Origin of the sequence: Phycicoccus sp. Soil802, assembly GCF_001429605.1 — a bacterium.
In the GTDB taxonomy this organism is placed as follows: Bacteria; Actinomycetota; Actinomycetes; order Actinomycetales; family Dermatophilaceae; genus Pedococcus.
Genome location: NZ_LMSS01000003.1, coordinates 110,751 through 167,046 on the forward strand (window position 1 = coordinate 110,751; position 56,296 = coordinate 167,046).

Annotated in this window: 52 protein-coding genes and 1 riboswitch (2 of these 53 only partly in view); of the genes, 35 read left to right on the plus strand and 17 right to left on the minus strand. The window is 71.8% G+C overall.

Annotated elements, in window-relative coordinates; translation table 11 throughout:
• A protein-coding gene (locus tag ASG91_RS07070; RefSeq protein ID WP_056921942.1) for an aldehyde dehydrogenase family protein crosses the window boundary here: on the plus strand, positions 1 to 906 show its 3' portion. Its footprint begins 522 nt before the window's first position; 906 of the gene's 1,428 nt are visible here — the last part of the coding sequence; its start codon lies off the left edge, out of view; it ends in the stop codon at positions 904 to 906.
• A gap of 4 nt (positions 907 to 910) precedes the next feature.
• Here ASG91_RS07070 and ASG91_RS07075 read toward each other — a convergent pair whose 3' ends face one another.
• Both ASG91_RS07075 and ASG91_RS07080 read right to left on the minus strand, forming a co-directional pair.
• Positions 911 to 1,921 (minus strand): hypothetical protein, encoded by a 1,011-nt coding sequence (locus tag ASG91_RS07075; RefSeq protein WP_056921943.1) that lies wholly within the window; start codon positions 1,919 to 1,921, stop codon positions 911 to 913.
• A complete protein-coding gene (locus tag ASG91_RS07080; protein WP_056921944.1) occupies positions 1,914 to 2,402 on the minus strand; it encodes an RNA polymerase sigma factor in 489 nt (162 codons plus the stop codon). Before ASG91_RS07080 ends, ASG91_RS07075 begins: the two co-directional genes overlap by 8 nt.
• Before the next feature lie 166 nt (positions 2,403 to 2,568).
• On the opposite strand from ASG91_RS07080, the gene hutH reads away from it, so the two are divergent.
• The 4 genes from hutH (at position 2,569) to ASG91_RS07100 (ending at position 8,610) form a co-directional block, all read left to right on the plus strand.
• Positions 2,569 to 4,134, plus strand: a complete 1,566-nt coding sequence (hutH, locus tag ASG91_RS07085) for a histidine ammonia-lyase (RefSeq protein ID WP_056921945.1) — start codon at positions 2,569 to 2,571, stop codon at positions 4,132 to 4,134.
• Positions 4,135 to 4,179: 45 nt separating this feature from the next.
• The gene (gene hutU, locus ASG91_RS07090; protein ID WP_056921946.1) at positions 4,180 to 5,838 is read left to right on the plus strand and encodes a urocanate hydratase; all 1,659 of its coding nucleotides are present in this window, start codon (positions 4,180 to 4,182) and stop codon (positions 5,836 to 5,838) included.
• Positions 5,839 to 6,044: 206 nt separating this feature from the next.
• A complete protein-coding gene (locus ASG91_RS07095) occupies positions 6,045 to 7,391 on the plus strand; it encodes a metallophosphoesterase (protein ID WP_162257514.1) in 1,347 nt (448 codons plus the stop codon).
• 115 nt (positions 7,392 to 7,506) lie between these two features.
• Entirely contained in the window at positions 7,507 to 8,610 is a 1,104-nt protein-coding gene (locus ASG91_RS07100) for a metallophosphoesterase (protein WP_162257515.1), read from the plus strand.
• Here ASG91_RS07100 and ASG91_RS07105 read toward each other — a convergent pair.
• A complete protein-coding gene (locus ASG91_RS07105; RefSeq protein ID WP_056921949.1) occupies positions 8,607 to 9,119 on the minus strand; it encodes an aminoacyl-tRNA deacylase in 513 nt (170 codons plus the stop codon). The two genes, ASG91_RS07100 and ASG91_RS07105, sit on opposite strands and share 4 nt — an antisense overlap.
• Before the next feature lie 179 nt (positions 9,120 to 9,298).
• Between ASG91_RS07105 and ASG91_RS07110 the strand changes: the two genes are divergently transcribed.
• From ASG91_RS07110 to hutI, 3 genes are read left to right on the plus strand one after another with little or no spacing between them, the layout of a single operon-like run.
• On the plus strand, positions 9,299 to 10,507 hold the full coding sequence (locus ASG91_RS07110) for an allantoate amidohydrolase (protein ID WP_255358308.1): 1,209 nt from the start codon (positions 9,299 to 9,301) through the stop codon (positions 10,505 to 10,507).
• Positions 10,504 to 11,829 carry a formimidoylglutamate deiminase gene (locus tag ASG91_RS07115; RefSeq protein WP_056921950.1) on the plus strand — a complete coding sequence of 442 codons (1,326 nt, stop codon included), beginning with the start codon at positions 10,504 to 10,506 and terminating at the stop codon, positions 11,827 to 11,829. Before ASG91_RS07110 ends, ASG91_RS07115 begins: the two co-directional genes overlap by 4 nt.
• Entirely contained in the window at positions 11,826 to 12,989 is a 1,164-nt protein-coding gene (gene hutI, locus ASG91_RS07120) for an imidazolonepropionase (protein WP_056921951.1), read from the plus strand. Before ASG91_RS07115 ends, hutI begins: the two co-directional genes overlap by 4 nt.
• A gap of 7 nt (positions 12,990 to 12,996) precedes the next feature.
• Here hutI and ASG91_RS07125 read toward each other — a convergent pair whose 3' ends face one another.
• Positions 12,997 to 13,275, minus strand: a complete 279-nt coding sequence (locus ASG91_RS07125) for a DUF4235 domain-containing protein (protein ID WP_056921952.1) — start codon at positions 13,273 to 13,275, stop codon at positions 12,997 to 12,999.
• Between the two features lie 105 nt (positions 13,276 to 13,380).
• Positions 13,381 to 13,483, plus strand: a riboswitch (TPP riboswitch).
• 87 nt (positions 13,484 to 13,570) lie between these two features.
• On the opposite strand from ASG91_RS07125, the gene ASG91_RS07130 reads away from it, so the two are divergent.
• From ASG91_RS07130 to ASG91_RS07140, 3 genes are all read left to right on the plus strand, one after another.
• On the plus strand, positions 13,571 to 14,257 hold the full coding sequence (locus ASG91_RS07130) for an ECF transporter S component (protein ID WP_056921953.1): 687 nt from the start codon (positions 13,571 to 13,573) through the stop codon (positions 14,255 to 14,257).
• A gap of 91 nt (positions 14,258 to 14,348) precedes the next feature.
• Positions 14,349 to 16,517, plus strand: a complete 2,169-nt coding sequence (locus ASG91_RS07135; RefSeq protein WP_371262041.1) for an ATP-binding cassette domain-containing protein — start codon at positions 14,349 to 14,351, stop codon at positions 16,515 to 16,517.
• A 57-nt stretch (positions 16,518 to 16,574) separates the two neighbouring features.
• A complete protein-coding gene (locus tag ASG91_RS07140; protein ID WP_056921955.1) occupies positions 16,575 to 18,671 on the plus strand; it encodes an elongation factor G-like protein EF-G2 in 2,097 nt (698 codons plus the stop codon).
• 76 nt (positions 18,672 to 18,747) lie between these two features.
• On the opposite strand, the gene ASG91_RS07145 is transcribed toward ASG91_RS07140, so the two are convergent.
• On the minus strand, positions 18,748 to 19,389 hold the full coding sequence (locus ASG91_RS07145; protein WP_056921956.1) for a DNA-3-methyladenine glycosylase: 642 nt from the start codon (positions 19,387 to 19,389) through the stop codon (positions 18,748 to 18,750).
• A 43-nt stretch (positions 19,390 to 19,432) separates the two neighbouring features.
• The gene (locus tag ASG91_RS20875; protein ID WP_162257516.1) at positions 19,433 to 19,591 is read right to left on the minus strand and encodes a hypothetical protein; all 159 of its coding nucleotides are present in this window, start codon (positions 19,589 to 19,591) and stop codon (positions 19,433 to 19,435) included.
• Positions 19,592 to 19,843: 252 nt separating this feature from the next.
• Here ASG91_RS20875 and ASG91_RS07150 point away from each other — a divergent pair, with 252 nt between their 5' ends.
• The 5 genes from ASG91_RS07150 to ASG91_RS07170 all read left to right on the plus strand — a co-directional run bounded on the left by ASG91_RS07150 (position 19,844) and on the right by ASG91_RS07170 (position 24,644).
• Positions 19,844 to 20,371, plus strand: a complete 528-nt coding sequence (locus ASG91_RS07150; protein WP_056921957.1) for a hypothetical protein — start codon at positions 19,844 to 19,846, stop codon at positions 20,369 to 20,371.
• A gap of 159 nt (positions 20,372 to 20,530) precedes the next feature.
• Positions 20,531 to 22,429 (plus strand): molecular chaperone DnaK, encoded by a 1,899-nt coding sequence (gene dnaK, locus ASG91_RS07155; RefSeq protein WP_056921958.1) that lies wholly within the window; start codon positions 20,531 to 20,533, stop codon positions 22,427 to 22,429.
• Entirely contained in the window at positions 22,426 to 23,076 is a 651-nt protein-coding gene (gene grpE, locus ASG91_RS07160; RefSeq protein WP_082593982.1) for a nucleotide exchange factor GrpE, read from the plus strand. Before dnaK ends, grpE begins: the two co-directional genes overlap by 4 nt.
• Before the next feature lie 92 nt (positions 23,077 to 23,168).
• Positions 23,169 to 24,182: a DnaJ C-terminal domain-containing protein gene (locus ASG91_RS07165; protein WP_056921959.1), complete on the plus strand. Its 1,014-nt coding sequence runs from the start codon at positions 23,169 to 23,171 to the stop codon at positions 24,180 to 24,182.
• A gap of 6 nt (positions 24,183 to 24,188) precedes the next feature.
• Entirely contained in the window at positions 24,189 to 24,644 is a 456-nt protein-coding gene (locus tag ASG91_RS07170; protein WP_056921960.1) for a heat shock protein transcriptional repressor HspR, read from the plus strand.
• A gap of 132 nt (positions 24,645 to 24,776) precedes the next feature.
• Here ASG91_RS07170 and ASG91_RS07175 read toward each other — a convergent pair whose 3' ends face one another.
• Complete coding sequence (locus tag ASG91_RS07175) at positions 24,777 to 25,037, minus strand: helix-turn-helix transcriptional regulator (protein WP_162257517.1); 261 nt, start codon at positions 25,035 to 25,037, stop codon at positions 24,777 to 24,779.
• A gap of 187 nt (positions 25,038 to 25,224) precedes the next feature.
• On the opposite strand from ASG91_RS07175, the gene ASG91_RS07180 reads away from it, so the two are divergent.
• From ASG91_RS07180 to ASG91_RS07190, 3 genes are read left to right on the plus strand one after another with little or no spacing between them, the layout of a single operon-like run.
• Positions 25,225 to 25,572 carry a helix-turn-helix domain-containing protein gene (locus ASG91_RS07180; RefSeq protein ID WP_162257518.1) on the plus strand — a complete coding sequence of 116 codons (348 nt, stop codon included), beginning with the start codon at positions 25,225 to 25,227 and terminating at the stop codon, positions 25,570 to 25,572.
• Positions 25,538 to 25,975, plus strand: coding sequence for an ImmA/IrrE family metallo-endopeptidase (locus ASG91_RS07185; protein ID WP_157581690.1), 438 nt, complete (start codon positions 25,538 to 25,540; stop codon positions 25,973 to 25,975). Before ASG91_RS07180 ends, ASG91_RS07185 begins: the two co-directional genes overlap by 35 nt.
• Positions 25,976 to 26,001: 26 nt before the next feature.
• On the plus strand, positions 26,002 to 26,274 hold the full coding sequence (locus ASG91_RS07190) for a ribonuclease E inhibitor RraB (RefSeq protein ID WP_056921964.1): 273 nt from the start codon (positions 26,002 to 26,004) through the stop codon (positions 26,272 to 26,274).
• Positions 26,275 to 26,299: 25 nt separating this feature from the next.
• Here the strand turns inward: ASG91_RS07190 and ASG91_RS07195 are convergent, their stop codons facing one another.
• The 4 genes from ASG91_RS07195 to ASG91_RS07210 form a co-directional block, all read right to left on the minus strand.
• Positions 26,300 to 27,820 (minus strand): glycoside hydrolase family 3 protein, encoded by a 1,521-nt coding sequence (locus ASG91_RS07195; protein ID WP_082593983.1) that lies wholly within the window; start codon positions 27,818 to 27,820, stop codon positions 26,300 to 26,302.
• Positions 27,817 to 28,647, minus strand: a complete 831-nt coding sequence (locus ASG91_RS07200) for a carbohydrate ABC transporter permease (RefSeq protein WP_056921965.1) — start codon at positions 28,645 to 28,647, stop codon at positions 27,817 to 27,819. Before ASG91_RS07200 ends, ASG91_RS07195 begins: the two co-directional genes overlap by 4 nt.
• Positions 28,644 to 29,465, minus strand: a complete 822-nt coding sequence (locus tag ASG91_RS07205) for a carbohydrate ABC transporter permease (RefSeq protein WP_200961255.1) — start codon at positions 29,463 to 29,465, stop codon at positions 28,644 to 28,646. Before ASG91_RS07205 ends, ASG91_RS07200 begins: the two co-directional genes overlap by 4 nt.
• A 155-nt stretch (positions 29,466 to 29,620) precedes the next feature.
• On the minus strand, positions 29,621 to 30,904 hold the full coding sequence (locus ASG91_RS07210) for an extracellular solute-binding protein (RefSeq protein ID WP_200961256.1): 1,284 nt from the start codon (positions 30,902 to 30,904) through the stop codon (positions 29,621 to 29,623).
• 133 nt (positions 30,905 to 31,037) lie between these two features.
• Between ASG91_RS07210 and ASG91_RS07215 the strand changes: the two genes are divergently transcribed.
• On the plus strand, positions 31,038 to 32,210 hold the full coding sequence (locus ASG91_RS07215; protein ID WP_200961257.1) for an ROK family protein: 1,173 nt from the start codon (positions 31,038 to 31,040) through the stop codon (positions 32,208 to 32,210).
• Positions 32,211 to 32,359: 149 nt separating this feature from the next.
• Here ASG91_RS07215 and ASG91_RS07220 read toward each other — a convergent pair whose 3' ends face one another.
• On the minus strand, positions 32,360 to 34,447 hold the full coding sequence (locus tag ASG91_RS07220) for a right-handed parallel beta-helix repeat-containing protein (RefSeq protein WP_056921966.1): 2,088 nt from the start codon (positions 34,445 to 34,447) through the stop codon (positions 32,360 to 32,362).
• A gap of 180 nt (positions 34,448 to 34,627) precedes the next feature.
• Entirely contained in the window at positions 34,628 to 36,460 is a 1,833-nt protein-coding gene (locus ASG91_RS07225; protein WP_056921967.1) for a right-handed parallel beta-helix repeat-containing protein, read from the minus strand.
• Positions 36,461 to 36,682: 222 nt separating this feature from the next.
• Here ASG91_RS07225 and clpB point away from each other — a divergent pair, with 222 nt between their 5' ends.
• From clpB to ASG91_RS07245, 4 genes are all read left to right on the plus strand, one after another.
• On the plus strand, positions 36,683 to 39,256 hold the full coding sequence (clpB, locus tag ASG91_RS07230) for an ATP-dependent chaperone ClpB (RefSeq protein WP_056921968.1): 2,574 nt from the start codon (positions 36,683 to 36,685) through the stop codon (positions 39,254 to 39,256).
• Between the two features lie 105 nt (positions 39,257 to 39,361).
• Positions 39,362 to 39,808, plus strand: a complete 447-nt coding sequence (locus tag ASG91_RS07235) for a hypothetical protein (RefSeq protein ID WP_056921969.1) — start codon at positions 39,362 to 39,364, stop codon at positions 39,806 to 39,808.
• Between the two features lie 95 nt (positions 39,809 to 39,903).
• Positions 39,904 to 40,869 carry a TIGR03885 family FMN-dependent LLM class oxidoreductase gene (locus tag ASG91_RS07240; RefSeq protein WP_056921970.1) on the plus strand — a complete coding sequence of 322 codons (966 nt, stop codon included), beginning with the start codon at positions 39,904 to 39,906 and terminating at the stop codon, positions 40,867 to 40,869.
• A 2-nt stretch (positions 40,870 to 40,871) separates the two neighbouring features.
• Positions 40,872 to 42,554: an alpha-amylase family protein gene (locus tag ASG91_RS07245; RefSeq protein WP_056921971.1), complete on the plus strand. Its 1,683-nt coding sequence runs from the start codon at positions 40,872 to 40,874 to the stop codon at positions 42,552 to 42,554.
• A 29-nt stretch (positions 42,555 to 42,583) separates the two neighbouring features.
• On the opposite strand, the gene ASG91_RS07250 is transcribed toward ASG91_RS07245, so the two are convergent.
• Positions 42,584 to 43,420 (minus strand): NlpC/P60 family protein, encoded by an 837-nt coding sequence (locus tag ASG91_RS07250; protein WP_056921972.1) that lies wholly within the window; start codon positions 43,418 to 43,420, stop codon positions 42,584 to 42,586.
• Between the two features lie 108 nt (positions 43,421 to 43,528).
• Here ASG91_RS07250 and ASG91_RS07255 point away from each other — a divergent pair, with 108 nt between their 5' ends.
• Both ASG91_RS07255 and ASG91_RS07260 read left to right on the plus strand, forming a co-directional pair.
• On the plus strand, positions 43,529 to 44,227 hold the full coding sequence (locus ASG91_RS07255; protein ID WP_056921973.1) for an LppX_LprAFG lipoprotein: 699 nt from the start codon (positions 43,529 to 43,531) through the stop codon (positions 44,225 to 44,227).
• A gap of 4 nt (positions 44,228 to 44,231) precedes the next feature.
• Positions 44,232 to 45,890 (plus strand): MFS transporter, encoded by a 1,659-nt coding sequence (locus tag ASG91_RS07260; RefSeq protein ID WP_235545464.1) that lies wholly within the window; start codon positions 44,232 to 44,234, stop codon positions 45,888 to 45,890.
• A 45-nt stretch (positions 45,891 to 45,935) separates the two neighbouring features.
• Here the strand turns inward: ASG91_RS07260 and ASG91_RS07265 are convergent, their stop codons facing one another.
• A complete protein-coding gene (locus ASG91_RS07265; protein ID WP_056921975.1) occupies positions 45,936 to 46,793 on the minus strand; it encodes an alpha/beta fold hydrolase in 858 nt (285 codons plus the stop codon).
• Positions 46,794 to 46,897: 104 nt separating this feature from the next.
• Positions 46,898 to 47,683: an exodeoxyribonuclease III gene (locus tag ASG91_RS07270; protein ID WP_056921976.1), complete on the minus strand. Its 786-nt coding sequence runs from the start codon at positions 47,681 to 47,683 to the stop codon at positions 46,898 to 46,900.
• Positions 47,684 to 47,720: 37 nt separating this feature from the next.
• Between ASG91_RS07270 and ASG91_RS07275 the strand changes: the two genes are divergently transcribed.
• Positions 47,721 to 48,488, plus strand: coding sequence for an SDR family oxidoreductase (locus tag ASG91_RS07275; protein WP_056921977.1), 768 nt, complete (start codon positions 47,721 to 47,723; stop codon positions 48,486 to 48,488).
• A 43-nt stretch (positions 48,489 to 48,531) separates the two neighbouring features.
• On the opposite strand, the gene ASG91_RS07280 is transcribed toward ASG91_RS07275, so the two are convergent.
• Complete coding sequence (locus ASG91_RS07280) at positions 48,532 to 49,494, minus strand: DUF3500 domain-containing protein (RefSeq protein WP_056921978.1); 963 nt, start codon at positions 49,492 to 49,494, stop codon at positions 48,532 to 48,534.
• A 126-nt stretch (positions 49,495 to 49,620) separates the two neighbouring features.
• Here ASG91_RS07280 and pyrE point away from each other — a divergent pair, with 126 nt between their 5' ends.
• The 8 genes from pyrE to ASG91_RS07320 form a co-directional block, all read left to right on the plus strand.
• The gene (gene pyrE, locus ASG91_RS07285; RefSeq protein WP_056921979.1) at positions 49,621 to 50,175 is read left to right on the plus strand and encodes an orotate phosphoribosyltransferase; all 555 of its coding nucleotides are present in this window, start codon (positions 49,621 to 49,623) and stop codon (positions 50,173 to 50,175) included.
• A gap of 46 nt (positions 50,176 to 50,221) precedes the next feature.
• Positions 50,222 to 50,911, plus strand: coding sequence for a LemA family protein (locus ASG91_RS07290; protein ID WP_056921980.1), 690 nt, complete (start codon positions 50,222 to 50,224; stop codon positions 50,909 to 50,911).
• Positions 50,912 to 51,100: 189 nt separating this feature from the next.
• Positions 51,101 to 51,991 (plus strand): ABC transporter ATP-binding protein, encoded by an 891-nt coding sequence (locus ASG91_RS07295; protein WP_056921981.1) that lies wholly within the window; start codon positions 51,101 to 51,103, stop codon positions 51,989 to 51,991.
• Complete coding sequence (locus ASG91_RS07300) at positions 51,988 to 52,797, plus strand: ABC transporter permease (protein ID WP_056921982.1); 810 nt, start codon at positions 51,988 to 51,990, stop codon at positions 52,795 to 52,797. Before ASG91_RS07295 ends, ASG91_RS07300 begins: the two co-directional genes overlap by 4 nt.
• A 7-nt stretch (positions 52,798 to 52,804) precedes the next feature.
• Entirely contained in the window at positions 52,805 to 54,034 is a 1,230-nt protein-coding gene (locus ASG91_RS07305) for a sensor histidine kinase (RefSeq protein WP_056921983.1), read from the plus strand.
• The gene (locus ASG91_RS07310; protein ID WP_056921984.1) at positions 54,031 to 54,657 is read left to right on the plus strand and encodes a response regulator transcription factor; all 627 of its coding nucleotides are present in this window, start codon (positions 54,031 to 54,033) and stop codon (positions 54,655 to 54,657) included. Before ASG91_RS07305 ends, ASG91_RS07310 begins: the two co-directional genes overlap by 4 nt.
• A gap of 163 nt (positions 54,658 to 54,820) precedes the next feature.
• A complete protein-coding gene (locus tag ASG91_RS07315; protein WP_056921985.1) occupies positions 54,821 to 55,303 on the plus strand; it encodes a hypothetical protein in 483 nt (160 codons plus the stop codon).
• On the plus strand, positions 55,293 to 56,296 hold the 5' portion of the coding sequence (locus tag ASG91_RS07320; protein WP_235545465.1) for a multicopper oxidase family protein. The gene runs 505 nt beyond the window's last position; 1,004 of the gene's 1,509 nt are visible here — the first part of the coding sequence; the start codon lies at positions 55,293 to 55,295; the stop codon falls past the right edge of the window. The genes ASG91_RS07315 and ASG91_RS07320 overlap by 11 nt, the downstream gene beginning before the upstream one ends.

Genomic DNA, 56,296 nt, shown 5'->3' on the forward strand with positions numbered 1-56,296 from the left:
GTCACCGGGACGGCCTTGGCCCTGGCCGAGGCGTTCGAGCGGGTCGGCTTCCCCGCCCACCTCGTGACGGCCCTGGTCCTGGTCGAGGACGACGTGCCCGACACCGTCGGCGGGCTGATCGCCGACGACCGGGTCGCCGCCGTCACCCTCACCGGCAGCAACCGGGCCGGTGAGATGGTCGGCGCTGCCGCAGGTCGCGCGTCCAAGCGGTCGGTCCTGGAGCTCGGCGGGTCCGACGCGTTCGTGGTCCTCTCCGACGCGGATGTCCCGGCCGCCGCGGCGGCTGCCGTGGGGGCCCGCTTCACGAACTCCGGCCAGAGCTGTGTCTGTGCCAAGCGGTTCGTCGTCGAGGCGCCCGTGGCTGAGGAGTTCACCAGGCTGTTCCTCGAGGGCGTCGAAGCCCTGTCCGTCGGCGACCCGACCGACCCGGCCACCAGCGTGGGACCGCTCGCGCGCGGCGACCTGCGCGCCGCCCTCCAGCGGCAGGTCGACCAGTCGGTCGCGGCCGGAGCCACGCTGGCGGCCGGCGGGCACAGCATCGACGGCCCCGGGTCCTTCTACGAGCCGACCGTCCTGCTCGACACCGGACCCGGCATGCCGGCCTTCGACGAGGAGACCTTCGGCCCGGTCGCGGCGATCGCCGTGGCCGCCGACGAGGACGAAGCCGTCCGGCTGGCCAACGCGACGCCGTACGGGCTGGGGCTCAGCGTCTGGAGCCGGTCCACCGAGCGGGCCCTGGGGGTCGCCCGCAGGGTCACCTCCGGAGCTGCCTTCGTCAACGCGGTCGTCGCCTCCGACCCGAGGGTGCCCTTCGGTGGCACGAAGCGCAGCGGCTACGGTCGCGAGCTCGCCGAGGCCGGCATCCTCGAGTTCACCAACCAGCGCACCTACTGGGTGTCCGCCTGACCGGTCAGCTGCTCGCCGACCAGTCGTGCCAGTCCGCGGGGAGCTCGAGCCGCCGGAACGCCTCGGTCGCCGTCGCCGGCACCTCGAGGGTGCGCCAGGTCGTGCCGCCGTCGCTCGAGGCGACCAGGACCACGCCCTTGGGCAGCCGCTCACCGTCGTTTCCCGACTCGGGCATCCGGTAGAAGGCCAGCACACCCTTCTCCCTGGTGTCCGCGGGTGCGAACACCGTGTCGGTGCTGGTGGGGAGCGCGTGCTCCTGGACCTGGCCTCGGCCGTCGACCCAGACCGCGCGGTGGCCCGTCACCCCCCACAGGAGGGTGTCCTGGGTCGGTGCCCAGCGGGCGACGGGCACGTCCATGCCCATCAGCCGCCGGTTCGCCACGTCGACCACGCACAGCGCACCGGACCCGCAGGCCACCACGTCCGTGCCGGGGCGCGCGGGCAGCAGCGTGCTCGTGCGCACGTCCCGCAGGGCAACCGGGTCGCGCAGGTCCGCCCGCAGGATCATCGGCGGGACCCCCTCGCGGGACAGGTCGACGTAGAAGGCACCGCCCGGCAGTGCGTCGTAGCTCTCGTACTGCGACAGCCCCCACATGTGCCGGCTGCTCCGGCCGCCCTGGGTGACCTCGACCGCCACCTCGCAGTCGACGCTGTTGAAGCTCGGCACGAGGCTGCGGCAGCGAGTCCACACCCTGGCCTCGGCGCCCGCGTCGTCGGGCGAGCGCAGGGTCCGCAGGAGCGTCGACCGGGGGTGGCCGACCACCTCGTCCACGGTCAGGAAGTCCACGGCGCCTCGCACGACGTCCGTCGTGCCGGTCCGGTCGGTCGGTGGGGTCGCCTCGCGGTGACCGCCCGAGGTCGTCACCACGGCTGCCAGGGCCACCACAGCCGCGCACGTGATGCTCGCGACGGCGGCCGAGCGGCGGCGACGTCGGCCGGCCACGGCGACCAGCTCGGCGAAGTCGGGGGCCGCGACCTGGTCGGCGACCCGGCGCAGGTCCATGAGGTCAGACATGTTCGGACTCCTCCCTCAGCAGCTCCGCCAGGGCGGCACGGGCCCTGGAGAGCCGCGACTTGACGGTGCCCTCCGGGATGTCGAGCTCGGCGGCCACCTGGGTCGTCGACAGGTCGGCGACGTAGTGCAGGACTGCCGTGAGCCGCAGGTCGTGGGGCAGCTGGGCGAGTGCGGTGACCAGGGCCACGTGGTCGGGAGTCAGCTCCACCGCCCCCGGTCCGCCCGGCGCCGGCACCCGCACGCGACGGACGACACCCAGGTGGCGCCACCCGTTGCGGACGTGGTTCACGGCGACGGTGCGCAGCCAGGCCTCCGGGTTGTCGACCCTGGCGAAGTGGGCACCCTGCCGGATGGCCTTGATGAACGCCTCCTGCACGGCGTCCTCGGCCTCGGCCAGGTCGCCGCAGACGCCGAGCAGCTGCACGACGAGCCGCTGGTATGACGCGTCGTAGACCCGGCTCACGACCTCGTGACGCTCCATGGCACCTCGGCTCCGTCCTCAGTCCGATGTTGACATCCTGACGACACCTGGGGGAGTGGTTCGGTTCGCGTCCACCGCGCCCGAGTCTCTCCACGCGTCTCGCATCCGAGACGGTATGCCGCGTGCGCGGGGCGCGCTGGCGGCATACCTCCGCTGCAATGGAGGCATGACCACCACTGCCACCTCCGTGCCGACGGTCACCGTCGGCACCGGCCCCATCTCGTTCGACGACGTCGTGGCGGTCGCCCGCCATGACGCCCGGGTCGAGATCTCTCCGGAGTCGCTCACCGAGGTGCGCCGCACCCGCGCCGTGATCGAGGCGCTGGCCGACGACACGGTCGCGCACTACGGCGTCTCCACCGGGTTCGGCGCCCTGGCCACCCGGCACATCCCCGTCGAGCTGCGGGCCCAGCTCCAGCGGTCGCTGGTCCGCTCGCACGCGGCGGGCTCCGGCGCGGAGGTCGAGCGAGAGGTGGTGCGGGCCCTCATGCTGCTGCGCATCTCGACGCTCGCGACCGGCCGCACGGGCATCCGCGAGGAGACCCTGACGACCTACGTCGGGATGCTCAACGCCGGCATCACCCCGGTGGTCCACGAGTACGGCTCGCTCGGCTGCTCGGGCGACCTCGCCCCGCTGTCGCACTGTGCGCTGGCGCTGATGGGCGAGGGCGTCGTCCGCGACGCCGAGGGTGTGCGGATGCCGACCAGCGAGGCGTTCGCCGCGGCCGGGATCACGCCGGTCGAGCTGCGCGAGAAGGAGGGCCTGGCCCTCATCAACGGCACCGACGGCATGCTCGGCATGCTCGTCCTCGCGATCACCGACCTGCGGATGCTGCTCAAGGTCGCCGACGTCACCGCAGCGATGAGCGTCGAGGGCCAGCTCGGCACGGACGACGTGTTCGCCGCGGACCTGCACGCGCTCCGTCCCCAGCCCGGTCAGGCGCTGTCCGCCGCGAACCTGCGAAAGATCATGCAGGACAGCGGGATCCGTGACAGCCACCGTGACCCGGAGGCGTGCACGCGGGTCCAGGACGCCTACTCGCTGCGGTGCTCACCGCAGGTGGCGGGCGGGGTCCGCGACACCGTCGAGTATGCCGCGACCGTCGCCGGCTTCGAGCTCGCCTCCGCGGTCGACAACCCGGTGGTGACGCCCGACGGCCGGGTCGAGTCCAACGGCAACTTCCACGGGGCGCCGGTCGCCTACGTGCTGGACTTCCTCGCGATCGTCGCAGCCGACCTGGCGTCGATCTCCGAGCGTCGCACTGACCGCTTCCTCGACGTGTCGCGCAACCACGGGCTGCACGCGTTCCTCGCTGACGACCCCGGCGTCGACAGCGGCCACATGATCGCCCAGTACACCCAGGCCGCGATCGTCTCGGAGATGAAGCGGCTCGCCGCACCCGCGTCGGTCGACTCGATCCCCTCCAGCGCGATGCAGGAGGACCACGTGTCGATGGGGTGGTCGGCGGCGCGCAAGCTGCGCCGCTCGGTCGACGGGCTCACCCGGGTGCTGGCGGTCGAGCTGCTCACGGCGGCCCGCGCCCTCGACCTGCGGGCTCCGCTCACCCCCGCGCCCGCCACGGCGGCGGTCGTGCAGGCACTGCGCGACGCCGGCGCCCCCGCACCGGGCACCGACCGCTTCCTCGCCCCGGAGATCGAGACCGCGGTCCAGCTCGTCGCCACCGGTGCGGCGGTCGCAGCAGCAGAGTCCGTCACCGGCCCCCTCAACTGACACCACGGCATACCCGACTCGTCGAAAGCACTCAAGGAGAACGACATGGAAGGCGCTCGCCCCGTCCGCTCACCCCGCGGCACCCAGCTCACCCACGCCACCCACTGGGGCGCCGAGGCGCCGCTGCGGATGCTCATGAACAACCTGGACCCAGAGAACGCCGAGCGTCCTGACGACCTCGTCGTCTACGGCGGCACGGGACGGGCGGCTCGCGACTGGAAGTCGTTCGACGCCATGGTGCGCACGCTGAGCACGCTCAAGCAGGACGAGACGATGCTCGTGCAGAGCGGGCGCCCGGTCGGCGTCATGCAGACCCACGAGTGGGCGCCCAGGGTGCTCATCGCCAACTCCAACCTGGTTGGCGACTGGGCAACCTGGCCGGAGTTCCGCCGGCTCGAGCACCTCGGGCTGACCATGTACGGCCAGATGACCGCCGGCTCGTGGATCTACATCGGCACCCAGGGCATCGTCCAGGGCACCTACGAGACCTTCGCCGCCATCGCCGAGAAGAAGTTCGGCGGCACGCTGGCCGGCACGCTGACCCTCACCGGCGGCTGCGGCGGCATGGGTGGGGCCCAGCCGCTCGCAGTGACCATGAACGAGGGCGCCTGCCTGATCGTCGACGTCGACGAGACCCGCCTGCGCCGCCGGGTCGAGCACCGCTACCTCGACGAGGTCGCCGACTCCCTCGACGACGCGATCGAGAAGGCCGTGGCCGCCAAGAACGAGCGCCGGGCCTGGTCCGTCGGCGTCGTGGGCAACGCCGCCGAGGTCTTCCCCGAGCTGCTGCGCCGGGGCGTGCCGATCGACATCGTCACCGACCAGACCAGCGCGCACGACCCGCTGTCCTACCTGCCCGAGGGGATCGAGCTGGGCGACTGGCACGAGTACGCGGAGAAGAAGCCGGAGGAGTTCACCGACCGGGCCCGTGCGTCGATGGCCAAGCACGTCCAGGCCATGGTCGAGTTCCAGGACGCCGGCGCCGAGGTCTTCGACTACGGCAACTCGATCCGCGACGAGGCCCGGCAGGGCGGGTACGACCGGGCGTTCGAGTTCCCGGGCTTCGTGCCGGCCTACATCCGGCCGTTGTTCTGTGAGGGCAAGGGCCCGTTCCGCTGGGCCGCCCTCTCCGGCGACCCGAAGGACATCGCGGCCACCGACAAGGCCGTGCTGGACCTCTTCCCCGACAACGACCGGCTGCACAAGTGGATCCGCGGCGCGCAGGAGCGGATCGCGTTCCAGGGCCTGCCGGCCCGCATCTGCTGGCTCGGCCAGGGTGAGCGCGACAAGGCGGGGCTGGCGTTCAACGAGCTGGTCCGCACCGGCGAGGTGAGCGCACCCATCGTCATCGGTCGCGACCACCTCGACACCGGGTCCGTCGCGAGCCCCTACCGCGAGACGGAGGCCATGCTCGACGGTTCCGACGCCATCGCCGACTGGCCGCTGCTCAACGCCCTCGTCAACACCTCCTCCGGCGCCAGCTGGGTGTCGATCCACCACGGTGGTGGCGTCGGCATCGGCCGCTCGCTGCACGCCGGCCAGGTCTCCCTCGCCGACGGCACCGAGCTCGCCGCCCAGAAGCTGGCTCGCGTGCTCACCAACGACCCGGCGATGGGTGTCATCCGGCACGTCGACGCGGGCTACGACATCGCCGAGCGCACCGCGCAGGAGCAGGGCGTCCGCATCCCGATGCGGGAGGGCTGACCGGCCCACCCGGAGCGACCAAGGGGCGGCCCCGAGTTGCCGGGGTCGCCCCTCCGGCGTACACCTGAAGGACCGGGTGCAGTGCTGGAGGGGCGATGCGACACGTCTTGGGGAAGTCGATAACGGTTGTCCTGGCGGCACTGACGGCGGTGACGGTGGTCGGCGCCAGTCCCCCGACGGCGGTCGCGGACACGGTCTGTGACCGCATGGACCGGGCCACCTGGCACGTCGCGCGTCCGGACACCGGCGCCAGTCTCCTGACGCCGTGGGCGGACGAGGCCACCAAGGCGGCCGCCTACGGCTTCACCGACCCGCAGGGCACCCCCTTCCGCTCCTCCGTCACCCCGCGGGTCGGACTGGTGGCAGTGGACCGGATGTTCAGCTCCCGCATCAACGACTTCCAGTGGGTGGTCGACGGGTCGACCGCCCAACGCGAGGCGCTGGCCGCGGGCTATGCCGACCAGGGCCCCGGCTTCTACGCCTCCGGGTTGCGGGTCCCCGGCTGCACCCGGGCGATCGCCTCCTTCGTCCGCCAGGGCCGACACCGCTACGCGCCGGCCGCCGAGGCCCCCGCCTTGCTGGCCGCCGGGTGGGTGCGGGTCCGCACTGCCTTCCACACGCCCCTGATCGAGCCGTCGACCGCGCCCCCCGCCGATCCGGTCTTCACCTTCGCCGTGATGCCCGACACCCAGAACGAGGTGAACAGCACGGACATCCGCTTCCCGAAGCGGGTGGACTGGCTGGTCACGAACCGCGCCCTCCTCGACCTCAGGTGGGTCCTGCACAGCGGCGACCTCCAGAACTGGGACACCCCGGCGCACGAACAGTTCGCGAACATGAGCAGGTGGATCGAGACCCTCGAGGCGAACGGCCTGCCCTTCCTCGCGGTGCCGGGCAACCACGACACCGCAGCGGTCTGTCCGGGCGGGTCGGCGTGCCCGAACGCCAACACCAACGTCACGGTGCGCGACACCAGGACCTGGAACGCGTACTACCCGCCCTACCGGTTCGGGCTGCAGGGCGTCTACGAGACCGGCAAGTCGGACAACGGCTGGCGCACCTTCTCGGCGGGCGGGGTGGGGTGGCTGGTGCTGGACCTCGAGCTCTGGCCGCGCACCGGGGTGATCGACTGGGCGAAGAACGTCGTGGCCACCCATCCCCACCACAACGTCATCGTCGTGACGCACTCCTTCCTCACGTCGAAGGGAGCCATCTCCGCGAGCAACGGTGGCTACGGTGCGACCGCCCCGACGACCCTGTGGGCGGCGCTCGACGACTTCCCCAACGTCGTGATGTTCTTCAGTGGGCACGTCGGCCAGGCCTTCAACACCTCGGCCACCGCGGTCGACGGCCACAAGGTGGCGATGTTCCTGCAGACCATGCACGCCCCGTACACCAACCCCGTCCGGCTCGTCACCGTCGACACCAAGGCCCGCACCATCCACACCTGGGTGCGGTCCAACGTCGACCGCTCCTACCCCGTCGGCCAGCAGGACGTCACCCGCGTCTACCCCTACACCGCGACCATCTCCCTCATGCGCTGGGTGCGCTGAGTCGCATCCGTCACCAAGCGTCACCGGGCGCTCCTCCGGACGGCGTATGCCGGGTGGTGACCACCCGGCATACGCTGGCTCGACGGGGCGGTGCAACTGAGGTGGGGTGACCGGCATGGGGCGAGCGGGGAGGGGGCGACGCGCGCTCGGGCTCGGCGCCCTGACCTGCGCCCTCGCCCTCATGACCGTCGGGTGCACGACTCCGGAGCCTCCGAGGAGCCCGGGCACCACGGCGACGGCCGCGCCCACCGGCACCGCTGCGGTGTCCGGCACTCCGGCACCCACGGCGGAGCCGCTCCCTCCGGTCGCCGACCCGGCCACGACCTTCTCGTTCGCCGTCATCCCGGACACCCAGCCCGAGGTGAAGGCCGACGACCCACGCACCGACAAGCGGGTCGCGTGGCTCCTCGCCCACCGTGAGCAGCTGAACCTCCAGTGGGTGCTGCACAGCGGTGACGTCCAGGACTGGGACACCCCGGACCACCAGCAGTGGGTGAGCATGAGCACCCGGTTCGCGGCCCTGGCGGCGGCCGGCCTCCCGTTCATCGCGGCGCCCGGCAACCACGACACAGCGGCCGTGTGCGAGGGCGGCTCGGCGTGCCCTGGGGCGGACACTGCGGTGACGGTACGCGACACGACGCTCTGGAACAGGTACTACCCCCCGTCCTACTTCGGCTTCGAGGGACTGGCCGAGCCGGGCAAGTCTGACAACGGCTTCCGCACGTTCCGGGCCGGTGGTGACGACTGGCTCGTCCTCAGCCTCGAGATCTGGCCGCGGCAGCAGGTCGTCGACTGGGCCAAGGGCGTGGTCGCCGCACACCCGCACCACAACGTCATCGTGCTGACGCACATGTTCCTGGAGGGGGACGGGTCGATCTCCACGACCAACGGCGGCTACGGCGCGACCACCCCGACCCAGCTGTGGGATGCGCTCAAGGGCTACCCCAACGTCGTCATGACCTTCTCGGGTCACACGGGTCAGGTCTTCTCCGGCTCGGTGCCTGCCCCCGATGGCCACCGCGTGGCGATGTTCCTGCAGGCCATGCACGCCCCCGACACCAACCCGGTCCGCATCGTCACCGTGGACACCACCGCCGGGACCATCACGACGCAGGTGCGGTCCAGCTTCGACCGCTCCAAACCCCTGGGACAGCAGGACGTCGAGGAGGTCTACCCCTACTCGACGACGATCACCGGGATGCGCTGGGTGCGTCCCTAGGCGGGTTCGGTGACGTCGGCGACCTGCGCGTCCAGGGCCCGGAGCACGTCGTCGGAGTGCGCGGTCGCGGCCACGCCGTGGGCCCCGGCGCCGATCGAGATCAGGCGCCCGGTGACGGTCGTGTCCGCGACGACCGGGAGCGCGGTGGTCGAGCCGAACGGCGTGATCGTGCCGCGCTCGTAGCCGGTCACCTCCTTGGCGACGGCCGCGTCCGGCATCGACATCCGGTTGACGCCCAGCAGCGCCCGCAGCTTGGGCCACGAGATCTCCCGGCCGCCCGGCACCAGGACGAACAGGAAGTCGTCCTCGGCGCGCCGCACCACCAGGGTCTTGATGATGTCCTGCGGCTCGACGCCCCGCGCTGCGGCCGCCTCCTCGAGGGAGCCGACCCGACCGTGACGGGTCAGGGTGTGCTCGATCCCGCTGGCGGCCAGGGCGGCCGCGGCCCGCGCCTCGCCCTCGGTCGGGATGCCGTCCCGGGTGGGGTCGGAGCCGGTGTCCTGGGTCATGTCGCCATGCTAGGTTCCCGGCGCAGGTTGCGTCTGCCGGGCACCGGTCTGGGATCCGAGACGCAATGCCCGGAGTCCTGCCGTGCGACGGCGGTCCCTGGTGTGGAATGGTCTCGGTGCCGGTTGAGCAGAGCGTCGAGTGGACCTCGCCGTCGGCGCGGCAGAGCTGAGAGGACACCGTGAGCTTCGAGTCGATGTGGTCTGACCTGCATCCGGTCGGACGCAGCGCCCAGAGCGGCGGCTACCGCCGGTTCGCGTGGACCCGCGAGGACCACGACCTGCGCGAGTGGTTCGCGGGGGAGTGCGCGGCGCGCGGGCTCGACCTCACCGAGGACCGGATGGGCAACCAGTGGGCGTGGTGGGGAGACCCTGACTCGGCCGCGGCCAAGGGGGACAAGGGCGTCGTCACGGGCTCCCACCTCGACAGCGTGCCGGACGGTGGCGCCTTCGACGGCCCGCTCGGGGTCGTCAGCGCCCTCGCGGCGGTGGACGCGTTGCAGGCCAACGGGTTCCAGCCCTCCAGGCCGATCGGTGTCGTCAACTTCGTCGACGAGGAAGGTGCCCGGTTCGGGGTCGCCTGCGCCGGCTCACGTGTCATCACCGGAGCCATGACCGCTCGCCGCGCGCGCAGCCTCACCGACGCCGACGGCACGACGATGGCCGACGCGCTCAAGGCGGCCGGGCGCGACCCGCACCAGATCGGTCGGGACGACGACGCGCTGCGGCGGATCGGCAGCTTCGTCGAGCTGCACGTCGAGCAGGGCCGTGGGCTCATCGACCTCGACCACCCCATCGCGGTCGGCAGCGACATCTGGCCGCACGGGCGGTGGCGGCTCGACTTCGCCGGCGAGGCCAACCACGCGGGCACGACCAGGCTCGAGGACCGGCACGACGCGATGCTCGGGTATGCCGCCGCGGTGCTCGCCGCCCGCGAGGCCGCCATCACCCACGGGTGCGTCGCCACCATCGGCAAGGTAGCCGTGACGCCCGGTGGCGTCAACGCGATCCCCAGCGCCGTGACCGGCTGGCTCGACGCCCGGGGCGCCAGCCCGCGCGCGGTCCGTCGCGCGGTCTCCGACATCACCGCGATGGTCGAGCAGTCGGGCGGCAAGATCACGCAGGAGTCCTGGACCCCGTCCACGCCGTTCGACACCTCGCTGAGCGCGCGGCTGGGCACCCGGCTCGGCGGCATACCGGTGCTCGGGACGGGGGCCGGGCACGACGCCGGCATCCTCGCGAACGCCGGCATCCCGACCGCCATGCTCTTCGTCCGCAACCCCACCGGCGTCTCGCACTCCCCGGAGGAGTTCGCCGAGACGTCCGACTGCCTCGAAGGGGTCGCGGCCCTCACCGCGGTGCTCGAGGACCTCGCCGGGGACGCAGCATGACGACCTACTGGGCGGAGCACGCCTGGCTGCCCACGGGACTGGCGACCGATGTGCGGTTCGACGTCGTCGACGGCGTCTTCGCGGGGGTGCACCGCCGCGCGAGGGCGGAGGCCGGTGACGTCCGCCTGCACGGGGTGGTCCTGCCCGGGCTGGCCAACGCGCACAGCCACGCCTTCCACCGCGCGCTGCGCGGCCGCACCCACGGCGACGGCGGCAACTTCTGGACCTGGCGCCAGCAGATGTATGCCGTCACGCGGCACCTCACGCCGGACACCTACCTCGCCCTCGCCCGGGCGGTCTTCGCCGAGATGGTGCTGTCCGGCACCACGGTTGTCGGGGAGTTCCACTACCTGCACCACGACCTGGCGGGGCGGCCCTACGCCGACCCCAACGCGATGGGCGAAGCAGTCATCGAGGCCGCCCGCGAGGCCGGCCTGCGGCTGACGCTCCTCGACACCTGCTACCTCGCCGGGGGCCTGTCGGGCGACGGGCACCTGCCCCTCGACGACGTGCAGCGGCGCTTCACCGACGGGGACGTCGACCGGTGGGCGGCCCGCGTCGCCGCGCTCAGCCCCGACGCGACCACCCGCATCGGGGCGGCGGTCCACTCGGTGCGCGCCGTGCCCCGCGACGACCTGCGCGCGATGGCCGAGGTCACCCGCGGTCGGATCGTGCACGCCCACGTGAGCGAGCAGCCGGCTGAGAACCTCGCCACCCAGATGTTCTACGGCGCCACCCCCACCGAGCTGCTCGACGAGGCGGGGCTGCTGGGCGACCGGTTCAGCGCGGTCCATGCCACCCACCTGTCCGACCACGACATCCAGCTGCTCGGTGGGTCGTCGTCGACCGCGTGCTTCTGCCCCACGACCGAGCGCGACCTCGCGGACGGCATCGGCCCGGCCCGTGCGTTGGCGGAGGCCGGTGCCCGGCTGTCGCTCGGCTCCGACCAGCACGCCGTGATCGACCCGTTCGAGGAGATCCGGGGGCTCGAGATGCACGAGCGACTGGCGAGCAACGAGCGCGGCCGCTTCACCCCCGACGAGCTGATGACCGCCGCCTCGGTGGACGGCTACCGCAGCCTCGGGTGGCAGGACGCCGGGCTCATCGCCGACGGCGCCGCCGCCGACTTCGTCGTCGTGCGTACCGACACGGTCAACACCGCGGGTGCCAAGGCGGGCCAGATCCTCTACAGCGCAACCCGATCCGATGTCGACACCGTCGTCGTCGGCGGGCAGGTGGTGGTCGAGTCCGGCCGCCACCGGCTCGGTGACGTGGCGGCCATGCTCGGCAAGGCGCTGTCCGACGTCAGGGACCACCAGTGAGCAGCACCGTCGTCACCGGCATCGGCGAGCTCGTCACCTGCGACGGGACCACCCCCGACGGCCTGGGGCTGCGTCACGGCGCCGCCGTCGTCGTGGAGGACGACCGGATCGTCTGGGTCGGCTCGTCCTCGGAGGCGCCGGCGGCCGACCGCGCCGTCGACGTGGAGGGTCGCGCGGTGCTGCCCGGCTTCGTCGACTCCCACGCGCACCTGGTGTTCGCCGGCGACCGCGGTGACGAGTTCGCCGCCCGCATGGCCGGCACGCCCTACGACGGGGGCGGGATCGGGGTTTCCGTCGCGGCGACCCGCGACGCCTCGGACGACGAGCTGCGGTCCCTGGTCGCGGGCCGGGTCGCGGAGATGCGCGCCCAGGGCACGACGACCGTCGAGATCAAGAGCGGCTACGGGCTGACCGTCCAGGACGAGGCGCGGGCGCTGCGCATCGCCCGCGAGTTCACCCCCGAGACCACGTTCCTCGGCGCCCACGTGGTGCCCCGCGAGTACGCGGGTGACCGCGCGGCATACCTGGAGCTGGTCACGGGGCCGATGCTGGAAGCAGCAGCTCCGCACGCGAGGTGGGTCGACGTCTTCTGCGAGCCGCACTCCGCGCACGCCTTCACCGAGGACGAGGCGCTGGCCGTCCTCGTCGCCGGACGGCACGCAGGGCTCGAGCTGCGCGTGCACGGCAACCAGCTCGGCCACGGACCCGGCGTGCGCCTCGCCGTCGAGCTGGGGGCGGCCAGCGTCGACCACTGCACCTACCTGTCCGACGCGGACGTCGAGGCACTCGCCGGAGCGGCGGACACGACGGTGGCGACCCTGCTGCCGGGGGTCGAGTTCTCGACCCGCTCGCCGTACCCGGACGCGGCGGCCCTGCTGCGGGCCGGGGTGTCGATCGCCCTCGCGACCGACTGCAACCCGGGCACCTGCTACTCGTCGTCGATGCCGTTCGTCATCGCGCTCGCCGTGCGCGAGATGGGCCTGACGCCGGGTCAGGCCGTGCTCGCGGCGACCGTCGGCTCGGCGAAGTCGTTGCGCCGCACCGACATCGGTCGCATCGAGGTCGGGGCGCGCGCTGACCTGACCGTGCTCGACGCGCCGTCCCACGTGCACCTGTCCTACCGCGCCGGGGTCCCGATCGCCCGGGCGCTCGACCTCTAGCGACGCGTCAGGCGTCGCCCTCCTGCATGGCCTTGGGGAGGTGGCCGGCCGACTTCTGGTAGTACTGGGCCGCCTTCCGGGTCACGATCACCTTGGCCGCCCCGACCGCGAGACCGGTCAGCGCCGCGAACGCGATGGCGTCCTTCCATGGCGTCCGCGGGTCGCGCGGGTCGACGACGGCGTCCCGGCCGGCCTTCTTCCAGACCGTGGTGACCAGCTTGTTGGCGATGACGCCGGCGAGCACCGCCGACCCGGTCCCGAGCACTCGCCACACCAGTGGTCCCATGTCGCACCTCTCCCGTTCCGATCGCCTGCCGATCGCTGTCCCGGCCGCGGCAAACTGCTGCTGACCTGCGCCTCCACCCTGTCACATCGTGGAGTAGTCTTCGACGCGTAACGACAGGGGAGCGCGCAAGCGCTGAGAGTGCGGGAGACCGCAGACCCTCACACCTGATCCGGTTCGCACCGGCGTAGGGAGTCGAGATCTCAGACACCTGTCGGGCGAGTGCGCCACCACAGGTGCTCCTCTCCCGGCAGCTGTCTCCCCGAGGTATCCACCGGATCCCACGGGAGAAGAAAACATGAGCACCACCAACACCCCGGCCACCTCGGCCGGCAGCACCTCGTCCACCTCGCCCACCTCCACCCCGCCACGTCGCGGGAGCATCCGCGCCAGCGGGCAGCTCTGGGGTTGGCGGACCGTCGACCTCCTGACGGTCTCCTTCCTCGGCGCCGCGTTCGGCGTCGCCTACTGGGCCTGGGGTCTGGCCTACACCGCACCGGCCGCGGGGCTCGAGGCCCTCTTCCCGCCGCTGCAGGGCATCACGGGCGCGCCCTGGTTGATGGCCGGGGTCGTGGGCGGCCTGGTCATCCGCCGCCCGGGCTCCGCCCTGCTCTGCGAGGTCGTGGCGGCCCTCGTCTCGATGCTTCCCGGCACCAAGTGGGGTTTCACCACCCTCGTCTCGGGGATCTTGCAGGGTCTCGGCGCGGAGATCGCCTTCCTGCTCCTCGGGTATGCCGCGTTCGGCCTCGGTGCCGCACTCCTCGCCGGCGCCCTCTCCGCACCGCTGGAAGCTCTCTACGAGTGGCAGACGTGGTGGACGGACTGGGACCTGGGCTACAAGCTCGCCTACGCCGGCATCCTCACCGTCGCGGGCGCGATCATCGCCGGTGGCCTCGGGTGGCTGCTGACGCGAGGGCTGGCCCGAGCTGGCGCCCTGGGCGCCTTCCCCGCAGGGCAGGAAGCCCGGGAGTCACACGCTGTCTGACCACCCCGGTCCCGGCGCCCCGTCGGGGCGCCGGGGTCAGCTCGAGGTCCGGGGACTGACCTGGCGGCCCTACGGCCGTCGCGACCCGGTCATCCCCGGACTCGACCTCGACATCCCGCCCGGCCAACGGGTCCTGCTCGTCGGCCCCAGCGGTTCGGGCAAGTCCACGCTGCTGCGAGCGCTGGCGGGCGTGCTCGAGGTCGCCGACTCGGGTGAGCGCGGCGGCACCGTGCTGCTCGACGGCGCCGTCCCGGGGACCCGGGCCGGCGATGTCGGTCTCGTCCTCCAGGAGCCCGGTGCGGGCATCGTCTCGGCGACCGTCGGACGGGACGTGGCCTTCGGCCTCGAGAACATCGGCATGCCGCGGGCGGACATGCCCGCGCGCGTCGCCGCTGCGCTGGCCGCGGTCGACCTCACGATGCCGCAGGACACCCCGACGTTCGCACTGTCCGGGGGTGAGCAGCAACGGCTCGCCCTCGCGGGAGCGCTCGCCCTCGAGCCTGCCGTCCTGTTGCTCGACGAACCCACCGCGATGCTCGACCCGGTGAACGCAGAGTCGGTCCGGCGCACGGTCGACGAGGTCACCAGGTCCCGCGGGCTGACGACGGTCGTCGTCGAGCACCGGCTCGGCCCGTGGCTCGACCTCGTCGACTGGTTGGTCGTCCTCGACCCCACGGGCCGGGTCGTGGCGGACGGCGAGCCTGCTTCGGTGCTCGCCCTGCACGGGGAATCCCTTGCTGCCCAGGGCATCTGGGTGCCCGGGTTCCCCGATCCGCAACCACGCGGCATACCTGCTGGGGTGTTCGAGCCGTCGTCGACGGGCGCCAACGTGCTGACCCTCGACGCGGCAGACGTCACCATCAGAAGGTCGGTGCGGGCGCTCGACGGCTCGACCCGCACCACGGTCGCGGTGCAGGACCAGTGGTTCCAGGCCCGCGCCGGGCAGGTGCACGCGCTGGTGGGCCCCAGCGGTGCCGGCAAGTCGACCCTCCTGCTGGCGCTGGCCGGGCTGCTGCGTCGGCAGGGTGGGGAGGTGCGGCTACGGCCCGACCTGGCGGTCGACGGGCAGCGCGACCCACGCGAGCTGGGCACGATCGACCTGGCCCGCCGGGTGGCCTGGGTGCCGCAGTGGGCCAGCTCCACCATCGTCAGCCACACCGTGCTCGACGAGGTGATGACCACGTCCCGGGCCGTGGGGCTGGTCGAGTCCGAGGCGCGGGTGCGGGCCCGGGCTCTGCTGGCGCACCTCGGTCTGGCCCACCTGGAGCAGGCCGACCCCCGACACCTCTCGGGCGGGGAGCAGCGTCGGCTGGCGGTCGCGTCCGCAGTGGTCCACCAGCCAGCCCTGGTCTGCGCCGACGAGGCCACCGTCGGTCAGGACCGGCTGACCTGGGCTGCCGTCATGGGCATCGTCGAGGGGTTGCGAGACACGGGGGCGGCGATCGTGCTGACCACGCACGACGACGCCGTGACCACGCGGGCGGACGCGGTCACGGTGATCGAGCGACCCGTTCAGCCGCCACCGGCACCGGTCCGCCGTCGCCCGCTGGTGGCCCGCGCGGGCCCGCTGTCGCTGTTGGCTGGCGCGAGCCTGGCGATCCCTGCGGGGGTCGTCTCGCCGCGGTGGTCCACCAGCCTGCTGGTCCTGTCCGTGCAGGCCGTGCTCGCGGTGATCGCGCTCTGGGCGCCGGGCCGGGGACCGGCCCCCACCGGTCGGCTGCGCGGCGTGCTCCTGCGGCTCGGCCCCGGGGTGCTCGGCGCCCTCTCGGTGGCGTGGTCCACCTGGCTGCTCGGAGGCCACGAGGGTGGCACCGCGTTCACGGCGGGGCTGCGGGTGCTGATCATCGTGCTGCCCTCGGCGGTGCTGATCCAGCACGTCGACGCCGACGCCCTCGGTGACCACCTCGGGCAACGGCTCCGTCTCCCGGCCCGCCCCGTCGTGGCCGTCGCGGCGGCGTTGCAGCGGGTGCACACCTTCGGGGAGATCTGGTCGGAGATCGCGCGGGCCCGCCGGGTGCGCGGGATCGGCGCCACGGCGCGTTCCCCGCGCTCGGTCCTCGCCGAGCTGTGGGCGCTGACCCTGGGGATGCTGGTCCGGTCGTTGCAGTCCGCGGCGGCGCTCGCGGTGGCGATGGACTCGCGAGGTTTCGCCACGGCATACCGGCGCACCTGGGCTGCACCCGCGCCGTGGCGACGCGCCGACTGGCTCGTGGTCGCCGCCAGCCTGGTCCCCCTCGCGGTGGCGGTCCTCGTCCGCTGATCACCGGGAGACCAGCGACCCCTTGCGGCGCGTGGGCGACCGGAGCAAGGTGACCTCATGAACCGTGTCAGCGACGCCGCGGGTCCGTCCTCACCGGACCAGATCCGCAACGTGGTCCTGGTGGGAGCGAGCGGGGCCGGCAAGACGGCACTGTTCGACCAGCTCGTGGCGGCCCGGATCCCGGGCCGCCGCGCTCGTGAAGGGGGCGACCTCGCCGCCACGCAGTCCCTGACGGCGGCCTCGATCCCGACCGGCGAGGTCACTCTCAACCTGCTCGACACCCCCGGTCACCCCGACTTCGTGGGTGACGTGCGGGCCGGCCTGCGGGCCGCAGACGCGGCCATCTTCGTCGTCGCCGCGGCGGAGGGCGTGGACGAGCCGACCCGACTGCTGTGGCGCGAGTGCGAGGTGCTCGGTATGCCGCGTGCCGTCGCCGTCACGCGCCTCGAGCAGGCGCGGGCCGACTTCGAGGCGACCGTCGACGGGTGCCAGCGCGCCTTCGGGGATGCCGAGCCGCTGGCCCTGCCGCTCGTGGTCGACGGCGCGGTCACCGGACTGCTGAACCTGTTGCGCCGCACCGTGACCGAGCAGCGGCCGGGTGGCGGTGAGGCCGACCGGGAGCCCAGCAGCGACGAGGGTGAGCTGATCGACGCCCAGCGGGGCGAGCTGATCGAGTCCGTGATCGAGGAGTCCGAGGACGAAGGGCTCCTCGAGCGCTACCTGGGGGGCGAGGAGGTCGACACCGAGGCCGTCTCCGGCGACCTGCGCCTCGCCATCGCGACGGCCCGCTTCTTCCCGATCCTGCCGACCCATGCTCCCGGCGGCGTGGGTGTCGAGGCGCTGCTCGAGCTGTGCGAGAAGGGTTTCCCGTCTCCGGTGGGGGCAGCAGTCCCCACCGTCTACACCCCGGCCGGCGGGGACTTCGGCACGGTGACCTGCGACCCCGCGGGTCCGCTCGTGGCCGAGGTCGTGCGCACCACGACCGACCCCTTCGTGGGTCGTCAGTCGCTGGTGCGGGTGTTCTCCGGCACGCTGCGACCTGACGAACCGGTGCACATCTCCGGTCACCTCCAGCACTTCGCGAGCCACCTCGTGGACGAGCACGCCGACCACGACACCGATGACGAGCGGATCGGCCCGCTCTCTGCGCCGGTGGGTGACGAGACGCGGCCGGTGGCCGCCGGGATCGCCGGTGACGTGGTCGTCGTCGCCAAGCTCGCGGGTGCGGAGACCTCGGACACGTTGTCGCGCAAGGACAAGCCGGCCCTCGTCGAACCCTGGCTGCTGCCCAACCCGTTGCTGCCCGTGGCGATCCACGCCAGGTCGAAGGGCGACGAGGACAAGCTCGCGACCGCGTTGCAACGGCTGGTCGCCGAGGACGTCACCATGCGGCTCGAGCACAACGCCGAGACCCACCAGCTCGTGCTGTGGACGATGGGCCCGGCCCACGTCGACCAGCTGATCGCCACCCTCGACTCCCGCTACCACGTGCCCGTCGAGGTCGAGCCGGTGCGGACGTCGCTGCGCGAGACCTTCGTCCGGCCCACCAAGGTGCAGGGCCGGCTCGTGAAGCAGTCGGGTGGACACGGCCAGTACGCCGTCTGCCACCTCGAGATCGAGCCCTTGGAGCGCGGCGCGGGCATCGAGTTCGTCGACAAGGTCGTCGGGGGAGCCGTGCCCCGCAACTTCATCCCCTCGGTGGAGAAGGGCGCCCGCAACCAGCTCGAGAAGGGGGTGCTGGCCGGCTACCCCGTGGTCGACGTGCGCATCACCCTCGTCGACGGCAAGGCCCACTCGGTCGACTCCTCCGACATGGCGTTCCAGACCGCCGCCGGGATGGCGCTGCGAGAGGCCGCCAACGACTCGACGGTCGCCATGCTCGAACCCGTCGACGAGGTGCACATCGACGTCAGCGACGACGCGGTCGGCGGGGTGCTGGCGGACCTGCGCGGCCGTCGCGGTCAGGTGCACGGCACCGAGCCGTCCGAGGTCACCGGGCGCACCGTCATCCACGCCGAGGTGCCGGCCCACGAGCTGGCCCGCTACCCGGTCGACCTGCGCTCGGTCTCACACGGCACCGGCAGCTTCACCCGCAGCTTCGTCCGCTACGACTACATGCCACCTGCCCTCGCCCGCGAGGTGACGGCCGGTTGACGTCCCGGGCTTGCGTCTGTTGGAAGCGAAACTGCCGGATCTCCGGAAGTTTCGCTTCCAACAGACGGGGGCCGGGTCAGTCGAGGACGATGAGCGGCGTCTCGGACCGGCCGCGCCGCGCGAGGTAACCGTGCCAGAGCAGCCGCGCCGCGGTCGACCGGTGCGGTCGCCACCGCTCGCCCACCAGCTCGAGGGCAGCCTGGTCGGGCACCACGTCGAGGCGCAGGGCCTCGGCCGCCGCCACCTGCAGCGCGCGGTCGCCGACCGGCCAGAGGTCCGCGCGGCCGAGACAGGCGAGCAGGTAGACGTCGGCGGTCCAGCGCCCGACACCGGGCAGGGCGATGAGCGCTCGCCGCACTTCGTCGTCGGTGAGGGCATCGAGCCCGGGCAGGTCGAGCTCGCCGGTCACGACCGCTGCGGCCAGGGCGCGCAGGTAGCGGTCCTTCTGGCGCGACACCCCGTCGACCCGCAGCTCCTCGGGGGTCGTGGCCAGCAACGGCTCGGGGCCCATGGTGCCCACGCGCTCGAGCACCCTGCGGTAGGCCGCGGCAGCAGACGCCAGCGACACCTGCTGCTCGAGGATGAACAGCACCAGGCTCGCGAACCCCGGTGGCCGCAGCCACAACGGAGGTATGCCGTGCTCGGCCACGAGCGCGGCGAGGTCGGGGTCGTGGGCCGTCAGCTCCGACACCGAGCGCGCGAAGAGTCGGTCGTCCACGTGCCGCGACGCTACCCCCAGCTGACCCGGACCGACCGCGTGGTCAGCCGGCGCGCAGCCGCCGCCGCTCGTCGCGCAGGGCCTGCAGCTCGGCCCAGTAGTCCCGGGTCGGGTCGGTGTCGGCGCGCGAGGCCTCAGGAGCCCGCGCGGGGGCGGACGGGGTGGGGACCACCCTCAGGTGTGACGAGCGCTTCTCGGCCATGACGCCCACGGTAGGACCCCCCACCGACAGCCACGCGGCATACCGGGTCTCAGGAGTGGGCCACTGGCCGAGATTCCGCTGCGACTCGTTGACCCAGTTCCTCGCCACCGCACCCCTGACGCCGGGACTTCTGGCCACTGGTGTCGCGCGACGGCCGCGAGACCGGGGGTCGGTGCGGCACGGCTGGCCAGAAGTCGGGGGTGAAGTGGGGGCGGATTGCTCGCTGACGGTCAACCGCGAGAGGCTGGCCGCATGCCCGAGGTGTTCGCAGGTCTGGTCGACGTCCACTACGGCTTCATCGACCTCTACTCCGACCCGGACGGCAGCGGCGACGAGTCCGACGACCTGCTCGGGGCGCGCCGCGGTCAGGCGAACGGGCTCGTGGGCGCGCAGGTCCCGCACCAGCTCGGCATGGTCACCGGCCTCCACACCGGCGAGGTCCCCCTGGTCGTCACCTGGAGTGAGGGTGCGCCCGAGGTGGACGAGGAGTGGGAGGACGTCGTCGAGGTCTCGGTCGACCTGTCCACGCCCGACCTGACGATCGCGACGTTCGAGAGCGCGTACGGCTGCACCATCCCCCAACCCGGCTGGCACCGGGCGCGCTACTGCGTCGCCGGCATGGACGAGGGGCAGGAGCTCGACACCCCCGAGGACGACGAGACCGCCCCCGACCGCTACCTCCTCCAGCTGTGGCCCGCGCCGCCCGGCCCCGATGCCGTGCTCCGCGAGGGCAGCGAGATCGCCGCCTACTGGCACGGCGTCGCTCGCGGCGAGGAGTGAGGCGAGAAAGGTCGCCCGGCCGGGAACAATCTCCTCACGCACGAAGTTGAGCCGAGTGAACGCAAGTTTGGCGCCAGGATTTGCCATGCGGCATACCGGCTCGTAACTTGAGTGCAGGCAACTCAACCCAGCGTCACCCAGACACACAGGAGATTCACCATGGCACGTGCGGTCGGCATCGACCTCGGTACCACCAACTCGGCCGTCGCCGTCCTCGAGGGCGGGGAGCCGACGATCATCGCCAACGCGGAGGGCGGTCGCACGACCCCGTCCGTCGTGGCGTTCTCCAAGGGCGGTGAGGTGCTGGTCGGCGAGATCGCCAAGCGCCAGGCCGTCACCAACGTCGACCGGACGATCCGCTCCGTCAAGCGCCACATCGGCACCGACTGGAAGTCGCCGGAGATCGACGGCAAGACCTACACCGCGCAGGAGATCAGCGCCCGCATCCTGCAGAAGCTCAAGCGCGACGCCGAGTCCTACCTCGGTGAGGACGTGACCGACGCCGTCATCACCGTCCCCGCGTACTTCGACGACCACGAGCGCCAGGCCACCAAGGAGGCCGGTGAGATCGCGGGCCTCAACGTGCTGCGCATCATCAACGAGCCCACCGCCGCGGCGCTCGCCTACGGCCTCGACAAGGGCAAGGAGGACGAGCTCATCCTCGTCTTCGACCTCGGTGGCGGCACCTTCGACGTGTCCCTCCTCGAGGTCGGCAAGGACCCGGAGGACGGCTTCTCGACCATCCAGGTCCGCGCGACCAGCGGTGACAACCAGCTCGGTGGCGACGACTGGGACGAGCGCATCGTCAACCACCTCCTCACCACGGTGAAGAACACCTCCGGTGTCGACCTGTCCAAGGACAAGATCGCGATGCAGCGGCTGCGTGACGCCGCGGAGCAGGCCAAGAAGGAGCTCTCCTCCTCGACCAGCACCAACGTGTCGATGCAGTACCTCTCGATGTCCGAGAACGGCCCGATCCACCTCGAGGAGACGATCAGCCGCGCCCAGTTCGAGCAGCTGACCAAGGACCTGCTCGACCGGACCCGTCAGCCGTTCCAGAACGTCATCAAGGACGCCGGCATCGCGCTGGCCGACATCGACCACGTGGTCCTCGTCGGTGGCTCGACCCGCATGCCCGCCGTGAGCGCGCTCGTCAAGGAGCTCACCGGTGGCAAGGAGCCCAACAAGGGCGTCAACCCGGACGAGGTCGTGGCCGTGGGTGCGAGCCTGCAGGCCGGTGTCCTCAAGGGTGAGCGCAAGGACGTCCTGCTCATCGACGTCACGCCGCTCTCGCTCGGCATCGAGACCAAGGGCGGCCTGTTCACCAAGCTCATCGAGCGCAACACGGCCATCCCGACCAAGCGCTCCGAGGTGTTCTCGACCGCCGAGGACAACCAGCCGAGCGTGCTGATCCAGGTCTTCCAGGGTGAGCGCGAGATCGCGCAGCACAACAAGCAGCTGGGCACCTTCGAGCTCAGCGGCATCGCGCCCGCACCCCGTGGCGTGCCGCAGGTCGAGGTCACCTTCGACATCGACGCCAACGGCATCGTCAACGTGTCCGCCAAGGACCGTGGCACCGGCCAGGAGCAGAAGATCACCATCTCCGGCGGCTCGGCCCTCGCCAAGGAGGACATCGAGCGGATGATCAAGGAGGCCGAGGCGCACGCCGACGAGGACAAGAAGCGTCGCGAGGAGACCGAGGCCCGCAACACCGCCGAGAACCTCGTCTACTCGACCGAGAAGTTCCTCGGCGACAATGCCGACAAGCTCCCGGCCGACGGCCGTGGCGACGTCGACGCCGCCCTCGCGGACCTCAAGGAGGCCCTGAAGCCGGAGTCGGGCGCCTCGCTCGAGGACATCTCGGCCAAGACCTCGAAGCTCTCCGAGGAGTCGCAGAAGCTGGGCACCGCGATGTATGCCGCGGCCGCCGAGTCCGAGCAGGCCGGCACCGCCGGTGACGGCGCGGCGTCCGACGACGCCGGCTCCGCCGACGCGGGTGCGTCCGACGACGACGTGGTTGACGCCGAGGTCGTCGAGGACGACGAGGAGAAGAAGTGACCGACCAGGCCCCCACGCCTGACGGTGCCGAGGGGGTGGTGGGCGCCGGCGAGACCGCGCCGCCCACCACCGCCGAGGCGGCCCCGCTGCAGGGTGACATCCTCGACGAGGGTGCCGGCCCGCAGCACCCTGGTGACGCCACCGAGGCGAGCGACTCGACCAGCAACCTCAGCACCTTCGAGGGTGCCCAGGATGCGGACCTGCACCCCGACACGGTGCTCGCGGGGGAGCGGCTCGCCGACCTGCAGCGCCTGCAGGCGGAGTACGTCAACTACAAGCGTCGCGTCGACCGTGACCGCGCTGTCGTGCAGGAGCGGGCAGCCCAGTCGGTCATCGAGGCGTTGCTCCCGGTGCTCGACGACATCCACGCAGCGCGGGAGCACGGCGACCTCGCCGACGGCCCGTTCGCGGCCATCGCCGACAAGCTGGAGTCCACCCTCGGCAAGTTCGGGCTGGAGCGGTACGGCGCGGCGGGTGAGCAGTTCGACCCCAACCTGCACGAAGCCCTGATGCACACCGCCTGGCCGCAGGACGGTTCGGTGCAGCCGACCGACTCGACCACCGTGGTCCAGGTGCTCCAGCCCGGCTACCGCGCGGGCGAGCAGATCCTGCGGGCAGCGCGCGTCGCCGTGGCCGATCCCGAGTGACGGCAGCATCATTCACCGCATGACCCCGACCGCAGGTTTCCCACCCAATCGGAACGAAACCTGCACCGCACCGCCGAGAGGAGGGCGCCGACATGGCTAGCCAGGACTGGTTCGAGAAGGACTTCTACGCGATCCTCGGCGTCCCCCAGGATGCCGACGACGCGGCGATCAAGAAGGCCTACCGCAAGCTCGCCCGCGCGCACCACCCGGACAAGAACCCGGGCGATGCGGCTGCCGAGCAGCGCTTCAAGGACGTCGGCGAGGCCAACTCGGTGCTGTCCGACCCGGAGAAGCGTCGCGAGTACGACGCGGTCCGCCAGATGGCCCGCGGCGGTGCCCGGTTCACCGCCGGTGGTCCCGGTGGGGGTGCGGGTGGCTTCGACGACGTGTTCTCCACGATGTTCGGGGGCGGGGCAGGGCGCGGTGGCACCCGCGTGCGGTACTCCACCGGCGGCGGCGCGCAGCCTGACCTCGAGGACATCCTCGGGGGGATGTTCGGCGGAGGTGCCGGCCCGGCATACGGGGGCACGGGGTTCCGCGCGCCCCAGGGGCCGCGCAAGGGCGCGGACCTGACCGCGCGCACGAGCCTGTCTTTCCGCGACGCCGTCGAGGGCGCCACCGTCACCCTCGGCACGACCGATGGTGGCCAGATCACCACGCGGATCCCGGCCGGGGTCAAGGACGGACAGAAGATCCGTCTGCGCGGCAAGGGCCAGCCCGGCGACGCGGGGGCTTCGGCCGGCGACCTCATCCTCACCGTCGCGGTCGAGAAGCACCCGGTCTTCGGGCGTGAGGGCGACAACCTCACGATCGAGCTCCCCGTGACCTTTGCCGAGGCGACGCTCGGGGCCACCGTGGGCGTGCCCACCCTCGACGGGTCCACCGTCAAGGTGCGGGTCGCGCCGGGCACGCCCAGCGGTCGCGTCCTGCGGATCAAGGGCCGGGGCGTGCCGGTGAAGGACAAGCCGGGTGACCTGATGGCCAAGGTCAGCATCGTGGTACCGCAGCGGCTGTCCGACGAGGCGAGGGCCGCGGTCGAGACCCTGCAGGCCCTGGACGAGGGGTTCGACCCGCGGGCCGAGCTCTTCGCGAACGCGAGGCGGTGACCGGTCGTGGACGACGCACGCTCGTTCTCCCCCGACGACGACTCCCCGATCTTCGTCATCTCGGTCGCGGCCACGCTGGCCGGCATGCACGCCCAGACCCTGCGGCAGTACGACCGGCTCGGCCTGGTCAGCCCGTCGAGGACACGCGGTGGCGGACGGCGCTACTCCGGGCGCGACGTCGCGATGCTGCGGGAGGTCCAGCGCCTGTCCCAGGAGGAGGGCGTCAGCCTCGCCGGCATCCAGCGCATCCTGGAGCTCGAGAACCAGGTCGCTGCCCTGCGCGGTCGGGTGCTGGAGCTGACCGACGAGCTGGAGCGTTCCCGGCTCGCGTCGCAGGCGCGATCCACCTCCCGCGTGTTCGCCGTCGGCCCGACCGGTGACGTGATCGCGGTGCGGGCCGGACAGCGCCCCCGGATGCAGCGCTCGCAGGCCCTGGTGGTCTGGCGTCCGAGCCACCACTGACCACGGCACGAGGGCGGGCCGGCACGCCTCGCTCCGACCAACGCACGGGCCGGCACACCAAGAGCCCCCACCTCGCACGACGATGGGGGCTCTCGGCCGGCGCCGGCGCAGTCTGGAGGGGTGCCGGGCAGGTCAGGCGGACACCTCGTCGCGCAGCGGCGCGGTGGCCAGCAGTGCCCGGTAGTCCTCGATCTGCAGCTCACGGAGCAGGCCGGCGTAGACCTCGGGACTGACGCGGAACTTGCTGCCGTTCTCGAGGTGCCTGATGTAGGACGGGTCGACCCCCAGAGCCGCGGCGAGGTCGGTCACCGCACGGCCCCTGGCCTGACGAATGACGCGCAGTGCGTAGCCGTGCACCTCGATCACGTGGTTTGGGGGTGTTTCCCTAGGCATGACCACGAACATAGTCATGACCGGGTGATCCGGCAAGAGTTCTGCCCAGGTGTCGGCAGAATGTGCCGTGATCGAGCGAGGTGACCCCGGTGTCAACCCACGACGCGCCGGAGTTGGGTGCCCTGGTGGCCAAAGCGTGACTGAACGGGACTAGAAGTGACTGGATGTGACTGGCAAGATGCGCAGCATGAATCGTGAGCAGCTCGAACGCCTCGGCCAACGCGTCGAACGGGCCCGTCTCAGCCACGGGTGGAGCAAGGAGCAGGCGGCCAGGGAGGCGCGCATCTCCTCGATCACGTGGAAGCGTGTGGAGGACGGGCTCGGGGTCCAGGACGTCAAGCGAGCCAAGGTGCTCGAGGTCCTGGGGCTGGACGACCGTGGTGAGCCTGTCGGTGGGTCGGCGCAGGATGGGGGCTTCGTGACCGCCCCGGGTCAGCGGTTGCGGTCCGGGGTCAGTGACGAGGAGGTCCTCGCGCTGATCGACGACGTGAGGAGCAGGCTTGACGCCATCGAGCGACGGATCCGGGGTTCCTGACCCCTGGGCGGTGCTGCGCGAGATGCGCGACGTGGTGCTGGTGCGGCAGCCCATCGCCGAGCCCGGTCGCTACTACCACGGCCGCCGGGCGATCGTCCTGCGCTCCGGTCGCAGCCTCGAGGAGGAGCGCTGCTCCCTGTGGCACGAGCTGGTCCACGCCGAGCGGGGCGACGTCGAGTGCAGCGGCTGGACGGCCTCGGCCACCGAGCGCCGGGTCGAGCGCGAGGCGGCCCGACGGGCCATGCCCCTCGACGTCATGGAGCGCCGACTCGCCCTCGCGAGCGACTGGGACGACTTCGTCTGGCACATGAAGGTGCCCGAGCGGTGGGTGCGGTTCCGGCTCACCCAGGCCGCCCCGGCCGAGCGCGCCCGGCTGCGCCGGGCCTGCCGCTGGGCCGACTGACGCCACCCGCCCGGCATACTCGTCCTGTGAGTGAGCACCTGCTGGTCTTCCCCGACCGTGAGACCGCCGACGACGCCGCCGCCGAGCTGGCCCATGAGGGCTTCTCCGAGGTCCGCGTCGTCCGGGAGGCCTTGGCGGGGGAGGACGACTCGGAGGACCACGAGTGGGCCGTCCACGTCGTCGAGGAGATGGTCGCCGACGAGTCCGGACCGGTCGAGTCCGGGCTGCGCGACCGGTTCAGCGCCCTGGCCGAGGAGCACGGCGGCTGGTACGACCCGGAGCCGGCCACCCCTGCCTGACCCCCGTGGCCAGGAGGCGCGCTGCTCAGGGGGCGAGCAGGTCGACCACGGCCTCGCCACTGGCCCACGACGCGCCGTACGTGACCACGTGGGTCGCGCCCTGAGGCGGTGACCACCCGGGCCACCCGGTGTCGATGACGACCGTGTCGGGTCGTGCGCGCACGATCTGCTGGACGACGGAGCCCATCCACTGGTGCCGGTGTGGGTCGCGCACCACGACCCACACGGGGCGCCCGGCCGCCGCGGCCAGTCCGGCGCGAACGCCCGCCGCGTCGGTGATCCGCAGCGGTGCGAGCCCGGGCCACCTGCGGGCCACCGCCGTCGTGAGGCCGGAGGGGGTGTCGTCGCCCACGGCGATGTTGCTCGGGGCCACGAGCTCGAGGACGCACGGGCCGGTTGTCGTGGCGACGACGGGGACCGAACCACGGACCCGGAGGGCCCTGGCCGCCGCCGTGCGCCCGGCCGGTGCCGCCCCGGGGACCGGTCGACCCGTCCGGGCCGCCGTGGCCGCGAGGCGCAGCTCGTCGCGCAGCCGCGCCGCGGCGGCCACCCGCTCGCCCGCCTCGGCCAGCCGCTCCAGGGGGAGGCGACCCGACTCGACGGCACCCACGAGTGCCGCGACCACGGTGTCCACGGTCTCGGCGTCGGCGAGTCCTCCGCCGATGCACAACGCGTCGACGCCGGCCAGGACCGCCTGGACCGCCCCCTCCGCCACCCCGAGCGGCCCGGCGACAGCGCCCATCTCGAGGCCGTCCGAGAGCGCCAGGCCCGTGAAGCCGAGTCCGTCGCGCAGGAGGCCGGTCATGATGGCGGGCACCAGCGTGGCGGGACGGGGATCGATGCCCGGGACCCGCACGTGGGCGCTCATGACCGAGGCAGCGCCGGCGGCGAGGGCCGCCCGGAAGGGTACGAGCCAGGGGCTGGTCTCGGGGTCGCCGAGGTCCACCTCGGGGAGGTCGTGGTGGCTGTCCACGCCCGTGTCCCCGTGGCCGGGGAAGTGCTTGGCGCACGCCAGGACGCCGGCCGCCTGCAGCCCGGCCACCCAGGCCCCGGTGTGGCGCGCCACGAGGGCCGGGTCGGCGCCGAAGCTCCGCACCCCGATGACGGGGTTGGCCGCCTCGACGTTGACGTCGGCGTCGGGGGCGTAGTCCAGGTCGATGCCGAGCTCGGCGAGAGCCGCGCCGATCTCGGCCGCCACCGCCTCGGTGAGGGCGGTGTCGTCGACGGCGCCGAGGGCGAGGTTCCCCGGCCACGACGAGCCGGTGGCGTGTTCGAGCCGCGTGACGTCGCCGCCCTCCTCGTCGATCGCCACGAGCGCCGCAGGGTTGGCCGCGTGGATCGCCGCGGTGAGGGTGGCCACCTGCGCAGGCGACTCGATGTTGCGCGCGAACAGCGCCACGCCGCCCAGGCCCTCGGCCAGCCGCTCGAGCAGCCACGACGGAGCGGTCAGCCCGGTGAAGCCGGGCTGGATCACGGCGAGCGCGAGGCGACGCAGGTCCGCGGACCCGAGGTCCACGGCATACCCGATCTCGCTGACGTCGCTCATCCCTTCACCGCCCCCGCGGCGAGCCCGCCCACGGCGCGGCGCTGGAGGATGGCGAACAGGAGGATGACCGGCAGGGTGAACAGCGAGGAGGCGGCCATCGTGGCCCCCCAGTCGGTGCCGAACACGGTCTGGAAGGCCGAGATCCACAGGGGGAGAGTCGCATTCGGCTCCGACTGCATGAGCGCGTTGACGAAGACGAACTCGTTCCAGATCGTGATGAACCCGAACAGCGACGTGGCCATGACCCCCGGCGCCAGCAAGGGGAAGACGATGCGGCGGAAGGCCTGGCCGCGCGAGCAGCCGTCCACCAGGGCGGCCTCCTCGAGCTCGACCGGGACGGCGGCGATGAAGCCGCGCATGGTCCACACGGTGAACGGCAGCACCATCACCATGTAGAGGGGGATCAGCGCCAGCAGGACGTCGAGCCCGCCGGTGTCGCGGTAGACGATGAAGATCGGGATGAGCATGGCCTCCCAGGGGGCGAGCTGCGCGGCCATGATCGTGATGAGGAACGCCTTGCGCCCCTTGAAGAAGTAGCGCGTGCTGGCCCATGCCGAGGCGAGCGCGATGAGCAGGGCGATCACCACCGCGCCGATGGTCAGCACGAGGCTGTTGCGGGCGAAGTGCCAGAACCCCGGGGCCTCGATGGCGGTGCGCAGGTGCTCGAGCGTCGGGGAGTGCGGGATGAACACCGGAGTGCGCGAGACCACGTCGGAGCGCGGCTTGATCGCGGTGACCGCCATCCAGTAGACGGGGAACGCCCAGAGGGCGGCGAGCACGAGGGCGATCGCCGACTGTATGCCGCGTGCGCGGCGGCTGGCCCTCATCGCACCTCCTCGGCGCGCACGGCCGACCGCACGTAGAGCGCGAGCAGGACGAGCAGGATCGCGACCGTCACGACCGATGCCGCGGCGGCCAGGCCGAACTGGCTGCGGGCCAGGCCCTCCTGGTAGATGAGGATCGGCAGCGTCGTCGTCGAGGAGTCCGGGCCGCCTCGGCGCATCGCGTAGACCTGGGTGAAGGCCTTGAAGTCCCAGATCACCTGGAGGAAGGCCAGCACGCCGATCATGGGCCGCACGAGGGGGAAGGTGATGGTCCACCAGCGCTGGCTCGCGGTGGCGCCGTCGATCACGGCAGCCTCGTCGAGCTCCGGGGGGACCGTCGCCAGGGCGGCCGAGATGCTGAAGACCACGAGGGGGACGGCCTGCCAGACGACGAGCAGGCCGGCCACGAGGAAGGTCGAGCGACCCGTCGAGAACCACGAGTGGCCCTCGGTGTCGAGACCGACCCGGGCCAGCAGCCAGTTGACGACGCCGAAGTCGGTGTCGAAGAGCCACTGGAACACGGTGGTCGCCGCGAGCACCGGGGTGGCCCAGGCCAGCACCAGGCTGATCGACAGGACCAGCTTCGGGAAGCGGGGCAGGCGCACCAGCAGGAGGGCCATGAGGACGCCGACCACCATGGTGGTGGCGGCACATGCGGCGGTGAAGAGCACCGACCGGACCACCGCGTCCCAGAAGGCCGGGTCGGCCAGGATCGTCCGGTAGTTGTCGAAGCCGACCCAGACGACGTCGCGGCTGATCAGCTCGCGGAGCGTGACCTTGCGCAGCGACAGCAGGACGTTGTTGACCAACGGCCAGCCCATCAGGGCGGCAAGGGTGAGGACTGTCGGTGCGATCAGCAGCAGCGGCAGGAGGCGGCCCGCGGGACCGCCTCCTCCGGTGGTGCCGCGCCGCCCCCGACGGCGGAGGTGTGCCGGGGGCGGCGCGGCCGTCGGGGGACGGACCGCGGTGGGACTGGTCAGAGCGCGCCGCTCATGCGCTTGGTGATCTCGGCGCTCGCCTTGGTTCCGGCCGCGGCCGGGTCGGTGCCGGTGAGGACCGCGGTCATGTAGTCCTTCACCGGGTTGGCCCCGGCCTCGACCCCTGCCCACCGCGGGTCGACCGGCGTCACGTGGCCGTTCGCTGCCGCGCCAGCCATGATCTTGGCCGTCGGGTCGGTGAGCTTGGAGAGCAGGGCCGTGCGGTTCGGGACCACGTTGGACGCGAGGGCGAGCTCGGTCTGGTACTTCTCACCGGTCATCAGGGCGAGCCAGTCGGCGGCGAGCTTCGGTGAGTCCGAGCCGGCCGAGATGCCGAGGTTGGAGCCACCGAGGAACACCGAGCCGGACTTGTCCGCGCTGCTGCTAGGAATCGGGAAGACCGCGACCTTGCCGTCGAGCTTCTTGTTGGCCCCGACCGCCGAGCCCATCTCCCACGGCAGGCCGATCATCTGCGCGACGTTGCCCTCCGCGAAGACCTCGAACTGCTGGGGGGTGGCCTCGTCGGCGTCCTTGGGTGCCTTCGAGAGCGACTGCAGCTGCTTGTACTTCCCGATCGCCTCGGCCGCGGCCGGGGTGTCGAGGCCGCCCTTCCACGAGTCGCCGTCCTTGACGGCGAGGTCACCGCCGGCGTCCCAGAGCAGGCCGGCGTAGACGTACCAGCTCTGTCCGGGGAGGTAGATGCCCTGGAAGTCCTTGGTGGCGGCGTTGGCCTGGTTGAGCTTGGTGGTGGCCGCGACCCACTCGTCGAAAGTTTTCGGGACGGTGACGCCGGCCTTCTCGAAGAGGTCGGTCCGGTAGATCACGACGCGGTTGGCGGCCAGGAGGGGCGCGCCGTACGTCTTGCCGTCCCAGACCCCGGAGGAGGCCATGCCCTTCGACCACTGGTCGATGCCGAGCTTGGCCTTGTCGGCGTCGAGGTCGAGCAGGGCGCCCGACTGGCTGAACTTGGCGTTCTGCGTGTTGCCCATCTCGATGACGTCCGGCGGGTTGTTGCCGGCCAGGGCGGTGGTGAGCTTGTCCTGGATGCCGTTCCACTCCTGCACCTCGACGGTGACCGTGGCCCCGGGGTGCTGTTTGGCGAGATCGGCGTTGACCGACTGCACGACCTTGTCGGGGACCGACCCGTTCATCAACCAGACCGTCAGGGCGTTCTTCTCCGCCGCGTCACCCGAACCCGACTTGGCGTCGCCGCCGCAGGCACTGAGCGCGAGGGTCAGACCCACCGCCGCCACCAGCGCAGGCGCTGTCCATCGCTGCTTCACTACGTCCTCCTTGAGACAGGCCAGGGGCTTCGTGGCCCACTGGGCAGGTCCTCCGCTGCCGCCACCGTAACAGGCAATAAAGTTTCCGGAAAGAGTCTTGCCCAAAAAGTTCGCGGATGGAACAGTGGGCCCCGTGACGACCGCCTCCACCCGCCAGCCGGCCCTGACCGGCACGCCCAGCCTGATGCGCGAGATGAACGTCCGCGCCGCTCTGGGCCTCCTCGTCGAGCACGGCCCGCTCTCCCGAGCCGAGCTCGCCAGCCTGACCGGCCTGTCCAAGGTCACCACCGGACAGCTGCTCGGACGCCTCGGCGAGCTGGGGCTGGCCGAGATCGTGGGGACCCGCTCCGGCGCACGCGGACCCAACGCCGAGGTGCACGGCATCGTCGCGTCGGCGGCCTACGTCGTGGGGGTGGACGTCGGTCCACGCGAGCTCACGGCATCCACGTGCGACCTGATGGGTCAGGAGGGGCCGCGCGTCACGCTGCGGGTGCCCGCCCGCGGCCCGCTGTCCGACCCCCGCACCGCCGTCGAGGCCGTGGCCGACAAAGCGCTCGAGGCGGCACACGTCTCGCGAAAGCGGTTGCGCGGCTTGGCGATCGGCCTCCCCGGCCTGGTGCAACCGGAGACCGGAGACGTGGGCTTCTCCTTCGACCTGCCTCGATGGAAGGAAGGGGTGCGGGACTCCCTCACGGCCAGCCTGAGCATCCCCGTGACGATCGACAATGACGTCAACCTCGCGGCAGTGGCCGAGCACCGGCACGGTGCGGCCGTGGGCGTGCAGGACTTCGTGCTGCTCTGGGTGGGCCGCGGCATCGGCTCGGCCATCGTCCTCAGCGGAGAGGTCCACCGCGGGGCATCGGGGGCCGCCGGCGAGCTCGGCTACCTCCCCGTCCCAGGCGTGGACCTGCCGCACCACATCAGTCGCAGGGACAAGGGGGCCTTCCAGCGGCTTGCGGGGGAGGAGGCGATCCTCGAGGCCGCGCGGACGTATGGCGTGCGGGCTGCGACCGCACCGGAGGCGCTCGCCGCCGGGGTCCCCGCCCTGCTCGACGACGTGGCGCACCGCTTGGCGGTCGGCGTCGCCGCCGTGTGCGCAGTGGTCGACCCCGGGCTCGTGGTGCTGACCGGCCCGCTCGCGGTGGCCGGCGGCGTCACGTTGTGCGACCGGGTCGCCGAGGCAGTCGCGAGCATCGCGCCGGTGCACCCCAAGGTCGTGCCGACGGGGGTGGCCGACGCCCCGGTGCTGCGCGGAGGGCACCTGGTGGCGCTCGACGCGGTCCGCCAGTTCGTCGCGGCAGGCTGAGCTCGGACCCCACGCGGTTCCACCCCCCCGACGAGAGAGGGATGGGCACGACCCCACGGTATGCCGTGGGGTCACCGTCCGCGCTGCGCAGCGGACCGCGGATGGCCGGCAGGATCAGCTGCCGGCCACCCGCAGGGAGGAGCTCGGGGCTACCGGCCCCAGACGCCGAGGTGCTCCGCGCCGGCTGGCTGGCCGATGAGCGTGGCGATGCTGCTGGGCAGCGGCGCTGCCACAGAACCGGCCTGCCCCTGAGCGGTGCCGGTCAGTGCGCCGGTGGTGCTGACGACCACGGAGCCGTCGTAGTCCAGGCTGCTGGCGTCCTGCCCGGTCCCGGACTGGAATGCGCCCAGCGTCCCGAAGACGTACGGGTTGACGGCCTCGGCGCCGCGGCTCCAGACGGTGAGCCACCCTGGGGTGGTTGCCGAAGCCCGGTTGAACACGTTGCCGTTGCTCGTCACGCCCATCTGCGCAGCGGTGCGGGTGTGGGTGTAGTCCTCGACGCACAGCACGCAGTTGGCGTTGCCGTTGGGCAGCCCGATCACGTTGTTGCGCACGGTGACCGGTCCTACGAGCCAGGTCATCTCCGGGTCGTTGGGGTAACGGTAGTCATCACCGTAGGACGTGTTCGCCGGCGTCCGCGAGTCCTGCACGATGTTGATCGGCCGGGCGTTCCGGACCACCGTGTTGTTGTAGATGTCCACCGTGCTGATGTTGTTCACCTTGATGCCCTCGGCGCCGTTCCCCATGATCAGGTTGTTGGCCACGGTGCCCCGTGCCGAGATCTCCAGGAAGACGCCGGTGGCGGTGTTGTTGTCGAGGTTGCTGTTCAGGATCTTGGTGTCGTACACCGACACGTCAGACCAGTAGCCGTGCCCGAGGTTGTCGGAGATGCTCGAGTCGAGCACCGTCACGCCTCGCGAGCGGCCGGCCTTCATGCCGCCGGACACGGGAGCGCTGTTGAACTGCTCCCAGTTGTTGCCGTCGAACCGGCTGGACACGACGCGGATCCGGTCGGCCGTCGCCGCGTGGACACCGAGCAGACCGGCGCGCAGCACACTGGTGTGGTCGATGACCACGTCGGAGGCGATGACGCCCAGGCCGATCGTCGCGCTGTCCTCGATGCGGACCTGCTCGAGTCGTACCTGCGGCTGCTCGACCGTCACGGCACCGATCTGCCAGATGCTGGGTGCGTACCGGCGCACGCCGATGCCACGGATGGTCGTGCCCGAGGCGCGCACGTTCAGGGCCTTGGCGAGCGTGGTCGCCCGCACGTCGCGGCCGGACGGGTCGGTGCCGATGTAGAGCTGCGACGTCGACTCGTCGAGGAAGAAGGTGCCGGCCACGACGGCCGACCTCGAGGCGACCTGGCGCAGCTGGCTGCCGTCGACGAAGACCTGGTCGGGGTGGGCGGCCATCGGGTGGGCCGGGTTGAGGTACTGCCAGCCCGGCGAGGTGCCGTCGACGTCGCCCTTGCTGAAACCGACGCTGGCGTCGAAGCGGGTCGTCCAGCCGTCGACCCGCCAGGCCGAACCGTCCTGCACCCAGCCTTGGACGGCGCGGGTGCCGTCGAGCCAGGCAGCCTCGCCCGGATAGTTCTGCAGGGTGACGCCCCGCGAGATCGTGACCGTCTCGTGGTAGCTGCCGCCCCGCAGGACGACCGTTCCGCCGTCAGGCGCCAGGGCCAGCGCACGGGCGATGGTCCGCACGGGGGCGCTGGTGGTGCCGGCTGCCGCGTCGTCGCCGCTCGGCGAAGCCACGACCGCACCTGCGGGGACGGCATAGGTGGCGGTGCCGACCGCCGCGGCGCCCGCGCTGTCAGCGGCGCGGCCACCCGCCGGGGCGGGGGCCGTGGTGGTCGTGGAGCTGCTGGTCGCGGTGCTCGACGGGGTCGTGGTGCTCGTCGTCGATGGCACCACGGGCCCCGTGGAGCTGGCGGTCTGGGTCGCCGTGGGGGTCGGGGTGGCCGTCGAGGTGGCCGTCGAGGTGGCGAGGGTGCGGTGCGGCCGGGGCGGCTTGAGCGACTTGGTCTGGGTCGTCGGGCTGCCCGGGCTGGTCCAGGTTCCGGCCAGGGCGGGAGTGGTGACCGTGAGGGCCAGAGCCGCGCAGCCGGCGACCAGGAGAGGTCGGCTGAGGGTGATGCGTCGGGGTGCGCGGTGTCGCGGGCTCGAGTGTCGGGGGGCTGAGTGTCGGGGGGCGGAGTGCCGGGGGCGTGGCGTCGGGGCCGGGGGCCGGGTCACGAGTTGGAGTGTCCTTCCAGGTCTTCCCTGCGAGGCAGTCCCTGCAAGCGGGGGACGTTATCAGTTTGTGATGTACGGAGACGATTTCTCGGCGTGTCGCTGGTTCTCTCGGCGTGTCGCGGGGCCGCACGAGGGCTGACACGCAGTGCCGGCGCTCGTGCGGCCAGTGCAGCGTGAGAGTCAGCGACCCCAGACGCCCAGCCACTTGGAGCCGGCGGTCTGGCCCGACAAGGTGGCGAGGGAGGACGGGAGGCCGACGGCGACGGTGCCCGCCTTGACCTGCGCTGCGCCGGACAGGTGCCCGGTGGACGAGACGGCGTAGAAGCCGTCGTACGCGAGGCTGGTCTTGTCCTGACCGGTGCCTGATCGGTGCGCTGCGAGCGTGCCGTAGACGGCCGGGTTGACGTTGATCGTGCCCCGGCTCCAGACCGTCAGCCAGTCGGGGTCGGCGGTGTCAGCGCGGTTGAACACGTTGCCGTTGCTCGTGACGCCCATCTGCGCGGCAGTCCGGGTGTGGGTGTAGTCCTCGACGCACAGCACGCAGTTGGCACGGGTGTTGGGGATGCCGAGGACGTTGTTGCGCACCGTCACGGGTCCGACCAGCCAGGTCATCTCGGGATCGTTCGGATAGCGCGTGTCGTCGCCGTAGGAGGTGTTGGCCTTGGTGCGCGAGTCCTGGACGATGTTGATCGGCCGGGCGTTGCGGAGCACCGTGTTGTTGTAGATCAGCACGGTGCTCGTGTTGTTGATCTTGATGCCCTCGGCGCCGTTGCCGTCGATGAGGTTGTTGACCACGGTCCCCCGGGCCGAGATCTCGAGGAAGATGCCCGTGGCCGAGTTCTTGATGAAGTTGCTGTTGACCAGCTTGGTGTCGTAGACCGACACGTCCGACCAGTAGCCGTGACCGAGGTTGTGCGAGATCGAGCTGTCCTTGACCAGGACGCCGCGCGACCGCCCGGCCTTCATGCCGCCGGAGACGGGCGCGCTGTTGAACCGCTCCCAGTTGTTGCCGTCCAGCCGGCTGCGGAGCACCTGGATGCGGTCGGCAGTCGCGGCGTGCACGCCGAGGAGGCCGGCGCGCAGGACGCTGGTGCGGTTGATGACGGCGTCCGACGCGATGACGCCGAGGCCGATCGTGGCCGAGTCCTGGATGACCACGTTCTCGATGCGGACACTCGGGCTCTCGACCGTGACCGCCCCGATGTGCCAGATGCTCGGCCCGTAGTTGCGGATGCCGATGCCCCGGACGACGGTGCCGGCGGCGCGGATGCTCATCGCCTTGGCGAGGGTGGTGCCGCGCACGCTGCGACCCGTGGGGTCGCTGCCGATGTAGAGCTTGGACGTCGCGGTGTCGAGGAAGAACTTGCCGGCTGTGACGGCGGCGCGAGAGGCGACCTGGCGCTGCTGCACACCACTGATGAAGACCTGGTCGGGGTGGGCAGCCATCGGGTACGCGGGGTTGACGTACTGCCAACCCGGACCGGTGCCGTCCTTGTCACCCTTGCTGAACCCGACGCTGGCGTCGAACCGCGGCGTCCACTTGTCGTGCCGCCAGGTGGCGCCGTCCTTGACCCAACCGGTCACGCCCACGGATCCGTCGAGCCAGGCAGCTTCCTTCGGGTAGTTCTGGATCGTCACCTTCTTGGTGACCGTGACGGTCTCGTGGTAGGTGCCCTTGCGCAGGACCACGGTGCCGCCGGCCGGGGCGAGGGCGATGGCGCGGGCGATGGTGCGCACCGGCTTCGTGGAGGTGCCGCTGTAGGTGTCGCTGCCGGCGGTCGACACGAAGACCGCGCCCGAGGGGATGGCATAGCCGGCGCTGCCGATGGCCAGGGAACCCGCGGTGTCAGCCGCGCGGGTGGTGGTGGCCGCGGACGCGGGGACGATGCTCCCCAGTCCAGCGGTGGCGGCCAGGGGGACACAGAGCGCCAGCGCGGCGAGGCGGTGAGCCTTCGAGTCGCGCTGGCCACGGTGCCGGGGGGCATACCGATGCAGGGCCTGAGGCCTGTTCACGAGAGGTCCTTCCGGGGGGTCAGTCCCTGCAAGCGGAGGACAATACATGAGCTCATACACAAGAACTAATCCATCTGCATGAGCCGGCGCGGCGTTTTTTGAAGTATCAACCGATCGGCTGATGGGCCTCCAGCACGGGGTTGAGTGGAATACGCTCAACTTTTGAGCCGTTGTCCCGAGTGGAAACTCACCCGAACTCATCCATGAGGAGTAAACGCACGCATGGAGCTGAAGCCGACCACCAAGGTGGCCGAGGCGCTGGCGCTCGCGCAGCGAGCCGCCCAGAGCGCCGGCCACCCCGAGATCACCCCCGACCACCTCACGAGCGCGCTCGTCCAGCTCGACCCGGCCCAGGCCGACGCGCTGCTGCAGGCTGCCGGCACCGGCGCGGCCCACGTGCTCGGCCAGGCTGACGCCCGGCTGCGCGCCCTGCCGACGACCACCGGCGCGACCCAGCCGCCGACCTTCGGTCGGGAGGCGCTGGCCGTGCTCCAGCAGGCTGACACCCTCATGCGCGCCAAGGGCGACACCTACCTCGCCCTCGACCTCCTGCTCCTCGCCCTCGCCGAGACCGGCCACCTGGCCGCTGTCCAGAAGCGCGGGGCCAAGGACATGGAGGCCAAGATCGAGGCGACCCGCGGTGGTCGCACCGTGACCAGCGAGACGCCGGTCGAGGGCGGCGAGGCCCTCGCGACCTACGGCACCGACCTGACCCAGGCGGCGCGGGACGGTCGGCTCGACCCGGTCATCGGGCGCGACTCCGAGATCAGGCGGGTCGTGCAGGTGCTGTCCCGGCGCACCAAGAACAACCCCGTCCTCATCGGCGAGCCCGGCGTCGGCAAGACCGCCGTGGTCGAGGGCCTGGCCCAGCGGATCGTCGACGGCGACGTGCCGGAGTCCCTCCGGGACAAGCGGCTGATCAGCCTGGACCTCGGCGCGATGGTGGCCGGCGCGAAGTACCGCGGCGAGTTCGAGGAGCGACTCAAGGCCGTCCTCGAGGAGATCAAGGACAGCAACGGGCAGGTCGTCACCTTCATCGACGAGCTGCACACCGTCGTCGGTGCCGGCGCGACCGGCGAAGGTGCCATGGATGCCGGCAACATGCTCAAGCCCCTGCTGGCCCGTGGCGAGCTGCGGCTGGTCGGAGCCACCACCCTCGACGAGTACCGCCAGCACATCGAGAAGGATGCTGCCCTCGAGCGGCGCTTCCAGCAGGTCTTCGTCGGCGAGCCCTCGGTCGAGGACACCGTGGCGATCCTGCGCGGCCTCAAGGAGCGCTACGAAGCGCACCACAAGGTGGAGATCGAGGACGCCGCCCTCGTGGCCGCGGCCTCCCTCTCGGACCGGTACATCAGTGGCCGCCAGCTCCCGGACAAGGCGATCGACCTGGTCGACGAGGCCGCCTCCCGGCTTCGGATGGAGATCGACTCGAGCCCGGTCGAGATCGACGAGCTGCGCCGAGCCGTCGACCGCCTCAAGATGGAGGAGCTCCACCTCGAGCGCGAGACCGACGACGCCTCCGTCGAGCGGCTCGCCCGGCTCCGCGAGGACCTGGCCAACCGGTCGGAGGAGCTGGCCGCCCTCAACGCCCGCTGGGAGTCGGAGAAGTCCGGCCTCAACCGGGTCGGTGACCTCAAGACCCAGATCGACGAGGCCAGGACCCGGCTGGAGAAGGCCCGCCGCGAGTACGACTTCGAGACCGCCAGCCGGATCGAGTTCGGTGAGATCCCCGAGCTCGAGAAGGCCCTCGCCCTGGCCAACGAGGACGAGGTGGCCAGCGGGCTGCGCAACGGCGACCTGATGGTCAAGGAGCGGGTCGGCGCCGATGACATCGCGGAGGTCATCTCGGCGTGGACCGGGATCCCCGCCGGGCGGCTCCTGCAGGGCGAGACCGAGAAGCTGCTGTCGATGGAGTCGATCATCGGCTCCCGGCTGATCGGGCAGTCGACCGCTGTCGCGGCGGTGTCCGACGCCGTCCGTCGGTCGCGCGCCGGGCTGGCCGACCCGAACCGGCCGACCGGGTCGTTCCTCTTCCTCGGGCCGACCGGTGTCGGCAAGACCGAGCTCGCCAAGTCGTTGGCCGACTTCCTCTTCGACGACGAGCGCGCCATGGTGCGCATCGACATGAGCGAGTATGCCGAGCGGCACGCGGTCGCGCGCCTCATCGGAGCCCCGCCCGGCTACGTCGGTTACGAGGAGGGCGGCCAGCTCACCGAGGCGGTCCGGCGGCGTCCCTACTCGGTGGTGCTCCTCGACGAGGTCGAGAAGGCGCACCCGGAGACGTTCGACATCCTGCTGCAGGTGCTCGACGACGGCCGGCTCACCGACGGCCAGGGTCGCACGGTCGACTTCCGGAACGTCATCCTCGTGATGACCAGCAACCTCGGCAGCCAGTACCTCGTCGACCCGACGATGGAGGACTCGGCCCGGCGCGACGCGGTGATGGGGGTCGTGCGTGCCAGCTTCAAGCCCGAGTTCCTCAACCGGCTCGACGAGGTCGTCATCTTCGACGCCCTGACGTCCGCCGAGCTGGCCCACATCGTCGAGCTCCAGGTCCGCGAGCTGGCCACCCGGCTGGTCGACCGCCGGATCACCCTGGAGGTCACCGAGGCCGCGCGGGAGTGGCTCGCGATCACCGGCTACGACCCGGCCTACGGGGCGCGTCCGTTGCGCCGGCTGGTCCAGAAGGAGATCGGCGACCGGTTGGCCAAGGCCGTCCTCGGCGGGCAGGTGCGCGACGGTGACACGGTGACCGTCGACCTGGACGAGACCGCGGACACCCTCGTGCTGCGCTGATCCGCCCCCCCGAGATCCCAGCTCTCGCCCTTCCGGACCCCGGAAGCTGCCGAGAGCTGGGATCTCGCGTGTGTGCGGATCTCCCGCGCGGGGTAGTGACCCGGCATGAGCGAACACACGGGTGAGGAAGGCCTCGACAGGCGGCCGGACGGGGTCAGCGACGCGACCGTCGAGGCGGTCGGCAAGGTGAGCGAGGCGTTCGAGGCCATCGAGGAGGTGAGGGGCAGGCTCTACGGCGTGCACCGGCTCACCGGGACCGCAGACCTCGCGCTGGGCGAGGCGTGTGAGCTGCTGCGCGCGGCCGGGCACGGCGGCCTCGCCGAGCAGCTGGAGCGCGAGCTCGTCGGGCGCAACGTGCTGGCCGGCCGCTGGACCTTCCAGGTCGTGGAGGAGTACGACGACGGCTACTACGCCGACTTCAAGCGGCTGGAGAAACAGGTGCGCGACGAGCTGATGCAGGGTCGGCGGCACGTCTACGAGGCCGAGATGAAGGCCGAGCGCCGCACCGATGGTCGTGCTGGTCACGAGGCCACGCCGGACGACGTGGCCTGACCCGCTGGCAGCGGGCACGGTATGCCGCCGGGCCGAGCCCGCGGCATACCCGCTGGTCAGGTGCGGTGTGACCGCTTCTCCGGTTAGGTGGGGGGATGACGCGGATCGGGTTCCATGCCTCGCACGAGCAGGTGAGCCCACGCCAGCTCCTCGCCGACGTGCAGCACGCCGAACGGGCCGGCTTCGCCATGGCGATGTGCTCCGACCACTTCTCGCCGTGGAGCACCCGACAGGGCCACAGCGGGTACACGTGGTCGTGGTTGGGCGCCGCCCTCGCCACGACCGAGCTCTCGCTCGGCTGCGTCACCGCCCCTGGCCAGCGCTACCACCCCGCCGTCCACGCGCAGCGGATCGCGACGCTGGGCCAGATGTTCCCGGGCCGGTTCTGGGTGGCGCTGGGGAGCGGCGAGGCCAGCAACGAGCACATCACCGGTGACCGCTGGCCGCGCAAGGAGGTCCGCACGCAGCGGCTCGAGGAGTGCGTCGACGTCATCCGGCGGATGCTCGCCGGCGAGGAGGTCAGCCACGACGGCCTCGTGACGGTCGACCGCGCCCGGCTGTGGGACCTGCCGGACCCCGTGCCTCTGCTCGTGGGGCCGGCGGTGTCGGTCGACAGTGCCGCACGGGTCGCCGCCTGGGCCGACGGCCTGGTCACGGTCAACCAGCCGGTCGAGACGTTGCGCGACGTGCTCGCGGCCTACCGGGGCGCTGGTGGGCGCGGTCGCACCGCGCTGCAGGTGCATCTGTCCTGGGCCCCGACGGAGGGCGAGGCGCTCGCCGTGGCGCACGACCAGTGGGCCGGCAACGTCTTCGGACCGCCCATCTCGTGGGACCTGGAGACCGCCGAGGCGTTCGACGTGCTCTGGGGCCAGGTCGAGCCGGACGCGGTGCGCTCCGCGGTGCGCGTCTCGGCTGACCTCGCCCAGCACCGCGACTGGCTCGCCGAGTACGCAGACCTGGGCTTCGACGACCTCTACCTGCACCACGTGGGACAGGAGCAGGACGCCTTCATCGAGGCGTTCGGCGAGCACGTCCTTCCCGCCCTGAGCACTGGGAGCTGACCATGCGCGTCACCGACACGAGCGACCAGTGGTGGAAGACCGCGGTCATCTACTGCCTCGACGTCGAGACCTTCTACGACTCCGACGGCGACGGCATCGGCGACCTGGGCGGACTCGCCGAACGGGTGGACTACCTGGCCGAGCTGGGGGTCACCTGCTTGTGGCTGATGCCGTTCTACCCCACGCCCGACCGCGACGACGGCTACGACGTCACCGACCTCTACGGCGTCGACCACCGACTGGGCACCCACGGCCAGCTGGTCGAGGTGATCCGCACTGCGAACGACCGCGGCATCCGCGTCATCGCGGACGTCGTCATCAACCACACCTCCGACCAGCACCCGTGGTTCAAGGCGGCCCGCCGCAGCAAGGACAACCGCTACCGCGACTGGTACGTCTGGCGGTCCGACACCCCACCGGACAGCTCAGACCAGGTGGTCTTCCCCGACAAGGAGGACAGCATCTGGGAGAAGGACCCCAGGACCGGCGAGTGGTACCTGCACCACTTCTACCGCTACCAGCCCGACCTCAACGTCGCGAACCAGGACGTGCGTGACGAGATCGCCAGGACCATGGGCTTCTGGCTGGAGCTCGGGCTCGACGGCTTCCGCGTCGATGCCGTGCCGTTCTTCATCGACGACGTCGAGACCGCCGCGGACGACCCGGCACGACCCGACGTGCCGGCGGACCCGCACCAGTACCTGCGCGACCTGCGCGCGTTCGTCAACCGCCGCAAGGGAAACGCGATCCTGCTGGGCGAGGTCAACCTGCCCCACAAGGACCAGAAGAAGTTCTTCGGCGGCAACGCGGCTGACGAGCTGCACATGATGTTCGACTTCATCGCCATGCAGAACCTCTACCTGTCCCTGGCGCGGGGAGACGCCCGTCCGCTGGCCAGGGCACTGCGCCAGCGGCCCGCCATCGCGCCGTCCTGCCAGTGGGCCACCTTCGTGCGCAACCACGACGAGCTGACCCTCGACAAGCTCACCGACGCCCAGCGACAGGAGGTCTTCGACGCCTTCGGCCCCGAACCGGAGATGCAGATCTACGGTCGCGGTCTCAAGCGGCGGCTGCCCGGGATGCTCGACGGTGACCCCCGGCGACTACGCCTCGTCTACGCCCTGCTCTTCTCCCTGCCGGGGACGCCGACGATCTTCTACGGCGAGGAGCTCGGCATGGGCGAGGACCTCGCCCAGGAAGGCCGGATGGCGGTCCGCACCCCGATGCAGTGGACCTCGGGGCGCAACGGCGGCTTCTCCACCGCGCCGCCCCGCAAGCTGGTCAGCCCGGTCGTGGAAGGCGGGTACGGGCCTGCGCACGTGAACGCGGCCCAACAGCGCCGTGACCCGGAGTCGCACTGGAGCTTCATGCGCGGGCTCATCGCGGCATACCGGACCTGCCCGGAGCTCGGCTGGGGGACCTTCGAGGTGCTCCCGCAACCGGACCACGCCGTCCTCGCGCACCGCTCGGCGTGGGAGGACGCGGCGGTCATCGCGGTGCACAACCTCGGCGCCGAGCCGAGGGAGGTCGCCCTCACCGTGGCCGACGGGGAGGTGCTGCTCGTCGACCTGCTGCAGGCCGGGGAGCAGCGAACCGACGAGCGGGGACGGGTCACCCTGGAGCTGGACGGCTACGGCTTCCGCTGGCTACGCGTGCACCATGGCGACGACGCCCGGCTCCCCTGAGGGAGGCGGGCGCCGCCGACGGGTGGTCCTCAGCCGATCGGGCGCACCACGGACGGCATGACGCCGGTCTCGCCGGTGGAGAACGCCCGCACCCGCAGGTCCGGGCCGCTGACCCGGTCGGCCTCCACGATCAGGCCGTCGCCGACGTAGAGGGCGACGTGGTGGATGCCCGTGGTGGTGCGGCTGGAGCTCGACCAGAAGACCAGGTCCCCGGCACGCAGCTGGGAGATCGGGACGCGTGGCCCGTCGGAGTACTGGCTGCGCGAGGTGCTCGACAGTCGCAGCCCGGCGCCCTTGGCGAAGGCGTACTCCATCAGGCCCGAGCAGTCGAAGCCCACCGTCTGCCGGTCGTCGATGCCGCTGGGGCTGCAGCAGATGCCCCTGGTGGGTCCGCTGTAGCTGCCGCCGCCCCACGAGTACGGGTACTTCCCCGTCATCGACCTCGCGGCCGCGATCGTCGCCTTCACCGCGGCGCTCGGGGTGGGCTCGGGCGGGGTGGTGGTCCCCGGGCACAGCGGCGCGACGAGGCCGTCCGAGCCGGTGCGGATGAAGGCGTCGCTGACGTAGCCGCCGCTCCTGATCCGGTCCCAGATCCGCGTGGTGCCGTAGGTGCCGGTCACCTGCTGCCCGTAGGTCTGGCAGACGATGGTGACGGTCGCCCCGTCGGAGCGCTTGCCGACGGCCTCGGAGGCCGCGGTCGGCGCGGCGCGCACCGTGAGCGCGGGCCCCGGGTTGCCGGTGGTGTTGACGGTGCCGGTGGCCGTGGCCGCGCTCGCGGCGACGGCGCCGACAAGCGGCGCGGCGACCAGAGCTGCGGTCGCGACGGCGGTGGCGATCCTGCGTCGGCGGGTGCTGAGCAGTTGCATGAGAGTCCCCCTCGGGTATGCCGGCTGGTGCCGGTTTCGCCCGAACGCTAGGGCGGGGTGTGGCGTTGCGACCATGGGGAGCGGTCCCCTCCGACTACCCTCGGGGTCATGCGCCTCAAGGGAATCGCCATCGCCGGCACGGCACTCACCTTCGTGGCACTTGCCCTCGTGGGGTGCTCGTCCGGGGAGGACGCCCCGGCCAAGGAGGGGACGCCCACCGAGCAGCTCGCGGCGGCGCGCACCAACCTCGAGAAGAGCCCGGCCGTCACGTTCACGCTGGAGGCCACGGGTCTGCCCGGCAAGGCCATCGGCGTCTCGGGGGCCAAGGGGACCGGGCTCTTCACGCCACCGTCCTTCAAGGGCACGCTCAACGCGACCATCGCCGGGGTGACCGGCACGGTCGACGTGATCGCGGTGGAGCAGGACGTCTACATGAAGTTCTTCACCCCCGGCTACAACAAGATCGACCCGGCGACCTACGGCGCCCCCAACCCCGCCCAGCTCTTCAACAAGGAGACGGGCATCACCAGCCTCATCGGCAAGACCCAGGCGCCCAAGAAGGGCGGCCAGGTGCGCGACGGGTCGGACGTGCTGACCACCTACACGGGCACCGTGCCGGGCACCGCGGTCGCCGACCTGTTCGTCATCGGCGACCGCGCCGGCACGTTCGACGTGACCTACGGCGTCACCGCGGAGAAGCAGCTCCGCACGGTGCTGCTGAAGGGCCCGTTCTACAAGGGGTCGACCTCCACCTACTCCCTGCGGCTCACCAGCCTGGCTCAGCCCGTTGCGATCACCCGCCCCTAGGGCGTTGCTCGCCACGGCCTCCGTGGCGGTGGCGCTGGCCGCGGCCGACACCTATGTCGTGGTGCTCGCCCTGACGGACATGATGACCGGGGTCGGCCTCGGCATCGACGCGCTCCAGAAGGCGACCCCCATCATCTCCGGGTTCCTGCTCGGCTACATCGCCGTGCTGCCGCTGATTGGTCGACTAGCGGATCTCGTTGCGCGGCAACGGATCCTGGTCGCCTGCCTGATGATCTTCGTCGTGGGGTCGGCCATCACGGCGCTGGCCGTCGAGCTGCCGGTGCTGGTGACCGGACGAGTGCTGCAGGGCATCGGTGGTGGGGGTCTGGTGCCCGCAACACTCGCCATCGTGGCCGACCTGTGGCCAGCCGAGCGCCGCGGCACACCGCTGGGTGTCGTGGGCGCCGTGCAGGAGGTCGGCAGTGTCCTCGGGCCGGTCTTCGGCGCCGCGGTCCTGGCGGTCTCCGACTGGCGGATGATCTTCTGGCTCAACGTGGTCGCGGGCCTGGCCCTCGCCGCCGTCGTCGTCGCCGTGGGAGGGCAGCCGCTGCGGCGACCGCGCGGCATACCCGTCGCGCTGGGCGCGCTGGCACTGGTCGTGGGCGGGCTCGCGCTGGCCGCGCCGGCCCGGCTCGCGACGGACGTCACGCTGGGGGTGCCGTTCGTCCCCTTCGGCGACTCGACGTCGCGGGTGCTGACCCCGATCGGGCTGGTGGCGCTGGCCCTGGTCCTGGCCCTCGTGGTGGTGACCGCGCCGAGGTGGTGGGGTCTCCTGCGACGGGCCGACCTGCCCGGCGCGGTCCTGCTCGGCCTGGCCCTGGGCAGCGTCGTCCTCACCTTCGCCGCCAGCGACCCCGAGCGCGAGGTCGTCGGGCCGCTCGGGTTCGCGCTGCTGCCGGTCGGCGCCGTCGCCCTCGGCCTCTACCTCTGGCGGCACCGCACCACCGCCGAGCCGTTGGTCGCGCGTGGCGTCGTCCGCGGCCGGGCCCGCACCTCGCTCGTCGTCAGCCTGATGGTGGGTGCGGCGCTGGTCGCGGTGATCGTCAACGTGCCGGTGCTCGCCCGGCTGACCCTGACCGACTCGCAGACGGTCGCGGCCTTCGTGCTCGTGCGCTTCCTGCTGGCCGTGCCCGTCGGGGCGTTGCTCGGCGGCTGGTCGCTGCGGCGGTGCGGTGACGGGCTGGTCAGTGGCGTGGGGCTGCTGGTGGCCACCGCCGGCCTCCTCGTCATGAGTGGCTGGGAGGACGGCTCGCTCGACGGACCGATGGCCACGGTGGTCCTCGTGCTCGTGGGTCTCGGCATCGGGCTGGCGCTGGCCCCGGTCAACAACGCCGCCCTGGCCGATGCACCGGCCGACGCCCACGGGGTCGCGTCCGCCCTGGTGGTCGTCGCGCGCATGGTCGGGATGGTCGTCGGGCTCGCGCTGCTCACCGCGATCGGGCTGCACCGTTACTACGAGACCGTGGCCGCCCTGCCCGACCAGACCGACACCAAGGCATTGCTGGCGGCCGGCATCGTGCAGGTGCAGACGGTGTTCCTCGGCGCAGCCGTCGCAGCGCTGCTCGGCGCGGTCGCCTCGCTCGGCCTCGGGCTGCGGCGGCGACCGGCGGACGACCACGGTGCGCCGTCCGGCTCGCCACTGAGCACGGCCCGGCTGGGCTGACCCCCACGCTGGTCGTTCGCCGGCGGCGGCAGGTCAGCTTGCAGGTCAGCGGGCCCGGCCGGGGACTGCTGCGGCCAGCACGGACTGGACCGCATCGACGACCTCGTCGGTGGCCTCGTACATCAGCATGTGACCGCGCCCGGGCAGCTCGCGCAGCTCGGCGTGCGGCACCAGCTCCACCAGCCGGTGCGCGTGACGGGGAGGAGTGAGCTTGTCGCGGTCGCCCACGAGCACGAGTGTCGGTATGCCGCGCAGTGCCTCGAGCGCCTCGCTCTCGTCGTGCTCGCCGAGGGCACCGAAGAAGCGGCCCATCGTCGGCAGCGACGTCCTGGCCACCATGTCGCGGGTCAGCTGCACGTGGGCCGGGTCGGGGTCGACGCCGAACAGCAGGCGGCGCTGGCCCCGGACCGTCACGAAGCGTCCAGCGGGGATCCGCGGCAGCCGCGCGGCGACGGCCATGGCCCTCGCCTCGACTGCGCCCAGCCGGTTCTCGAGGTCGTCGGCGCTGGTCGACACCAGCACGACCCCCACCACCCGGGAGCGGAAGTCGTCCGGGTGCAGCCCGGCATACGCCATCACGGTCATGCCGCCCATGGAGTGCCCGCCCAGGACGACGGGCCCGTGCGGGGCCACGACGTCGAGGACGGCGGCGAGGTCGTCGCCCAGCGTCCGCACCGAGGCCGCACCGCGCAGCGGGCTCGACTCGCCGTGCCCGCGCTGGTCATAGGTGACCACCCGCACCCCGGCGTCCACGAGCGGGCCGACGACCGGCAGCCAGGACTCGCGGGTGAGCGTCCAGCCGTGGGCCAGCACGACGGTGGGTCGGTCCTTCGCCCCGGCGTGCTCCTGCACCCGCAGCAGGGTCCCGTCGTCCGTGGCGACGGTGAAGGTGCGGGGGTTCATGCCGCCATTATTACCGACGGTAAGTTCTGGCGACCGCACCGCCCGACCCCGGCCCCCCTCCGCAACCTGAGCACCCTCAGGGGCGCCCAGGGTGCGGGTCGGGGTCAGTCGTCGAGCTGGACCACGACGGGCGCGTGGTCCGAGGCGCCCTTGCCCTTGCGCTCCTCGCGGTCGATGGCCGCCCCGCTGACCCGGTCGGCGAAGGCCGGCGTGCCGAGGATGAAGTCGATCCGCATGCCCCGGCGCTTCTGGAAGGCGAGCCGCGTGTAGTCCCAGTAGGTGAAGGTGCCCGGCTCCGAGGTGTGCGGCCGCACCACGTCGACGAACCCGGTGTCGAGGATCGCCTGGAAGGCGGCCCGCTCACCGGGGGAGACGTGGCTCTTGTCGAGGTAGTACTCCATCGACCAGACGTCCTCGTCCTGCGGCGCGATGTTCCAGTCACCCATGATCGCGGCCGTCTCGCCCGCGTCGACGGACCGCTGCGCGAGGTCGCGCAGGCGGGCCAGCCAGTCGAGCTTGTAGACCATGTGGGGGTCCTCGATCTGGCGGCCGTTCGGCACGTAGACGGAGGTGACCCGGACCCCACCGCAGGTCGCCGTCAGCGCTCGGGCCTCGACGACCGGCGGGTCGCCCCACGCAGGCGCGTCGGCGAACGACGGGGTGACGTCCTCGATGCCGACCCGGGACACGATCGCCACGCCGTTCCAGTGGTTCAGGCCGTGGTGTGCGACCTCGTAGCCGAGGGCCGCCAACCGGTCGAACGGGAACTGCGCGTCGGTGGCCTTGGTCTCCTGGATGGCGAGGACGTCGACGTCACTGCGTTGCAGCCAGGCCTCCACGCGGTCGATGCGGGAGCGGATCGAGTTGACGTTCCAGGTGGCAATACGCACGCAGGCAACCCTATGCGGACCGGCCTACAGTGGCGTCATGAGCACTGCCCTCGTCACCGGAGCCACGGCCGGCATCGGCCTGTCCTTCGCCCACCTCCTCGCGGAGCGCGGGCACGACGTGGTGCTCGTCGCCCGTGACCGGCCACGGCTGGAGAACGTCTCGGACGAGCTGCAGGCGAAGTACGGCGTCGCCACCGAGATCCTCGTGGCCGACCTGTCCGACCGGGCCGAGACCGGCAAGGTCGCCGAGCGGGTCGCCGACCGGGCCAGGCCCGTCGACCTCCTCGTGAACAACGCCGGCTACTCCCTCAAGGGGTCGTTCCTGCGCCACGACGTGACCCAGGAGGAGGCCAACTTCGACGTCCTCTGCCGGGCGGTCCTCGTGTTGTCCCACGCCGCCGGCAACGCCATGCGTGAGCGGGGCCACGGAGCCATCGTCAACGTCTCGTCGGTCGCGTCGTTCATCACCTCGGGCACCTACTCGGCCAACAAGTCCTACGTCACCGTCTTCACCGAGGGGCTGGCCGCCGAGCTGAAGGGCAGCGGGGTCACGGCGACCGTGCTCTGCCCCGGCTTCACCCACACCGAGTTCCACCAGCGCGCCGACGTCGACATGTCGAGCATCCCCGACTTCCTGTGGCTCGACGCCGACCGGCTGGTGCGTGACTGCCTCGACGACGTCGCCAAGGGCCGCGTCGTCTCCGTGCCGTCGCCCCAGTACAAGGCGATCGTGGCGGCGTTGCGCGTCGTGCCCCGCTCGCTCGTCCGGCGTCGCGCCGGCAGCGTCCACCGCCCCGGGAAGTGACTCGTGTGCCGCGTGGCCCAGCCACGCGGCACACCTCACGAGCTCAGTGGCGACCGCTCGCGTAGTGCCGGGCCAGCAGGTCGCCGCCCCAGTCGTCGGTGAGGTCCCGCCACACGCTGTGGATGTGGTTGGCGCCGTCCTGCGTGTTGTCGTACTCGAGCAGGAACGTCGGGCCGAGCACCGAGTAGTAGTGCCCCTCGCCGGGACTCGTCCCACCGGCCCACGCGAAGCGGATCGCGTCGAGCCCGGCACGGTCGGCTGCCGCCCACGCCGCGGCCGCCGCGTCCTCGGGGGTGCGGTCGAAGTAGTGCCGCACCAGGCGGTGCAGCCGCTCCTGCTGCGCGGGGGCCAGGTCGCCGTGGCTGATCCCGGCGCCGATGCGGGTCGGGTCGGCCACCGGGTCGTGGCGGGTCAGCACGTCGGCGGGTGCGGTGGCCGAGGTGATGGCTTCCCTCCGCTGTGGCTCGTCGAGCGAGGCGAGCAGCTCGCGGGCCAGGTCCTCCTCTGCGGTCAGCACCCGCAGCCCCTCGTGCGGACCGGTGGGCACCCGCGCGGGTTCGGACCCGAAGAAGCTCGGTGTCACGGTGAGCTCGCCACCGGCGACCGTGACGTGGACGGCCAGGTGGTGGCCGTTGACCCGCCAGGCCCACACGCCGGTCGACGGGTCGCCGAACACCCGGAACCAGAACCGGTCGTCGCCCGGCCGGGGATCCCCACCACCCAGCTGCCTGCGGATCAGGTCGAGCTCGATGACGGCCCGCGCGGTCCGGGCGCCGACGGCGCTGCACCCGGTGTCGAGCAGGGTCAGGGCTGCGTCCCGCTGCGTGCCGGTGAGCTCGCCGAGCACCAGGCCCGCACGGGGGCCGGGCAGGTAGGACCACTCGCGGAAGGCCGGGTCGCCGAGGTCGGCGGCGAGCGCCTCCCGCTGCTCGGGCCCGAGCGAGTCGACGAGGCCGGCGGCGGCGTCTGCCATGCGGCTGGTGAGCTGCGGCGAGGTCGTGGCCATGTCCTTCACCCTAGGCAGCCGGGGCGACCTCGCAAGGTGTGCAAGGGGCGTCGCCCCGGAGCCTCGGTATGCCGCGTGGCCGGCCACGCGGCATACCGCACCGCCTGCTCGGTAGGCTCACGAACCGTGACCGACACCTCCGCCGCCCGCGCCCGCCTGCTCGACATCATCAAGGAGAAGGCCATCGTGCACGGCCGGGTGACGCTGTCGTCCGGCAAGGAAGCCGACTACTACGTCGACCTGCGCCGCATCACCCTCGACGGCGAGGCGTCGCCCCTCGTCGGGATCGTCATGCGGGACCTCATCGCCGACCTGGACTACGACGCCGTGGGCGGGCTGACCCTGGGTGCCGACCCGGTCGCCACCGCGATCCTGCATGCCAGCGCGGCCGCGGGCGATCGCAAGGACGCGTTCGTCGTGCGCAAGGCCGGCAAGGCGCACGGCCTCCAGCAGCGCATCGAGGGGCCGTCCATCGAGGGTCGCCGCGTGGTGGTGGTCGAGGACACGACGACCACGGGCAACTCGCCGATCGACGCGGTGGAGGCGGCTCGCGAGGCGGGCGCCGAGGTCGTGGCCATCGCGACCATCGCCGACCGGGCGACCGGTGCGGGTGAGCGCTTCGCGGACGCGGGGATCGAGTACCGCTTCGTCTACGGCCTCGACGAACTCGGTCTGGCCTAGGCTGCACTGCAGAACGAGACCGCCGCACAAGACAAGGGGTTCGCTCATGTGGGTCTGGATCATCATCGCCGTCGTGCTCGTCCTGGTCGTGCTGTGGGCGGTCGGCGTCTACAACGGGCTGATCAAGCTGCGCAACCTCGTGCAGGAGGCCTGGCGCCAGATCGACGTCGAGCTCAAGCGGCGCCACGACCTGATCGGCAACCTCGTCGAGACGGTCAAGGGCTACGCCGCCCACGAGCGCGGCACCCTCGAGGACGTCATGAAGGCGCGGTCGGCCGCGATGGCGGGTGGCCAGAGCCCTGCCCAGCAGGCGCAGTCCGAGGGCCTGCTGAGCCAGGCGCTCGGCCGCCTCATCGCCGTCGCCGAGGCGTACCCCGACCTCAAGGCCAACCAGAACTTCCTGGCCCTCCAGCAGGAGCTCACCTCCACCGAGGACCGGATCGCCTCGGCCCGGCGCTACTACAACGCCAACGTGCGCGAGCTCAACACCAAGGTCGAGACCGTGCCGTCCAACATCGTCGCGGGCCTGTTCAACATCGGCCGGGCGGAGTACTTCGAGGTCGAGGGTGAGGAGCGCGACCCGGTCAAGGTCGACTTCGGCCAGCGTGACGCGACCATCCCACCGCCCAGCGGGTATGCCGGGGGCACGCCGGCCGGCGCCCCCGCGACCCCGCCCGCTGCGGTCGAGCCCACGCCCACGCCTCCCGCCGAGACGCCTCCCCCCACCCAGCCCTGACCCAGTCACAGCTTTATCGGGTCTGGCAAGAACGTTGACCCTCGCACCGGTTCATAACCCGTGTGAAGGTCAACGTTGTCCCTAGACCCGATAAAGATGGGGCGGCGGGGGTGGGTCAACCGGATGGTGGACGGCGGGTCAACCGCGCGGGGCTGACGCGATCGCCCCGAGTGCGGGCAGGCTGGAGCCATGTCAGCACCCCAGGCTCCGATCCGCGTCACCGACCTGCGCAAGACCTATGGCGACCGCGCCGCGGTCGACGGCATCGACCTGCAGATCGAGCGCGGAGAGGTGTTCGCCCTCCTCGGCCCCAACGGCGCGGGCAAGACCACGACCGTCGAGATCCTCGAGGGCTTCCGCAAGCGGGACGGTGGCACCGTCTCGGTGCTCGGCGAGGACCCGCAGACGGCCGGGCTGGCTTGGCGCAACCGCCTCGGCATCGTGCTCCAGTCCACGACGGGGCTCGACCTCATCACCCCGCGCGAGGCCCTCGCCAGCACCGCGAAGGTCTACCGAACCCCCCGCGACGTCGACGAGGTGCTCGCCGCCGTCGGGCTCACCGACAAGGCCGGTGACCGGATCGGCAAGCTCAGCGGTGGCCAGCGCCGCCGCCTCGACGTGGGACTGGGCATCATCGGCACCCCCGAGCTGCTCTTCCTCGACGAACCCACCACCGGGTTCGACCCCCAGGCCCGCCGCGACTTCTGGGAGCTGATCGGGTCACTCGCGGACGGCGGGACCACGATCCTGCTGACCACCCACTACCTCGACGAGGCCGAGCAGCTGGCCGACCGGGTCGGCGTCATCGCCGCCGGTCGCATGCTCGCCGTCGACACCCCGGCCAACCTCGGTGGCCGGTCGTCCTCGCTGGCAACGGTGACCTGGGAGGACGCGGTGGGCACGCGGCATACCGAGCAGACGAGCACGCCGACCCAGCTCGTCTCCCGCCTCGGCGCGGAGCTCGGCGAGGTGCCGAAGCTGACCGTGACCCGGCCGTCGCTGGAGGACACCTACCTCTCCCTGATCGCACCGCACCTCGCCGCCGCCGGCAGCGAGCCCGAGCTGGAGGTCGTCGCGTGAACGCCGTCGCCATCGGCTGGGACCGCACGGTCCTCGAGCTGAAGATGTACTTCCGCGAGAAGGAGGCCGTGTTCTTCTCCTTCGTCTTCCCGATCCTCATGCTCAGCATGTTCTCGGTGATCTTCGGTGACAGCTTCGGCGACGGCGACGCCGAGGCCGCCGGGGTGAACGCAGCCCGGTTCTTCCTCCCGGGGATGGTCGCGGCCGGGGTGATGCTGACCAGCTTCCAGTCGATGGCCCTGAGCGTCGCGATCGAGCGGGACGACGGCACCCTCAAACGCCTGCGGTCGACCCCGATGCCGCCGGTCGCCTACTTCCTCGGCAAGGTCGGGCTCGTGGCCAGCACGAGCCTCGCGCAGTTCGCCCTCCTCATCGCCGTCGCGAAGCTCGGGTTCGGGGTGCAGCTGCCCGGCGACGCCGGGAGCTGGGCGACCTTCGTGTGGGTGTTCCTGCTGGGTGTCGCGTCGGGCACCGTGCTCGGGATCGCGTTCTCCTCACTGGCTTCCTCGTCGCGTTCGGTCGGCGCCATCGTCATCGCGCCGACCCTCATCCTGCAGTTCATCTCGGGCGTCTACTTCGCCTTCACCGACCTGCCCGAATGGCTGAAGCAGGTGGCGTCGCTCTTCCCGCTGAAGTGGATCGCCCAGGGCATGCGCTCGGTCTTCTTCCCCGACGACTGGCAGACCCAGGAGATGGCCGGCACCTGGGAGCACGGCCGCACCGCCCTGGTGCTCGCCGTCTGGCTGGTCACCGGCCTGGTCGTCTGTGCGCGGACCTTCCGCTGGACCAAGCGCGGCACGACATGATGGTCCCGTGAGCACCGACGGCATCGGGCCCGCTGACTGCGGCTCGGAGCAGGGGTCGTCCTCGGACGACCTCGACGAGATGTGGCGCGGCCAGCTTCGTTGGTGGCACGGGCTGTTCGCCGTCCTCGTCGTGACGACCATCGTGGTGATGCTGGCGGAGGACCAGCAGTACCTCGCCTGGCGGATCGGGTGCGTGGTCGCCATCGGTGCCGCGTATGCCGTGTGGGGCCGCCGCGGCATGGGCGAGCGTGACGTGCGGGCCGGCCTCACCTACCTGGCCGTCGCGTGGGGGCTGATGATCGTCCTGATGGCGTTGGACGGCACCGGCACGGCGTGGATCCTGTCCTTCGGGCTCTTCCCGCAGACCTGGGCGATCCTGCCCCGCAACAAGGCTGCCGTGACGGTGATCCTGGCCGTGGTCGGGATCGGGCTCGCGCGCCTCTGGCAGGGACCGCGCACCGGCGACGACTTCGTGGGGATCGCCATCAGCACGGTGATCATGCTGGTGCTGTCCCTCACCCTCGGCCTGTTCATCGACCGGATCATCAGCGAGGCCGACACCCGCGCCCGCACCATCGACGAGCTCAAGCGCACCCAGGACGAGCTGGCCGCTGCTGAGCGCGCCCAGGGCGTGGCGGGGGAGCGCGAGCGGATCTCCCGCGAGATCCACGACACCCTCGCCCAGGGGTTCACGTCGGTCGTGACCCTCGCCCGCGCGACCGAGCTCGCCCTCGACCGGGGGGACCTGGCGGCGGTGCGCGAGCGGCTGCACCTGATCGAGCAGACCGCCGCCGACAACCTCTCGGAGGCCCGGCTCATCGTGGCCGAGATGACACCCGGCCACCTGCAGTCCCGCACCCTGTCGGAGGCGCTGCAACGGCTGGTCGACGCGGTCTCGGCCGAGAGCGGCATGACGGGCACCCTGCGGGTGGAGGGTGAGCCGGTCGTGCTCCCTGCGAACTCCGAGGTCGTGCTGCTGCGGACCGCACAGGAGGGGCTGTCCAACGTGCGACGGCACTCCGGCGCCACGACGTTCGAGGTCGCGCTGTCCTACGAGCCGGACGGTCCCGTCGCGCTCGCGGTGTCCGACAACGGAGTCGGGTTCGCACCCGGAGCGGAGGCGCGCGGCTACGGGCTCGACGGCGCGACCGCCCGGGCGGCCGAGGTGGGTGGGCGCTTCGACGTCGACAGCGCCCCCGGCGAGGGCTCCCGGCTGAGGGTGGAGGTGCCCCGATGACGTTGCGGTTGTTGGTGGTCGACGACCACCCGGTGGTGCGGATGGGCCTGGTCGCGATGCTCTCGGAACACGCGGACTTCGAGGTCGTGGGCGAGGCCGCCGACGGCGCCGAGGCCGTGCTGCTCGCCGCGAGGCTCACCCCGGATGTCGTGCTGATGGACCTGCGGATGCCGGTGATGGACGGCCCGGAGGCGACGGCCAAGATGCTGGCCAGCCCTCCCGCGCCGGCCGTGCTGGTGCTCACGACCTACGACACCGACGCCGACATCGTCCGGGCCGTCGAGGCCGGTGCCAACGGCTACCTGCTCAAGGACGCCCCCCGAGAGACCCTGGCCGACGCAATTCGTCGCGCTGCTCGCGGCGAGACGGTGCTCGCCCCGCCGGTCGTGGCGAGGCTGGCGAGCCGGCTTCGCGCTCCCGCCACCCCGGCCCTGACCGACCGGGAGGCCCAGGTGCTCCAGTGCGTCGCCAAGGGCATGTCCAACGCCGAGGTGGGACGCGAGCTGCACATCGGCGAGGCGACCGTGAAGACCCACCTGCTCAGGGCCTTCGAGAAGCTCGGGGTGACCGACCGCACGGCGGCCGTCACCGCGGCATACAAGAGCGGGCAGATCGAGCTCTGAGCGAGCCGGCCGCCACCCCCACGGGTGAGTCGCACCGGTTTGGTCCGGTTCGTCCGGGCCACCTGCGCTAGTACCGGAAACCGGTCCCCTTCCGGGCCGGTCCACGCCACCATGGGTGGTCGACGGGGTCCCGCACGGCCCCGCAGGGTGAGAGGGGTTCGCAATGCGCAAGGTCTACCGGGTACTCGCCTTCCTCGTGGCCATCGAGGTGGCGGTGCAGGCCATGTTCATCGTCTACGGCGACGCCGGACTGGGGCTGTGGGTCGACGATGGTGGGGTCGTGGACAAGGCGACGTTCGAGGACGCGATCGAGGGTGGGGCGGCTCCCTTCCCCGAGTTCCAGGCGTTCCTCCTCCACGGGATGAACGGGATGATGGTCATCCCGGCGCTGGCGCTGCTCCTGGTCATCTCGTCCTTCTTCGCCAAGGTGCCGCGCGGGATGGCGTTCGCCTTCGGCGTCCTCGGCCTCGTGGTGCTGCAGGTGACGCTGGGCCTCTTCGGCCACGCCGTCGCCGTCCTGGGCGCACTGCACGGGCTCAACGCCCTGGCGCTGTTCTCCGTGGCTGCCTGGACCGGCATCCGCTCGCGCTCGTCGGTGATGGCGAGGCCAGCTGACAGCGAGTCCGCGCAGCGCGTTGCCGTCTGAGCCGACGGCAGGTCGGGGCAGTCGGCGAGCGCGCGTCCGCCTGGTCGCCGCGCTCGCCGCCGCCCTCGTGGTGCTGCTGCCGCTGGCATGGCTGTGGGCGGCCAGCCTGGTGCCCGCGTCCTACTCCGTGATGACCATGGGCCCCGTCGACGTCGGCGGCGCTGCCCTCGCCCACGGCCACCTGCCGGGCGCCGCTGGCGGGCGCGACGTCACGACCCTGGTCGAGCCCGACCAGGGCCCCGCAGACGTCGAGGTGACCCTGACCGCGCGCCGGCAGAAGGTGACCGTTCGCGGCGGCCCGACGCTCACGGCATACACCCTGAACGGCACCACGCCCGGGCCCACGATCCGCGCCCAGGAGGGTGACCTCGTGCAGGTCACGCTGGTCAACGAGTCGGTGCCGGACGGCACCTCCCTGCACTGGCACGGCATCGACGTGCCGAACGCCGACGACGGTGTCGCCGGCGTGACCCAGGACGCGGTCCCGATCGGCGGGCGGCACGTCTACCGGTTCCGGGCCACGCAGGTCGGCACGTACTGGTACCACTCGCACCAGGTGTCCCACGAGCAGGTCATCAAGGGTCTGCTCGGCGCCGTGGTGGTCACCCCGCGAGCGGGGATCGGCGGCGACGTCGACGTGGTCGGCCTGGCGCACCTGTATGCCGGTCGGCGGGCGGTGCAGGGACGCTCCGGTGACGTGCCGGTGGAGGTGCCCGCCGGGAAGGCCGCGCGGGTGCGGATCATCAACACCGACAACGGGATCATGCCGGTGTGGGTGAGCGGTGCGACCTTCGAGGTCGCGGCCGTCGACGGCACCGACGTCAACCGGCCCACGCCGGTCGAGGGCGCCAAGGTGGCACTCGCGGCCGGCGGGCGGGTCGACCTCAGGGTCCGGGTGCCTGCCTCCGGGGCCGCGGTCCGCGTGGAGATGGGCGGAGCCGCCCTCGTGCTCGGGCCGGCCGGGAGCGCCGCGCCCGCGACCCCTGCGACGCG

Excerpts from the sequence above, each read along its gene's own strand:
- ASG91_RS07265 (WP_056921975.1), bottom strand. The coding sequence starts at position 46,793 with ATGAACCCCCGCACCTTCACCGTCGCCACGGACGACGGGACCCTGCTG.
- ASG91_RS07095 (WP_162257514.1), top strand. The coding sequence starts at position 6,045 with ATGGACCGGGCCACCTGGCACGTCGCGCGTCCGGACACCGGCGCCAGT.
- ASG91_RS07130 (WP_056921953.1), top strand. The coding sequence starts at position 13,571 with ATGAGCACCACCAACACCCCGGCCACCTCGGCCGGCAGCACCTCGTCC.
- ASG91_RS07280 (WP_056921978.1), bottom strand. The coding sequence starts at position 49,494 with ATGGCCACGACCTCGCCGCAGCTCACCAGCCGCATGGCAGACGCCGCC.
- hutU (WP_056921946.1), top strand. The coding sequence starts at position 4,180 with ATGGAAGGCGCTCGCCCCGTCCGCTCACCCCGCGGCACCCAGCTCACC.
- ASG91_RS07290 (WP_056921980.1), top strand. The coding sequence starts at position 50,222 with ATGTGGGTCTGGATCATCATCGCCGTCGTGCTCGTCCTGGTCGTGCTG.
- ASG91_RS07205 (WP_200961255.1), bottom strand. The coding sequence starts at position 29,465 with ATGGGCTGGCCGTTGGTCAACAACGTCCTGCTGTCGCTGCGCAAGGTC.
- ASG91_RS07295 (WP_056921981.1), top strand. The coding sequence starts at position 51,101 with ATGTCAGCACCCCAGGCTCCGATCCGCGTCACCGACCTGCGCAAGACC.
- ASG91_RS07175 (WP_162257517.1), bottom strand. The coding sequence starts at position 25,037 with ATGCCTAGGGAAACACCCCCAAACCACGTGATCGAGGTGCACGGCTAC.
- ASG91_RS07180 (WP_162257518.1), top strand. The coding sequence starts at position 25,225 with ATGAATCGTGAGCAGCTCGAACGCCTCGGCCAACGCGTCGAACGGGCC.
- ASG91_RS20875 (WP_162257516.1), bottom strand. The coding sequence starts at position 19,591 with ATGGCCGAGAAGCGCTCGTCACACCTGAGGGTGGTCCCCACCCCGTCC.
- ASG91_RS07140 (WP_056921955.1), top strand. The coding sequence starts at position 16,575 with ATGAACCGTGTCAGCGACGCCGCGGGTCCGTCCTCACCGGACCAGATC.
- dnaK (WP_056921958.1), top strand. The coding sequence starts at position 20,531 with ATGGCACGTGCGGTCGGCATCGACCTCGGTACCACCAACTCGGCCGTC.
- ASG91_RS07255 (WP_056921973.1), top strand. The coding sequence starts at position 43,529 with ATGCGCCTCAAGGGAATCGCCATCGCCGGCACGGCACTCACCTTCGTG.
- ASG91_RS07250 (WP_056921972.1), bottom strand. The coding sequence starts at position 43,420 with ATGCAACTGCTCAGCACCCGCCGACGCAGGATCGCCACCGCCGTCGCG.
- ASG91_RS07235 (WP_056921969.1), top strand. The coding sequence starts at position 39,362 with ATGAGCGAACACACGGGTGAGGAAGGCCTCGACAGGCGGCCGGACGGG.
- ASG91_RS07080 (WP_056921944.1), bottom strand. The coding sequence starts at position 2,402 with ATGGAGCGTCACGAGGTCGTGAGCCGGGTCTACGACGCGTCATACCAG.
- hutH (WP_056921945.1), top strand. The coding sequence starts at position 2,569 with ATGACCACCACTGCCACCTCCGTGCCGACGGTCACCGTCGGCACCGGC.
- ASG91_RS07240 (WP_056921970.1), top strand. The coding sequence starts at position 39,904 with ATGACGCGGATCGGGTTCCATGCCTCGCACGAGCAGGTGAGCCCACGC.
- ASG91_RS07105 (WP_056921949.1), bottom strand. The coding sequence starts at position 9,119 with ATGACCCAGGACACCGGCTCCGACCCCACCCGGGACGGCATCCCGACC.
- ASG91_RS07310 (WP_056921984.1), top strand. The coding sequence starts at position 54,031 with ATGACGTTGCGGTTGTTGGTGGTCGACGACCACCCGGTGGTGCGGATG.
- ASG91_RS07125 (WP_056921952.1), bottom strand. The coding sequence starts at position 13,275 with ATGGGACCACTGGTGTGGCGAGTGCTCGGGACCGGGTCGGCGGTGCTC.
- ASG91_RS07150 (WP_056921957.1), top strand. The coding sequence starts at position 19,844 with ATGCCCGAGGTGTTCGCAGGTCTGGTCGACGTCCACTACGGCTTCATC.
- ASG91_RS07100 (WP_162257515.1), top strand. The coding sequence starts at position 7,507 with ATGGGGCGAGCGGGGAGGGGGCGACGCGCGCTCGGGCTCGGCGCCCTG.
- ASG91_RS07165 (WP_056921959.1), top strand. The coding sequence starts at position 23,169 with ATGGCTAGCCAGGACTGGTTCGAGAAGGACTTCTACGCGATCCTCGGC.
- ASG91_RS07200 (WP_056921965.1), bottom strand. The coding sequence starts at position 28,647 with ATGAGGGCCAGCCGCCGCGCACGCGGCATACAGTCGGCGATCGCCCTC.
- ASG91_RS07115 (WP_056921950.1), top strand. The coding sequence starts at position 10,504 with ATGACGACCTACTGGGCGGAGCACGCCTGGCTGCCCACGGGACTGGCG.
- ASG91_RS07245 (WP_056921971.1), top strand. The coding sequence starts at position 40,872 with ATGCGCGTCACCGACACGAGCGACCAGTGGTGGAAGACCGCGGTCATC.
- ASG91_RS07275 (WP_056921977.1), top strand. The coding sequence starts at position 47,721 with ATGAGCACTGCCCTCGTCACCGGAGCCACGGCCGGCATCGGCCTGTCC.
- ASG91_RS07315 (WP_056921985.1), top strand. The coding sequence starts at position 54,821 with ATGCGCAAGGTCTACCGGGTACTCGCCTTCCTCGTGGCCATCGAGGTG.
- ASG91_RS07195 (WP_082593983.1), bottom strand. The coding sequence starts at position 27,820 with ATGAGCGACGTCAGCGAGATCGGGTATGCCGTGGACCTCGGGTCCGCG.
- ASG91_RS07075 (WP_056921943.1), bottom strand. The coding sequence starts at position 1,921 with ATGTCTGACCTCATGGACCTGCGCCGGGTCGCCGACCAGGTCGCGGCC.
- clpB (WP_056921968.1), top strand. The coding sequence starts at position 36,683 with ATGGAGCTGAAGCCGACCACCAAGGTGGCCGAGGCGCTGGCGCTCGCG.